General features: G+C 64.4%; 31 protein-coding genes and 1 pseudogene. 3 read left to right on the forward strand and 29 right to left on the reverse strand.

The genetic code is table 11. The features are described from left to right. From EET13_RS33050 to EET13_RS28495, 3 genes are all read left to right on the forward strand, one after another. On the forward strand, nucleotides 1–1823 hold a 1823-nt coding region (locus tag EET13_RS33050; protein WP_211189156.1), incomplete at its 5' end, for a MinD/ParA family ATP-binding protein. After that, on the forward strand, nucleotides 1820–3355 hold the full coding sequence (gene eccD, locus EET13_RS28490) for a type VII secretion integral membrane protein EccD (protein ID WP_122445391.1): 1536 nt from the start codon (nucleotides 1820–1822) through the stop codon (nucleotides 3353–3355). The genes EET13_RS33050 and eccD (EET13_RS28490), both read left to right, overlap by 4 nt. Nucleotides 3356–3469: 114 nt before the next feature. Further along, nucleotides 3470–4321 (forward strand): hypothetical protein, encoded by an 852-nt coding sequence (locus EET13_RS28495; RefSeq protein WP_122445392.1) that lies wholly within the window; start codon nucleotides 3470–3472, stop codon nucleotides 4319–4321. Nucleotides 4322–4503: 182 nt separating this feature from the next. Here EET13_RS28495 and EET13_RS30705 read toward each other — a convergent pair whose 3' ends face one another. From EET13_RS30705 to EET13_RS28645, 29 genes and pseudogenes are all read right to left on the reverse strand, one after another. Continuing rightward, complete coding sequence (locus tag EET13_RS30705) at nucleotides 4504–6882, reverse strand: secretion protein EspK (protein ID WP_122445393.1); 2379 nt, start codon at nucleotides 6880–6882, stop codon at nucleotides 4504–4506. 377 nt (nucleotides 6883–7259) lie between these two features. Beyond that, nucleotides 7260–7598, reverse strand: coding sequence for a YbaB/EbfC family nucleoid-associated protein (locus EET13_RS28505; RefSeq protein ID WP_425293741.1), 339 nt, complete (start codon nucleotides 7596–7598; stop codon nucleotides 7260–7262). 5 nt (nucleotides 7599–7603) lie between these two features. After that, nucleotides 7604–8989, reverse strand: a complete 1386-nt coding sequence (gene espB, locus EET13_RS28510) for an EspB family ESX-1 secretion system-associated protein (RefSeq protein WP_122445395.1) — start codon at nucleotides 8987–8989, stop codon at nucleotides 7604–7606. A 101-nt stretch (nucleotides 8990–9090) separates the two neighbouring features. Then, nucleotides 9091–10488: a type VII secretion protein EccE gene (gene eccE, locus EET13_RS28515; RefSeq protein WP_122445396.1), complete on the reverse strand. Its 1398-nt coding sequence runs from the start codon at nucleotides 10486–10488 to the stop codon at nucleotides 9091–9093. Beyond that, nucleotides 10485–11825: a type VII secretion-associated serine protease mycosin gene (gene mycP / locus EET13_RS28520; RefSeq protein ID WP_122445397.1), complete on the reverse strand. Its 1341-nt coding sequence runs from the start codon at nucleotides 11823–11825 to the stop codon at nucleotides 10485–10487. The genes eccE (EET13_RS28515) and mycP (EET13_RS28520) overlap by 4 nt, the downstream gene beginning before the upstream one ends. A gap of 125 nt (nucleotides 11826–11950) precedes the next feature. After that, entirely contained in the window at nucleotides 11951–13810 is a 1860-nt protein-coding gene (eccA, locus tag EET13_RS28525; RefSeq protein WP_122445415.1) for a type VII secretion AAA-ATPase EccA, read from the reverse strand. 96 nt (nucleotides 13811–13906) lie between these two features. Further along, on the reverse strand, nucleotides 13907–15526 hold the full coding sequence (gene eccE, locus EET13_RS28530; protein WP_122445398.1) for a type VII secretion protein EccE: 1620 nt from the start codon (nucleotides 15524–15526) through the stop codon (nucleotides 13907–13909). Next, entirely contained in the window at nucleotides 15523–17184 is a 1662-nt protein-coding gene (mycP, locus tag EET13_RS28535; RefSeq protein WP_122445399.1) for a type VII secretion-associated serine protease mycosin, read from the reverse strand. Before mycP (EET13_RS28535) ends, eccE (EET13_RS28530) begins: the two co-directional genes overlap by 4 nt. Next, entirely contained in the window at nucleotides 17169–18698 is a 1530-nt protein-coding gene (gene eccD / locus EET13_RS28540; RefSeq protein ID WP_122445400.1) for a type VII secretion integral membrane protein EccD, read from the reverse strand. The genes mycP (EET13_RS28535) and eccD (EET13_RS28540) overlap by 16 nt, the downstream gene beginning before the upstream one ends. Then, a complete protein-coding gene (locus EET13_RS28545) occupies nucleotides 18695–19720 on the reverse strand; it encodes a MinD/ParA family ATP-binding protein (RefSeq protein WP_122445401.1) in 1026 nt (341 codons plus the stop codon). Before EET13_RS28545 ends, eccD (EET13_RS28540) begins: the two co-directional genes overlap by 4 nt. A gap of 92 nt (nucleotides 19721–19812) precedes the next feature. Beyond that, a complete protein-coding gene (locus EET13_RS28550; RefSeq protein ID WP_122445402.1) occupies nucleotides 19813–20643 on the reverse strand; it encodes an ESX secretion-associated protein EspG in 831 nt (276 codons plus the stop codon). Between the two features lie 122 nt (nucleotides 20644–20765). Continuing rightward, nucleotides 20766–21053, reverse strand: coding sequence for a WXG100 family type VII secretion target (locus EET13_RS28555; protein ID WP_122445403.1), 288 nt, complete (start codon nucleotides 21051–21053; stop codon nucleotides 20766–20768). A gap of 48 nt (nucleotides 21054–21101) precedes the next feature. Further along, nucleotides 21102–21428 (reverse strand): WXG100 family type VII secretion target, encoded by a 327-nt coding sequence (locus tag EET13_RS28560; protein ID WP_122445404.1) that lies wholly within the window; start codon nucleotides 21426–21428, stop codon nucleotides 21102–21104. A 104-nt stretch (nucleotides 21429–21532) separates the two neighbouring features. Then, nucleotides 21533–22735 carry a PPE family protein gene (locus tag EET13_RS28565; protein ID WP_122445405.1) on the reverse strand — a complete coding sequence of 401 codons (1203 nt, stop codon included), beginning with the start codon at nucleotides 22733–22735 and terminating at the stop codon, nucleotides 21533–21535. A gap of 6 nt (nucleotides 22736–22741) precedes the next feature. Beyond that, the gene (locus EET13_RS28570; protein ID WP_122445416.1) at nucleotides 22742–23047 is read right to left on the reverse strand and encodes a PE domain-containing protein; all 306 of its coding nucleotides are present in this window, start codon (nucleotides 23045–23047) and stop codon (nucleotides 22742–22744) included. A 212-nt stretch (nucleotides 23048–23259) separates the two neighbouring features. Continuing rightward, a complete protein-coding gene (locus EET13_RS28575; RefSeq protein WP_244604167.1) occupies nucleotides 23260–23529 on the reverse strand; it encodes a hypothetical protein in 270 nt (89 codons plus the stop codon). Nucleotides 23530–23645: 116 nt separating this feature from the next. Further along, on the reverse strand, nucleotides 23646–24203 hold the full coding sequence (locus EET13_RS28580; RefSeq protein WP_244604168.1) for an LppA family lipoprotein: 558 nt from the start codon (nucleotides 24201–24203) through the stop codon (nucleotides 23646–23648). Nucleotides 24204–24213: 10 nt separating this feature from the next. Next, on the reverse strand, nucleotides 24214–26157 hold the full coding sequence (locus EET13_RS28585; protein ID WP_122445406.1) for a putative alpha/beta hydrolase: 1944 nt from the start codon (nucleotides 26155–26157) through the stop codon (nucleotides 24214–24216). Nucleotides 26158–26203: 46 nt separating this feature from the next. Further along, nucleotides 26204–30412 (reverse strand): type VII secretion protein EccCa, encoded by a 4209-nt coding sequence (eccCa, locus tag EET13_RS28590; protein WP_122445407.1) that lies wholly within the window; start codon nucleotides 30410–30412, stop codon nucleotides 26204–26206. Between the two features lie 4 nt (nucleotides 30413–30416). Next, complete coding sequence (gene eccB / locus EET13_RS28595) at nucleotides 30417–31904, reverse strand: type VII secretion protein EccB (protein WP_122445408.1); 1488 nt, start codon at nucleotides 31902–31904, stop codon at nucleotides 30417–30419. A 3-nt stretch (nucleotides 31905–31907) separates the two neighbouring features. Beyond that, on the reverse strand, nucleotides 31908–32780 hold the full coding sequence (locus EET13_RS28600; RefSeq protein ID WP_122445409.1) for a transglycosylase SLT domain-containing protein: 873 nt from the start codon (nucleotides 32778–32780) through the stop codon (nucleotides 31908–31910). Nucleotides 32781–32951: 171 nt separating this feature from the next. Continuing rightward, nucleotides 32952–33134, reverse strand: coding sequence for a hypothetical protein (locus EET13_RS28605; RefSeq protein ID WP_122445410.1), 183 nt, complete (start codon nucleotides 33132–33134; stop codon nucleotides 32952–32954). A gap of 938 nt (nucleotides 33135–34072) precedes the next feature. Next, on the reverse strand, nucleotides 34073–34294 hold the full coding sequence (locus tag EET13_RS28610; protein WP_122445411.1) for a hypothetical protein: 222 nt from the start codon (nucleotides 34292–34294) through the stop codon (nucleotides 34073–34075). A 210-nt stretch (nucleotides 34295–34504) separates the two neighbouring features. Continuing rightward, nucleotides 34505–35527: a hypothetical protein gene (locus EET13_RS28615; protein ID WP_122445412.1), complete on the reverse strand. Its 1023-nt coding sequence runs from the start codon at nucleotides 35525–35527 to the stop codon at nucleotides 34505–34507. A gap of 227 nt (nucleotides 35528–35754) precedes the next feature. Then, nucleotides 35755–36180 (reverse strand): DUF5631 domain-containing protein, encoded by a 426-nt coding sequence (locus EET13_RS32645; RefSeq protein WP_342212318.1) that lies wholly within the window; start codon nucleotides 36178–36180, stop codon nucleotides 35755–35757. 39 nt (nucleotides 36181–36219) lie between these two features. Beyond that, nucleotides 36220–37254, reverse strand: a pseudogene (locus tag EET13_RS32650) (DUF5632 domain-containing protein); the annotation flags it as partial. A 673-nt stretch (nucleotides 37255–37927) separates the two neighbouring features. After that, the gene (locus tag EET13_RS32100) at nucleotides 37928–38188 is read right to left on the reverse strand and encodes a hypothetical protein (protein WP_244604169.1); all 261 of its coding nucleotides are present in this window, start codon (nucleotides 38186–38188) and stop codon (nucleotides 37928–37930) included. An 873-nt stretch (nucleotides 38189–39061) separates the two neighbouring features. Next, complete coding sequence (locus tag EET13_RS28640; RefSeq protein ID WP_122445413.1) at nucleotides 39062–39694, reverse strand: hypothetical protein; 633 nt, start codon at nucleotides 39692–39694, stop codon at nucleotides 39062–39064. Nucleotides 39695–39715: 21 nt separating this feature from the next. Beyond that, nucleotides 39716–40719: TNT domain-containing protein (locus EET13_RS28645; protein WP_122445419.1), on the reverse strand; the 1004-nt coding region annotated here is incomplete at its 5' end.

Here is a 40719-nt window from a genome sequence, read left to right on the forward strand (position 1 = left end):
CGCGTGCGGTCGTACCGACGGGGGAACCGGCGCCTCCCGAACCGCCGGTTCCCCCGTCGGTACGACCGCACGCGTCCGCCGAAGCACCGGGCACACCGGTGTCCTCACCACCGGCCGCTAAGCCGGCCTCGGCCGCACCGCCTGCGGCCGCTTCTCCGCCCAAGCCACCAGTCGCGCCCGTGCCGACGGGCGGGCCACCCCCACCGCCGACACCACCACGATCCGAACCTCCGCGCGGTCCAATCCCACCGCCCTCGGCCACGCCTTGGCCGACGCGGTCCCCCTTTGCGGCAGCGCAACCGTCGGGGCCCTCCACCGAACCGTTTGCGGTTCCCCCGAAGCCACCGCAACCCGCTACCGCGCCGACCCGGCCGCAGGCAACCGAAACATCTACTCGCAAAGTGCCAATCGGCGAGCGACAGCAACCCACGCCGCCCCCCCTGCCACCGCAGTCCGACGCCCCTAGGCATTCACGACACGCCCGCCGCGGCCACCGCTACCGGCTCGACCCGGACGACGACGAGATGTCGTCGGCAACTGGTGCTGCAATTTCGCAGCATCCTTCGACGGAAGAGACGGCACCGGAGTCCGGAATCGGACCGGGATCCCCATTCACGTGGTTACCGCAAAGCCACTCGAACGTTGATCGTGCGCCGGAAGCCGCACCTGTCCCGACAGCAGCCCCTGCAACCGAAGCCCTCCCTGAATCCACCGGCCCCCGTCGCGCCCGACGCCGCGCCGATCGGGCCGCTGATCGTGACCACCTGGAGGCCACACTGCCTACATCGGGGCTAGTGCCCACCCGGGCTCAACCCCCGGGCCCGGTGCGCGCTCGACCCCCGTACCCGACCGCTCCGGATCAACGCCCGCACGCGCCGGCTACGCCTCGGCCCTCGCACGAGCTGGCGGCCGTCGATGGTGGTCGCAGTGGGAAGCCCGCGAAACCCGTGCCTACACGGGGTTGGCGGCGTTGGGTGCACGCGGTCACTCGAATCAACGTCGGACTGTCGCCCGACGAGAAATACGAACTGGAACTGCGTAACCGGGTCAGCAGGAGACCCCGCGGCTCATATCAGATCGCGGTGCTGGGCCTGAAGGGCGGCGCCGGCAAGACCACTACGACAGTCACGCTGGGTACAACGCTGGCGCAGGTGCGGGGGGACCGGATCCTGGTGCTCGATGCGGATCCGGGCTGCGGCAACCTCGCCGAGCGCGCGGGCCGTTCGTCGCCGTCATCGATCGCGGATCTGGTGACCGACCCGGAGTTGTCGCACTACAACGACATCCGCGCGCACACCAGCGTGAACGCTGCCAACCTTGAAATACTGCCGGCTCAGGAATACACCACCGGCCGCCGCGGGCTCAGCGGCGAGGACATGCGGGCCGCGGTGGACAAAGTATCGAAGTTCTACAACCTGGTCGTCGCCGACTGCGGAGCCGGGCTCTTCGATCCGGTGACCCGCAGCGTCCTGGAAACTTCCTCGGCCATCGTGGTCGTGACCAACGTCTCGATCGACAGCGCCCGCCAGGCTGCGATTGCCCTGGAATGGTTGCGCCACAACGGGTATCAGGACCTGCTGGACCGCGCCTGCGTGGTGGTCGACCACGTCAGTGTCGGGGAGACCAACGTTGCGGAAAAGCATGTGGTCCGGCAGTTCGAACAGCAGCTCCAACCCGGCCGGGTGGTGGTCCTGCCCTGGGACAAACACATCGCCACCGGCGGCGAAATTCACCTCGATCAGCTCGGTCCGGGCTATCAGCGGCGAATCCTCGAGCTAGCAGCAGCTCTATCCGACGATTTTGAAAGGGCTGGACGCCGATGAGCGCACCTGCCGTTGCCGCCCCCGCGGCCGGCGCGGGGACCACTCCGCCCAAACCCGCGACCACCCGGGTGACCATCCTGACCGGCAAACGGATGACCGACTTGGTGCTGCCCGCGGCGGCGCCCATAGAAACCTATATCGACGACACCGTCGCGGTGCTGGCCGATCTGTTGGAGGACACCCCAGCCGACGTCTTAGCCGGCTTCGACTTTTCTGAGCAGGGCGTGTGGGCCTTTGCCCGGCCCGGGTTCCCGCCGCTGCGACTGGACCAATCGCTTGACGAAGCCGGAGTGGTCGACGGCTCATTGCTCACCCTGGTAACCGTGAGCCGTACCGAGCGGTATCGCCCTCTTGTCGAAGACGTCATCGACGCAATCGCGGTGCTTGACGAGTCGCCGGAGTTCGACCGCTCGGCGCTGAATCGTTTCGTTTGCATCGCCATACCGGTGCTGACCCTGCCGGTGACCGCCGTCGCCGTACGGGCGTGGTGGGCAACCGGACGCAGCTGGTTCTGGCCGCTGGCGATAGCCATCATCGGTGTTGCGGTACTGGTGGGCGGCTACGTCGCAAAACGCTTCTACCAGAATTCGGACCTCTGCGAGAGCCTGCTTCTTACGGCCTACCCACCGCTCATCGCCGCGGCGGCGATTGCGGTTCCGCTGCCACGCGGCGCGCACTCGTTGGGGGCGCCGCACCTCGCGGCTGCCGCCACGGCCGTGCTCTTCCTGACACTGATGACCCGCGGCGGTCCCCGACGGCGCCATGAATTGGCGTCGTTCGTCGTGATCACCTCGATCGCGACCATAGCCGCCGCCCTCGCATTCGGCTACGGCTACGGGCACTGGGTGCCCGCGGGCGCCATCGCATTCGGGCTGTTCATCGTCACGAACGCGGCCAAACTGACCGTCGCCGTCGCGCGGATCGCCCTACCGCCAATCCCCGTTCCGGGCGAGACCGTGGACAACGAGGAGCTGCTCGATCCCGTCACCGCGCAGGACGCCACCAACGAAGAAACGCCGACCTGGCAAGCCATCATCGCCTCGGCGCCGGCGTCTGCGGCACGTCTTACCGAGCGCAGCAAACTGGCCAAGCAGCTACTCATCGGTTACGTCACGGCGGGGACCCTGGTCCTTGCCGCCGGCTCGATCGCGGTGGTGGTGCACGGGCACTTCTTCGTGCACAGCCTCGTGGTGGCGGGTCTGATCACGGTGATCTGTGGTTTCCGGTCGAGGCTGTACGCGGACCGGTGGTGCGCGTGGGCAATGCTGGCGGCAGCCGTCGCCATCCCGACGGGCCTGGCGGTCAGGCTCAGCCTGTGGTACTCGCACTACGCCTGGCTGATGCTGAGCATTTACCTCGCCACCGCCGTGGTGACTTTGATCGTGGTGGGAGCGACCGCTCAGGTTCGTCGCGTCTCGCCGGTGATGAAGCGGATTCTGGAATTGATCGACGGCGCGATGGTCGCATCAATCGTTCCACTGCTGCTGTGGATCACCAGTGTCTACGACATGGTCCGGAATATCCGCTTCTGAGCTGCGCGTGCGCCATTATGCCGGGCAGCGGTAGAAGCCGAAATTGGCGCAATTGGAGTTCTGTGATGTCGGGTAAAATTTGCTCGATGGGTAACCTACAGAAGGGTTTTTGTGATGGCTGAACCATTGGCCGTCGATCCCGCCCGCCTGATTGTCGCCGGAAGTAAACTCGTCGACCTCGTTTTTCCGACGCTTCCGGCACCAATCGCGGCGACCGGATCCGATCCGGTTTCGGGTGCAATCAACGCGACAATGCCGGGCATCGAATCATTGGTTTCCGACGGGTTGCCCGGCGTCAATGCCGCACTCAAGCGGACGGCAACCAGCATGTCCACCGCCGCTGACATCTATGCCAAGGCTGATCAGTCGCTCGGCAACGCTTTGACGCAGTACCAGTTCAGCTCCGACGGTCAGACGCCCGGAAGCGGCGGTGCCGCGGGTGCAGCGGCCAGCCGCACCGGGCAGACCGCGCAATCGCTTGCAACCGGCGGTGTGGCCGGTGCCGCGGCGAGCCTGGCCGGGCAATCCGCCCAATCGCTTGCGGCTCCCGCCGCCAACCTGATGGGTGCGCCCGCAGACGCGGTGTCACAGGTCAGTCAGGCGGTAAGCGCTAAGGCCGACGAGCTGGCGCCACGCGTCGCAGCAACGGTGCCCCAGGTAGTGCAGCTGGCCCCACAAGCCGGTCAGATGGCGCAGCAGGCATCGCCGATTGCCCAGACCATCAGCCAGTCGGCGCAACAAGCGGGCTCGCAGGGCGCCGGTGCAACGCCCGCTCAGCTCGCCTCCGACACGAAGCCTGAGCAGCAGGGTCAGCTCGTTGATGACACCAAGAAGGACGGGGACAACGAGGATCAAACGGCGGGCGACGACGGTGCCGCCGCCGGCGCGGCCACATTGGTCAGCGCTCCCGTCCACGCCGCAACCGGCGGCAGCGCGTCGTCGGGCTCGGTCGCAGCGCCGGTCTAAAGCTAAGCCTCAGCCGCGCGCTGCGGCGCGCATGTCCTACGACTGGTTGGTCCAGTCATTGCGACGTCCCGGCGAACGTTGTCGTCGCTCGCGTCGACCTCGCCGTCGCTTGTCCTGGCTCGAGCAGCCGCGAGCTACTGAAGCACCCGACCCGGGAGCCGTTGCGGCAAGGATCAACAGCGTCAGGATGCCGCGGTCAGGGCATTGTCGAGCAAACCGGTGACGTATCGCCAGTACAGCCAGTCCTCGACCGCGGGACGCTGAGCCTCCGCGTCGACCGCCGCGTATGCCTGGTGCAGCGCGATCTCCTGGCAATGCCCGGCGTAGGCGCGAAACGCCCGCAGGTGGGCCACCTCTCGACCGGTCGCGGTACTGGTCATCGGCTTCATCAGTTCGAACCACCGCATATGCCGCTCATCGTCCGGCGGGTTGGCATCGGCCGGCGCCGGTGGCAACAGCTCAAGCAGCTTCAGGTCTTGAGTTTCTGCCAGCTGGGCCGCCGCCGACGGATCAACCACCTCCAGGCGGGGACGTCCGGTCATCTTGCCGCTATCCGGGATGTCGTCCGCTTCCAGGATGATCTTGGCCGCACCGGGATCGGAGTTGGCCAGTTGCTCCGCGGTTCCGATCACCGCCCGCAGCTTCAGGTCGTGAAACGCGGCCCATCCTTGCACGGCCATTATCGGGTAGGTAGCTGACCTGGCCACTTCGTCAGCCGGCATCGCGTGGTCAGCACTGGCCATGAAGACGTTCGCGGGCAAGTGCACGTGATCAGGTATGTAGGCCAGTCCATAGCTGTTGGCCACCACAATTTCGCCGTCGGTGGTCACCGCGGTGACCCAGAAGAATCCGTAATCTCCCTCGTCGCGGACGTCGGGTGCATTGAGGGCGGCCGCGATGCGGCGAGCCAGCCGCAGCGGGTCGGGCTTGCCGCGGCGGGCACCGGACGCCGCGGCAATGGCATCGCGTGCCGCCCGCGCCGCCGAAACCGGCACCGACGGCAATGCCGTGATGTCGTCTTCCGACCCCCGCTTTTCCTTCTCGGGCGGCTCCGGCGGCGGCGCAGGCCGGGCCGGAGGCGCGATGCGCGCCGACGCGGCACGGGGAGTCACTGCTGCCGGCGCCCTACCGGCTGGTCCTAGCGGCGCCCGTCCAGTGGCAGCACGCGAGCCCGCGGTGGATGCCGCGCTTTGCCCGGCGCTGGGGCCGGCCCCGGCTGACGCCGCGGGGGCAACTGCCCCGCTGGACATTCCGCGAGCGGCCGCCGGCATTCCGCCCGCAGCTGCGGGCGACATCGGTTGTGACGAGGACCCATCGTCGCCGTGCGACGGTCCCGACGGAGCCGCCGGTTGCGCAGACGGCACTGACGGTGCGTCCGTCGCCGCTGCCGGCTTCACGTGAGTGGGCTCGGTTGATGGGGAATGCGGCGTCGATGGGGTCCCGGGATCGGTCGGCATCGACGGCTGGTTCGGCGATGGAGACGGGCCGACGGGAGCCGGTTGTGGGCTCGGGGACGGCGCTGGCGCCGGCGCCGGCGCCGGCGCCGGCGTCGGCGTCGGTGAGACTGGAGTCGACGGGGTCGGGGACGGCGCCGGTGCCGGGGTGGGAGTGACCGGTGTGACCGGGGCGGCCGGCTGGTCGGGCTTCGGCTTGGCCGGGTTGACCGGAGTGACCGGCTTGGCCGGCTGGTCGGGCTTCGGCTTGACCGGGTTGACCGGAGTGACCGGCTTGGCCGGCTTGCCCGGAGTCACCGGCGGGATGGGCGTCACCGGTTTGCCGGGCGTGACCGGCGTGACCGGTCTGGGGGTCACCGGAGTAACCGGTACGCCCGGGGTAACCGGTTTGCCCGGCGTGACCGGTGGAGCCGGCCTGGGGTTGACGGGGGTCACCGGGGTGCCGGGGGTAACCGGCTTGTGCGGGTTGACCGGCGTCGGTTCGAAGGGCTTCGGAGCCGGCGGCGCGGGAGAAGGCTGACCCGGAGTCGGTACGACCAAGGACGGCACCTCGGGGGTGGGCGGCGTCACCTGGTGCAGCAGATCCTGAAGTGCGTTGTGCGGCGGTTTCCAGTTCTTGGACGCCAACACCTGCTCGGCGGCTTCCGACACCAGGCTGGCGTTGGCGCTGTGGGTGGCACGCACCAGTGACTCGATCGCGGCTTTACGCGCCTCGGCGTCCATTTCGCGGTCGTTCTCCAAGGCGACTATTTCGCGTTGCGCACCGTCCACGTTGTTGCCGATATCCGCCTTTGCCTGGGCAATCAACCCGGCGATATGGCGGTGCCAGGTGATCACCGTCACGAGGTAATCCTGCAGCGTGCTCATTTGGTTGAGGTTTGCTCCCAGCGCGCCGTTGGCGGCATTGGCCGCGCCACCGGTCCACACCCCGCCGTCGAAGACCTCGACCTGCTGGTGGCGGCAGGCGTCCATCACGTCGGTGAACTGATGTAAGACCCGGTTGTATTGCTGCGCCCTGTCGTAGAAGGTGTCCTCATCGGCTTCCGGCCACCCGCTGGGCTCGAGCATCTGCCCGGCATACTGTCCTGTCGGCCTCGGAATGCCCATCGCCTACTCTCCTCCCAACAGCCGCCAGGCCGCAGCGACCAGACCTGCCGGGCAGGTTCTCGCAGTGGATCGTTGGCCCGGCGCGCCTGCTGCACCGCCGCGGCGCGGCGTCGGCCGATGAGCGGTACCGGACGTCATGGTTAACAAGCCTAACCGAGGTTAAGACCAGCTAGATGCGGCAATTTGGGGACGGGAACGGCCGCCGACTCGGCCTGCCCACCAGGCTTGGGCGAACTAGGCATGGCGCAGCCGCATCGCTCGAACCGCGATCGGACCGTGGCGCTAGACGGCATCGGAATTCGGCTGAACGGCTCCAACCGGATGCCGGCGGCAGCGTCATGATCGTCGCTGTCGCCGGCGTTCCGCGATCAGAACTGCTAGATCAGCCCTTTGTTCATCGTGTCGGACAACGCGGACAGGGCGGCGATCAATTGCTCGCCCGCCGCGTCGTTGTAGGCCGTCGCTGCGGACTGCGCATTCGTCAGCGCCTCGTTGACCCGCGCGCCGACGATCTCGGCGCCTACTTGCTTGAGCAGACCCTCCTGGATGCGAACACCGGTGAGCCATTGGTGTCCGTTGATCGTCACCTCGACGGTCTCGGTCTCGTCAGTGCCCCGGAAGGACCCGGTGTTCATCTGATTGAGCGTTCCATCGATAGCTGTTTGAAACCGAGCCGCCAGCGCTAATGTCTGGGCGACATGCGGGTCCATTTCCATGCTGGTCACTTCGACTCCTTGCTGTCTTGACGACGACGGTTACCGATGACGGCCTCGGTCCAAGCCCGGTCCTCGGTGTAGAGCGCCTCGTCGTCTTGCTGGGCACCCTTGGATTTGGAGCTGCCCTGGCCCTGGCCGTGTGCCCCCATCGGCATACCCATGCCGCCTCCGCCCATCCCGCTGCCTGCGGCGGTCTTGCCCTGAGCAGCGCCGGCGATGTCACCGGCGGCAGCTGGCCGCACCGAGTCGGTGCCCGCCAGGCCCGCCGGCTCGCCCAGTGGTGCCCCGCCCATGCCGCCGCCGCCACCGCCGCCCAGCGACATCGGCTTTATGCCCAGGTCTTTCGGCATGTTGGCGGCCGCCTGGTGAGTTGCGGACGCCAGTTCTGCGCTGGCTCCGGCCGGCATGCCACCACCCGCGCCGGCGCCCGGGCTCATCGGCGCCATCGGCATCCCGGTCATGGGGGTACTGCCGGAACCGTCGCCGGGCGGCATCAAGAAGTTCGGAATCAGACCCTGCGGCTGGGCAGGCGGCGGCGGGTCGATCTTGATGGCAGCCGGCGGCTTCGGCGGGTTCACCGGTTCCAGATCCGCCTTCGTGTTGTACTCGCTGAGCACCTGCTCAGACTTCGACTGGTACTCCGCATAAAGCTTAATGGCCTGGTCCTTGTAGGCCGGGTCCTTCGACAACTCCTCGAGCTTGGTGATGTCGGCCAATGAAGGATGCGACCGGCGGGCCCACACTTGCAGCTGGACGATGTATTGAGCCTGCTTGGCTAGCGCAGCGCTCAATTTAGCCATGTGGAGTACCCACTCCTTTTGCTGATCCATAGAGGCTTCACAAGCCGTGGCTGCATCACCCTCCCAGTTCTCGAAGACCCGGAAGCGCGCGATGTCGCCTTGCAGTGCCAAGTTGAAATTGTTCCACGCTTGCCCAAAGTTGACCAACGTCGCGCCTTGGTCCCCGCTTTCGAGTTTGGTTGCCGCAGTCTTGAGATCGGTGAAATCCGCATCGCCGGCCGCCGCCACTTTCGGGGTCTCCTGCAGCTCCGCGGAGCTGTCCCCGCCTGCGCCGCCGGCGGATTGGGCCTCCACCGTCGCGTTCCCGTCGGTATCCAGCGCGGTCTGAGACTCCTCGTCGACTTCGCCGTAAGCCCTGGCCGCGTTGCGCAGAGACGTCGCCAGCCGTTGCCGTTCCCTCGTGCCGGCCTGCAGATAAAGCCGCATGTTGTCGGCGGACACCGCAAGTTGGCGGGCGGCATCGATGGCGGCCGTGAGCCCGCAGGGTGCGTCAGGAACGTCATCGGGCGCAACCGCCATCGGAGCTTCCACCTCGGTGGCCCGCTTCAGAATTTCGTCCTGATCCACCGTCACGGTCTGCGGCTGGCTCATCTCGGATCATCCTCCTTAGTGCTACAGCCATTATCGTCGCTGAATCGGCGGGTTCCTGCACCAAAAATTTTCGGCGCTCACCCTTTCCGCCCTCCTGGGCTCTACCTGCGCAGCGCCATCTGATAGCGACTCTCTTCTGGAGGGGAAACCCGCCGGATCGGCAATTCCCGATGGCGTGGAGTGCTGATGAGGTTGTGCCGCAGGATCACTTTGTCGACGCCGGAATGCGGACCTAGATAGGTTGTCGCGTTCGGCCACGCCACCTTGGCGTCCGAGCCGACCTGCGCCCCGATCAGCCGGGCAAATTGCTCGAAGCGCGGTCCGACGGTCACGATGCCGCCGGCAGCGGCCGAGCGCACGGCGAACTGCGTGAAGGTTTGCGCGTCAGCCAGGCTGATGCTCACGTCTACGTCGTCGAACGGCATGTAGACCGGATACCGGTTCACGGTCTGGCCGACCAGCACACCCGCGGACCCAATCGGCAGCTGGCAGTGATGGTTGGGCACCAGGTTCTGCCCCTGCAGGGCGGGGCGTTGGCCACCGTAAAGGCGGGAGAACCCGCGCGGCGTCTTGGGCTTGCCCACCGTGGTCAGTAGCACCGTGGACTGCGGCGACATCCCGGGAGCGATGCGGACCCTGGTGATGGTGTGGTCGGCGCGCGCCGACCACCACAAGTCCGGGCCGCCCGGTGCGGTGTAGGCCGCGGTGTAGGCGTCGTGGCCTTTGATCATCGACCACTTCTCCCGGACAAAGCCGATGTCGATGGCATGGTCGTAATCGTCGAAGCTGCGTCCGCACACCGCATCGACACCATTGCTGGCCAGGCTGTCGGCGATGCGAGTGGCCGAGGCCACTAGATAACGGGCCAACCCGGCGACTCCGGCGTCACGCCGCTGCGCCGACTTGCGGGTACGTTCGGGGTTGGCGCGCAACATGATCCACGTCCGGCGATTCGCCGGAGCCGGGTCGGCGCCGAGCACCTGCTGGTAGAGGTTCACCACATCCGGCGCGGCGGTGTGGCCGACACGGTAGCCGGCCGACACCACGTCTGCCTCCAAGTCGGGGCAGTGCACCGACAGCAACTCCTCCAACAGCCGGGTGTCCAGAACGTCGTCGGTGTGGGCTTGCCCGTCGACGATCACCGTCGGGGTGAACGGCCGCGGCTTGAGTTCGATGACCGCGATCAGGCACTCGCGCCGCCACCGCACCGCGACGTGGTCACCGGGCTTGACGGTGGCGCCGACGACCGGCTCGGAGGGAATGTCCGGGGGTTTGCGACGCCGGCGCAGCCAGGCAAAGACCGTCGCCACCCAGCCGGTCACCCGCCGCCCGAAGAAGGTAACCACGGCCACGATGGCGGCCACCGCCGTTATGGCGATGCCCGCCCACCAATAGCGCGTGTGCAGGAACAGCATGATGCAGGGCGGGCCCAGCACCGCGACGACCAACGTGTGGCCGGTACTGAACCGCAGCCGTATCGGACTGAATGGATTCCTCATCGGCGCCTCAGCGCCCGCGCGCTCAGCCCGCCCAGTCCCAGCGCCAGCGTCAGGCCCAGAACCGACAGCGCCACGATGGTGATCGGCCGACGATCGGGGCCCGGCTCCACCACCGGAGGCGGAAGTCGCCGGACGTTGAACGGTACCGACGCGGGCCCGGGTGGGATGTCCCACGTCAACGCCGCAACCGAATTGATCACGCCGGCGCCGACGAGGTTGTCGACCCCGCCACCCGGATGTCGCGCAGTTGCGGTGATCCGGTTCATCACCTGCACCGGCGTCAGCTCCGGGAACCGCTGGCGCACCAGCGCAGCCAGACCCGAAACGTAGGCCGCGGCAAACGAGGTCCCCGCGATCGGGACGGGGCCTTCCCGCCCCGGCAGGGCGTTCACCGGCTCACCGTGGTCCCCGAGGGCGACGATGTTCTCCGCCGGAGCCGCCACCGCCACCCACGGTCCATGCATGGAGAAGGAGCTGGGCACGCCGCTTTCACCGATACCGCCCACGGTCAGCACCAGGGGTGCATACCAGGCGGGGGTGACGACTGTCTGCACCTTGTTCCAGCCACGCGGGTCGCCGGGTATCGACGCGTCCGGCAGCGGGTTCTGCGCGCAGTCGCCACCGGTGTTCCCGGCCGCGACGACCACCACGACATTCTTGACGTTAACCGCGTAATTGATGGCCGCGCCCAGACTGAGCTCATCGATGGGGCGGGTCACCTTGTAACAAGCGGCTTCACTGATGTTGATCACACCGGCGCCCAGATTGGCCGCATGCACGACCGCACGGGCCAGGCTGCGGATGGACCCGGCCGCCGGGGTGGCGTTGGGGTCGTTGGGATTGGGTTGGCTGCCAACCGGTTCGAACGCCTCCGACGTCTGACGCAACGAAAGCAGCCGGGCGTCGGGCGCGACTCCGACGAACCCGTCGGTAGGCGCGGGCCGCCCCGCGATGATGGAGGCGGTCAGCGTGCCGTGCGCGTCACAGTCGGACAGGCCGTCACCGGCCTGGTCGACGAAGTCCCCACCCGGTTCCGCGGGTACCCGTGGCGAGGCGTCGACACCGGTGTCGATCACGGCTACCGTCACCCCGGCCCCGGTTGCGAACCTATGCGCCTCCGAAACGCCGAGATAGGTGTTGCTCCACGGTGGATCGTGAAAGCTCGAATCCGGCAAGGTGGTCGGACTCGAGCACAGGACGCGCTGCTCGGTGGGCTGGTCGGGACCCGTCACGTCGGGTGGCACCGCACCGGGATCGATCGACGGCGGATTGATTGCCAACGCGGGCGGCGCGTTGAGCAACGCCAGCACCACCGCCGTCAGCAAGATCCGGTGCACCCCGGAATCACTCCGTTCATTGAGCCGCGTTGCCGACCTGGCATCTGCGTGTCAGGTCTGCGTGCATTTTAGACGTAACGGCCGCGTAAACAACGGTTTTCCCGCCGGGGCCGGGTCACGGTTTGCTACCAGACGATGGCGGACATGTCGCGGTTGTCCGAACACACGCTGCGCACCGCGGCCTGAAGATCGGCGGCGGTGATGACCTGCAGATCCTCGACCGACACCGGTTGGCCGGCCCGCTTTTGGGCGACCACTCGGGTATCACGGAACCCTTCGGCGCGTTCGATGACGTTGCGGGCGAACCGGCCGTTTTGCATCGCGTCGATACCGTGCCGGCCACCGGGAGTGGTGTAGTTGCGGATGGTGGTAGCCGCATTCAGAAACGTCTCGCGCGCGCCGTCGTCGAGCATGCTGGCGCGGGGCGTGGCGTACCGTTGGCCGATTTCAACGATCTCGGCCGGCGAATAAGACTCAAAGCGCAGTTTGCGGTTGAACCGGCCGGCCAAACCCGGGTTGACAGAAAGGAATTCGTCCACCTGGTCCTCATAGCCGGCCCCGATGAAGCAGAAGTCGAAACGGTGGGCTTCCAAGGCGACCAAGAGTTGGTTGACTGCCTCCATGCCGATCATGTCCGGTGTGCCGTCCTGGTGGCGTTCCACCAGGGAGTAGAACTCATCCATGAAAATGATTCTGCCCATTGATTTTTCGATTAGCTCGTTGGTTTTCGGGCCGGACTCGCCGATGTAGTGCCCGCAGAAGTCCGAGCGGCGGACCTCCCGGATTTCGGGGTGCCGCACGATTCCCATGCCGGCGTAAATCTTGCCCAGGGCTTCGGCGGTGGTGGTCTTACCGGTGCCCGGGGGCCCGACCAGCAACATATGGTTGGTCTGACCCTCGACGGGCAGGCCATGTTCGAGCCGCATCATGCGCACCTCGAGCTGATCCTCAAGTGCGGCTACCGCCTGCTTGACCGCGGCCAGACCGACTTGTCTGGCCAGCAGCTCGCGGCCCTCGGCCAATAGCTCGGCCCGCCGCTCGACCGCGTCGTCGTCGTCGAGTTGGTCACGGCTTTTGGCCGTGGCGGGATCCCACTTGTCGGTGCGGCTGGCGATGGTTTGCTCGTCGGTCACCACCAGCCGAAGATTGGGGTCTGCCAAAGCTTCCTTGGCCTGCTCGGTCAACACTCCGTTGATCGTTGCCTTCGACAGCCAGATCTGAGCCTTGTCCTCTTCGCGCAGCTGGCGATACACCATCCCGCGCACGTACGCCAGATCAGCCACCAGCAACGGAATGTCGGCCGGGCCGATCGAAGCGGTCAGCACATGGGCATCGAAGCGGCCAGACGACTTGTTGTGCCCGATCACGTCGACGCGGTCCAGCCAATCCAGGGCAACGCGGCCCTGCCCTAGATGCGCTGCGGCGTGAGCGGCCAGCGCGCAAATCGAGGCGGTTACCGCCGACATGACGATCGCCTGCGGCGGTAAGTCTTCGGCGGCGGTCAACAACACATCGGGCCAACGCTGCGTGACAAACATCAGGAAAGCCTTGGCCAACTGATGCCACTGATAACTACGCCACGAATCCAACAGGTCGCGGTTAGCCAACAGCGTCTCCGCCTCGGCGTACTCCCCCGCAATTGTCAGCGCCGAGGACAGCGCCAGCCCTACCTGCGATGCGTCGGTCACCGTGATACCGACGTAAGGGCCCAGCTGGATGTCAGCGGATAGCGTCCGGCCGATCCGCGTGGTCTCGCGGTGCAGCCACTCGCTGTTGGCGTAGAGCTGTTTGAGCGATGCCAGTTCACCGTCGCCGCAGGCGATCCGACCCAGCCAGGCGTCAGCCATCGACGGGTCGGCATCGGTGGCCGCGACGAACTCGGCCAAGGCGGCCTTAACGCCTTGGCGAGCCATGACCGTCATAGCCAGATCGAAATGTCTACGCGCGGTTTGCAAATCACCCATTGCATCCACCATCCTCGACAGCGCGGCCGGAGTCATCATGGCTGCAGGCAGCCTCGACGGCGTCGCCGCTTGTGCTGGGTGCGCTCATTACACTGTGCCTCAACGTCGATCGAGTCCCTACGTGGCGACAGACATCGTGACCGGCTCAAGACTGACGTAGCGGTTCTCGGCGCGGAACATCTCCATCTCTACCAGCCAATCATGCCCCGCTGCACTGACTTTCACCATCGTACGGTCGACCTGCTCGATGGTCACCTCAAACCCGTGCCTGAGCCCCTCGGGAAGGGCGGTACCGGAGGGCGCGACGGTGATGACGTTGGCCGGCCGCGGCGTGGGCGCAATCGCGACGTCCCCGATATCAAGGCCGCCCTCAATTACGTTGTCGCCGCCCCTTTTCCGCCGTCCCACATACTCCACGACGCTGACCGTGGTGCGGGGCGCGGGGCGCGGGGTGCTGACAATGCTGACCTCGGGCATCCGTACGCTGGCCCAACGCTCTTGATGGCGGGTGTGCACACAGACCCGCTCGCCAGCGCCGACAGTGCGGATGACGATCCGCTTGGCAATGGCATCGTCGGCTGCCACGAACACCCGTGACAGCTCACCGGCATCGGTGACCGGAATCATCAGCCGGTCGCCATTGGGCAATTTGCCCACCAATACGCCCGATGGCCCAATTTCGGTGGCCAGTTGCGCCGGCAGCGGGCTGCGCCGCAGACCGCGCAGGTATGGACGCGGCCCGCACATGTTGGCCGCCGCGGCTGCGGCCTGTTCTCCGTTGAGGCGGCGCAAGATCACGCTGGGCGGGGTGGGCGCCGGCGTGGGGGTACGCACGGTGATGGTCGCGGTGCACGTTGCATCCGGATATACCGTCACGTTTTGGATGACCTCATCGGCGCGCAGGGTCCATGCCTGGGCAAGGATCTGCGACGAAATCGCCGCGGGCGGGTAAGCGTATGTGGTCATCCAGCCCAATTCTCCGCGGATGGCCTTCCACCGCTGCGCGTTTCCGGCTATCGCGTCCGAGCCTAGCCGCCGATCCAGCTCGACCAGGTCCGTCGCGGTCGCCACCCGGGCCCGCAGGCCTTGGCAGCGCAGCGAGCTGGCGATGCGCTGGGCAACCGAAATTGCCGCCACCCCAACGCTGTTGCGCCACTGCAACGCCTGCGCGTTGGCGATGATCGGCAACCGCATGATCAGCCATGTTTCGCGCCTGCCCGCGTAGGGCGGGGTGCCGATCTCCGAGTCGTACACCCGCGGGTAGTCGCCGACGGTGCCGGTCCGCGATCCGAGCGCCATGACGCTGAGTGAATCGAGTTCCAGGCCCAGCGGATGGCGCAACATCGGTAGCAGCTCGGAGATGTCGAGGACATTGTCGGTTTCGACCGTCACCGAGCCGGTCACCGTGGTTGCCCGGTGTGCTCTGCCGAGCAGTTGCACCGCCACCACCGCGGTGCCGCCTTGCACCCGGACGCCGCCTCCGGATCGGTTGTTGGCCACGGTAATTGGAGCATCCCAGTTGATGGGGCGCCGGCCATGCAGCCGCAGCACCGCCCACGACCACGCCGGCTGGCCCCACCACCGGACGAAAACCAGCCCGACACCAACCAGCAGAGCGACCGCCGCTCCGAGGTAGCCGCCGACGGCCCAGCCCACCACCGCGAACAGGAATACCACCCAGACGCCGACAACGCGTCGAGTGCTGACCGAGGTGAACCCGGTCAGCCTAGACCTCATCGCGCCCTCCGCAGCCGGGCCGCGATCGCCGCCACCAGCACACCGGCAGCAACCGCACCGACAAATCCGATAGCAATATTGCGGGCCCGGTGATCGGGTGGCGGAGGCGGCGGCGCGGGGATGATCACGCGGCTCCGGGAACCCGGCGCCAACCGGTCGCCGGCAGGGATATTGAACGTCAGAGCCGCGACCGGATCGACCAGTCCATAGCCCACGCGGTTGTCGACTCCCGCGGGCGGGTTGTGCGCCGACTGGACGATCCGGTTGATCACCTGATGCGCACTGAGCTCAGGGAATTTTGCCCGGACCAACGCGGCGACACCGCTGACGTATGCCGCCGAAAAGCTGGTGCCCCAAAACGGCATGTTTTTCTCGCCCGGCCTCGACGGCGGATACGCGTTGACCGGTCCGCCACCTTGCGGCGAGAGACCCATGATGTGGGTCCCGGGCGCGGCCACGCCCACCCAGGGTCCGGACATGCTCTTGTCCAGGGGTGCGCCGCTGCCGTCGACGGCGCCCACGGACAGCACATAGTCGGCGAACCAAGACGGTGAGGAGATCACCTTGACCTGATGCCAGTCCCGCGGATCCGACGGGTCCAGTGGGTCATACATCGGGTTGTTGTCGCAGCCGGCTTCGCCGTCGTTGCCGGCCGCGGCGACGATCACCGCGTCCTTGACGGTGGCCGCGTACCACAGTGCCGCACCCAGTGCGCGCTGGTCAGCGGGGGCTACCGCCGGTAGACAGGAGGTCACCGAAATGTTGATCACTTTGGCGCCCATGTTCGCCGCGTGCACCACTGCGCGCGCAACCGTATTGAGCGTGCCCGCCTTGACACGCTCGTCAGAGTGGGGATCCGCTGGTGGCGGGTTGACCGGCTCGAAGGCACGCGAGGACTGGCGAATCGAGATGATGGTTGCGTGGGGGGCAACACCCACCACCCCGTCCGGCGCGCCCGGCGGGAGCGGCGGTACTGCCGGTTCGTCCTCGGTCTGCGGATCCGGCGGTCCATTGGACGGCGCCATCGCGCCCGCTTCCTCAGGTGGTGGCGGTGGCGGCGGAACGGTTTGGGTGATCGTCACCGGTGTCGGCGGCGGGGGTGGCAACACCGGAGGCGGCACCTCCACGGGCGGCGGCGGCGCTCCGATGGACGGCGGCGGGGCGGCCGGCGGCGGGAACGCCGGAGTGGCCGGCATAGGCCGTGGCATCGGCACAATCCCTTGCGGCGCAGCTCCGATGATCGAGCTCACCACCGTGCCGTGCGCGTCACAATCGGATAGCCCGTCTTCGCTCATGATGTAGTCGCCACCGGGCACGACCGGCAATCGCGGGTTGGGGGTGACCCCGGTGTCGATGACGGCCACCGGCACGCCGTTGCCGGTGCTGTACTGCCAGGCCTTGCTGATGTTGAGCAGGTTGAAACCCGGCGCCAGCTGCGCCACATCGGGGTTCTTCACGGTGATCGGAGCGGAGCAGCTGTTGGAGCGGCGCATCGGTTGCTCCGGTCGCGGCGATCCGTCCGGAGGCACCAGGGCGGGATCCACCGATGGTGGTGGGATAGCCTGCGCGGCAGTGACATTGGTGGTCAGGGCGACCAAAGCGACTGCCACGCTGGCCGCCGCGGCGCGCAAGCACCCGCGTGCTAGTGGCGAAGCCATGCGAACAGTCCCCCCAGAGCTGCGGCCGCCGGCAAGAACACGATCATGGCCAGCACTTCCAGCCATTCCACGGTCAACCGGATGAGCGGTCTGAACCGCACCGCCGGCACCAAAAGCGCTGCCGCCAAACCCGATGCGGCAAAAACGACGACTGCCACCACGGGCCACAAAAGGCCGGCCTGGACATCCCGCGGTGCAGCAAGGGCGTATTTCACAACCCCCGCACACACTGCGGCGGACGCCCCGCACACCAGCGCGACCGCTTGGTATTTCGCGGCGAATCCGCGGCCTTGGGTGATGACGATCCCCACTGCCAGAGCGGCGACCATTAATGCCAACCAGGCCCACGGACCCCCCGGCGTCAATACCCCCCACACCGCGACGGGCAGTACGACCGACACCCCGACGCACACACCTACCTGCACCGCATTGACCAGCCGCGCGGATGCGGCGATAGCTGCGCCACGGGCGGAGATGTCGGTGAGCTCGTTGTCCTCGTCCTCCGTGTCGGCCTCGCTGACCGGCGAGACCGTGTCGACCGGCATGCCCTCGCGGCGCGCGAACAGGTCCCGGCCCGTGATCGATCCGAAGTGCGGTGGGCGTACCCGTGCCACCCATAGCGAGATAGTGGGAGTCATGCGGACCAGAACAAGCAGGCCGACCAGCACCCAGATCGCCAGCACTTGCACCGTCGCCGGCTGAAACATGCGGATGAGGGCAACTGCGGCCAAGATCCCGCACACGGTCACGACACCGGTGACCACCGCGGTCTGCCACCGTTTGCGAGTCACCACGCCGATCGCGACCGCACCCAGCAGCACCACAATGAAGCCGATCAGCCCGTGCGGCGCACCGAGTTTGCCCGGTGGCGCACAGGCAGCGCCGACGGCCAGTGATACCACCGCCAGCCACCCGAAGCCACTGAACAGGTCGCGTCGTTCCCGCCAGCCCCACCACACCACCGAAGCCCCGACCAGCAACAGAACACCAACTCCGGCCGCCACCGCGGCCGGCATCAGGCTGTCGGTAAAGGTGCGGGTCCGCAAGGCTAGGACCACTACCACCGCCACCGTCATGGCGATGATCGCGATGGCCGTATGCGCGGCAGTCAGCGGGGTAACCGGCGCGAACATCCGGTCGCCACCGTCACGGCCCAGCCATTTGCCCATGGCCGCCAGTCCCGTCGACAGCGACTCGTACTGCGGCTCGAAGGCCTCTCCGGCGACCCGCGGCACCAGGACCAGGGTGTCACCGTCTTGCACTCCAAGCTCGTCGAGGCTCTTGTTGATATCCAGCCGGACCCCGTTGATCTTCTGTAGCTCGTAACTGCCCGCCGGCAGCGCGACCCCGTCAAGCCCTTTTCGCTTCAGGTCGGCGTCGAACAGCTCGACCATTCCCTCGAAGAATCCCTCCACCGGAATTCCGGCCGGAAACACCTGGGAAGACAGATGCTTGTCGTAGCAAATATTGACTGCACACCGGGCCGGGAAAGCGACCTTGTGCGGGGTTGTCACGGCACTGCCCGCTCGGCATCGGGTACGTACTTGTCGGCGAGTCCCGCGGTAATTTCAAATAGCCGCAGCCGCGACTTCTTCTTTAACTCGTGGACCGTATCGATGATTCCGCCTTTAGCCAGATGCGGGTCGAACGGCATTTCCTCTACGATCGCACCGACCTTGGTAAACCGTTCGGTCAAGTAGGCCAGCGCGTCCTTGTCAGTGACGGCATCGGTGTGATTGATGATGACGGTGCTGTGCGAAACCAGTTCGTGATACCCCTGCGACCGCAGGTAATCCACCGCCCGCAACACCGGCCGGGAGCGGTCCGCCGTGATCCCGGAGACGAATACCAGGGTGTCGGTATTCTGCAGCACCGGTTTCATCACTTCGTGCTCCAAGTCGGCGGAGGTGTCGACAATGATCACGGTGTGGGTTCGCCGGAGCCGGGATAGCACACCGGAGAACATTGCCGGGACCAGCGGTCTGGGCTGGTCCGATGTCCGATTTCCGGCCAGCACATCAAGGCCCACCGTGTTTTGCCCGAGGTATTCGCGAATGTCCGCATAACCTTGGACGTCGGTGTCGTTGATGATGGCCGAGTAATCGCCCGGCGGAGACTCGTCGATACGGTCCGCCAGGGTGCCGAAGCCGGGCACCGCGTCGATAGCGATCACGTTATCCGGCCGGCATTCACGGAAGACGCCGCCGATGCAGGCAGCCATCGTCGTCACCCCTACCCCGCCCTTGCCGGAGACAACCGTGATGACATATTGGCGACGAATATGACGACGGATACGGGCCTGTAAATCGCGATAATGACGTTCACGAGGCGATTCGCCGGGGTTAATATTTTGAAATGACGCGGTGTAGATGAATTTGCGCCAGCCTGAGCCCGGCGGAATCTTTCGCGGGGCGGCCAGATCGGTAATGCGCATTGTGTCGGATACCGAATCGCGAAAGTTGCGTCGCGCCGACGGATCCCCCCGGCCGAACGCACCTTCGTCTGACATATTCGGGTCATTCCAAGGGCTCGTCACGACGGCGATGCTAACATAATTCGTGATTCCACGTTTGCCTCGTACAGTGGACCCTTAGCTGCGTAAACGTTAATATTCGCGGCCAATGTAATTTAGACCACACGTCGGTAGGAGTACCACTCATCACCGGCGGGCAAGCGCCGGATGAGACGCTGCACCGCACCACCGATGTCACTTCGCGAACCGGGCGACAGTACCTGATAGCGCCGCCGTCCTGACATCACAGTTTCCACGCAGATACGACCGGCCGCGGTATCGATGATGGTTACTGCGGTATCGCCGATGAGTGTGCGCGCAGTTTTTTCCGGACCGACTCCGGCCTGCAGCGCCACGATGGTCGCCTGCGCGGAACGGGCGGGATCGGCGGCCATGGTGACGACCTGCAGCTGGTCGGCATCCAAATATTGGCTCAGCAGAAAGGATCGCAGGCTGGCAGCGTCGCGCACCGACGCCAGCAGTTCTTCGGTATCCACGGTGACCGGTCGCAGTCGGGCCACTTCAGCTACGCCGCACAACCTTTCGACCTGACCCACAACCAGCTCACCGGCCGTGGTCTCGTCGTTGGCAATGCCGGCGGGGTAAAGCCGCACCGCCTCGCCGTGGCGCTCCAACACCACCCACCAGCATGCGAATCGGCAGATCGCAGCGCGTGTCGGCTCCAGGCCGGGCACCCCGATTGTTACCAACAACCCCAGGTCGCGCCGCAACAGCACGGTCAGCCATTCGCGGATCATCGGGTCGACGTTGCCGGCTTGGTCCAAAGCGCCCGCCGCTCGAAGCTCGGCGACGACCGGGTGACGTAATGCGCGCTCGGCTGTGTCCAGCCGCGGCAACAACGGCCGCAATCCGAGCTCCGGGCATATCTGTTCCACCCCGGTGACCGCTTGCAAAGCCCACAAGCCGTCGACCGTCGTTGTCAGCATGCCGTTTTCACCTCTATCTAGAAACAGAAGGTGGGGCATACGCGCAGCCTTGCGCGTTTGCCCCACCCCACTCCGGACCCACGTCCGCGGGCACATCCGGCGCCCTTGCGACGGACCTGGGCCTAGAACAACCCTGCGATCGCCTGGTCGGTTCCGAGCGCGTTGTCCAGCACGTGGCTGGTGGTAGATCCGTGCTGACCCACCGTCTCGATGAGGCCCTGCAGCCCGGACAGCATCTGCGCCTGAGCGTCGAAGAACCCCTGCGCACCGTGACCCGCGAAAAACTCCTGCAGCGCGTTCGTCTTGTTCGCGGTGTCTTCGTGAATCTCGTGCAGCTGGCCGGCACGCGAACCAACATCCGTGGCGAAGTCGGAAACGGCTCCCGGGTTATAAGTGATCTGGTCTGACATCGTTGACTTTCCTTCCGAAGCGGTGAGTGGACTAGGGGTAGCGATAGGTCAGGATCCGTGCCCGCCGCCGAACAGGGCCTGGAATGCGGTTTGGGAGTCGGCCTCGTGTCCCTCCATGAGGGCCGCGGCCTGCGTGAGGCCTTCGGCGAGGCGCGTGCCCCCCGTCAGGACCTTGTTCAACTCATTGGTAATCTCGCTGGCGGTCGCGTGGGAAGCAACCACGCCCGCACCTGACCAGGTCGCCGGGTTCATCACGTTCTCCTGGTTTGCCAGGTAGCCCTGTGCGATGGCCATGGCGTGCTCCATGTTCGCCTGAATATCGTGGGCGGTACTGCGCAGCATCTGCGGTGTTACCTGGATCGTGTTGTCTGCCACGGGACTTTCTCCTTCTCCGGTGAGCCGTTTCGCCCTGAATATCGGGCATGTCGCGAAGTTTATGGCCGCTGTGCCGACCTGTCGATTCACCCTGTGTGCTGGGCTTACCTCCGGTAATCGACGACTCGCACCGTCGCTGGCTGCTCGGACTTGCCGTGGGATCCGCGATGACCCCCACCTGCATGACCAACCGGCATACCTCCCATAGGAGCCCCGCTCATCGCGGTCGTCGTCGGCGGACGGACCACCTCGGCGCCTAACGCCCCGCTGGGCCGCAGACCCACCGGCCGGCCGCTGGATCCGGACTCGAAGGCACTGACCGGACGAGTGAAGCTGGTCGCGGACATACCAGCGCTACCGAGGGAGGCGCTCCCGCCGCCGGCTCCGACCGACGCCTCGGTCGCGGCGGCCCCAGCGGCGGCCGAAGCCGCGGAGGCGCCTGGCGCCGCACCGGCCATGCCGAGAGCGCCGGGATTGGCAAACATGCCCATCATCGACTGCAATGGCTGCATGGCGCTCATCGGTGCTTGCATCAGCCCCGCGGGAGCCTGCAAGGCCTGGGGGACCGCTTGCATCATTGACTGGATCGGCTGCATGAACGTGCCGATTTGGTTGCCGAAGTTTTCGCCGGCCGACGTCGATTGACCAGCGCCGCTCGTCCCCGCTTGCACGCCCTGGTAGGCGGACCGCATCCCGTCACCGGCCGCGGCTTCCGCAGCCGCCTGCCCGACGGCCGAGGCCGCCTGGGCCGGCGCTGCCGGCGAGGCACCCATGGTCGCCACCGGGGGCGGAATTGCCAGGCTTTCAGTCAACCCGGCCAGGATCGCACCGTAACTCGCGCCGACCGCCGAATTGTTCGGCCACATCACGCCGAAATACTCCACATCCAAGGACACAATTCGCGGCGTCAGCGCCCCCAACACAATGGGATTGATGCCGTTGTCAAAGCCCCACTCGTCGCGGTTCTCCATGCACTCGGGGGCAGGGCGCATGGCACCGTAGGCAGACTCGAATGCCGTGATAGCCGCCGACACCACCGCCGGCTTGACGTCTACCCAGCCGGCTAGACCGTGCAGGGAGGCATTGAGCATGGTCACGTTAAGCGCCGAGGCCGCCGAGCCGAGACCAAGCCAGCTAGCCGCGGTCGCGGCGGTGTTGATCGCCGACGCGATACCCGAAGCGTGGTGGCTGGCGCCCACAGCGGCCCAAGCCGCTTGGTTGGCCACATGCGTGGCAACTCCCGTTCCCGCCTTGAGCAGCAGGTCGTTGGCCTCAGGTGTTCGCGCAGCCCATCCTGGATCGGGCATGCGCGCCTATCCGCCCAAACCCGCTGCCAGGGCGCGTTCCGCCTCGGTGCTCACGGACACGCCCGAGGCGAGCCCCTGTGCCCCCGCGAACAACCCGCGTTGGGCAGCGTGCTCAGCTACCACACCCAGGTAGCCGCTTCCGCAAGCGTTGAGCGCCGCCGAGAACATCGCGGAGTCAGGGTCACCACCCATGGGCGTCGTCCCCAGCAGGGCCGGCGCAGCTGTCGAGGCTGCCGCCTCGGTTTCCGCGCTGATTGCCGACTCGGCACCCGCCGATGCCAAAACTGCCTCTGGTTGCACAGACCAAACCATGTTCACCCTCCGAATGCTGTCCCCGCAGTGAGACGTGTTGATCAATGAGTCTAGTGCGAGTCGGATGATCGCGTATTCACAAGTTGCGCCGGCACAATCTGGGGCTTCAGAGCTCGGCGGCCAGGCGCCGCGTAGGTTCCGCCGCGGCGACCGTGGGCCGGCCTCACAGCGACGAACCACACGGGCCGTTGAGGTGGCCGGCCGGCTCCGAATCACAAGGTGCCCGCTGAGTGTGCCCAATTCGCGAGCAATGGTCCGACGAAATACGCCGCGATAGAAAGGGGTAGCCCCACCAACACCCACTGCGCACGCCACCGAAAGGCCGCGATCAGGACGACAGGCATTACCGCCGCCACTACGGAACAGATGAGTGCAATGAACGGAAGGGTCAGTGCCCAGTGCTGGCCGTGGGCTGTGCAAATTTCGCGTGCATCATCGCCATGGCAGTTGTCACCGAGCATCGTCGCCGCGATCAGCCACATCCAGGAAGCCAGCGCCGCGATCGACGAGAGGACACCAATCGATCCGGCATACGCAGCCAGATGGAGTCCGCGCCGATCTCGGGGCTGGGAATTAGCTTCTGGGGGTGCCACAACGACTACTTCTTGTCTCGCGGCAGCCGGCACCCGGTATACCCCGAGACTACGAGGTTGCCCCGATACCCGACCTTGATGAAGGCGCCGGTCGGACCGGAAAACCACACATCGTGATCGCCGGGCCGGTCCTTGATGACCTGCACGTTGGTGACGCCGATTTTGGCAGCGGCCTGCTTTGCCGCCTCAACGATCTTGGTCCAGTCGGTTTCGGAAACCGACACCCGCACAGCAACTGCATCCGGCAGGAAATGTCGCTTACCATCGGTTTGCTCGTAAGGTTGCTGGCAGTTACCGGTAGAGCCTTCGTCAAGCGTTTCCCAGATGATCGACGGAATAATCTTGCTTGCGGCCGTAGTGATCTCATTCATGACGTCCTGCACCTGAACCTTGGTGTCCTCGAACGAGGGCAAGGTCTTGAGTTCAGCAAGAGCGTGAGCTGCCGCGCTCGGTGGGGTGGGTGCGTCGGGATTTTCCACGTGACATCCTGTTGCTGCTAGTGCGATCGCGGTCATCGCGGCGCTCAGCAGGCCGCTGCGTCCGCGGTCGAGGTGTGTGTTCATCTGGCCGTGTTCACTTGATTGCCTTGTCGCCCAGGCCCGCGACTATCGCAGCGATGTTGTACCCGGTGGTGCGGGGCAGGTTGTTGCTGCCCCGGCGCGGGTAGTCGCTATGCCCGTGCGCTCCCTCCAAACTCAGAGTGCCGCCGTGCCCGTCGGACACCGTGGCCGGCCCGGTGGCCAGCCGAGTGAAGTTCGGATTCGTGGCCGGGTTGGGTCCGAAGTCCCCGGTGTCGGTGGCGTCGGCGCCGAACCCGAGGAGCGCAGCCAGCCCGGAAGGCAGACCGTGCACGATGGCCTTGCTGTTGTAGGTCCAATGGATCGGATCATCAGGGGTTTCCATGGCATAGACATGCCCGGCGTTCAGATGCAGTTGCTGCGGCGTGGACGCTTCGATTCCTGGCGAGCCGTAGAAGAGGGCGTCGCTGACGCCGTGGTTTCCGGGTTCTTGTAAGGCCAGCCCCATAGTCAATGAGCCGTAGGAGTGCCCGATCGCGGTCAGGTGAGCGGGGGCGCCCTGGTGGGCGACACCCAACCCGTCATCAAAGCGGGCCAGATCGTGGGCGCCGGCCTTGGCGACGTCGTCGTGGCTGACACTCCAGATTCCCGCAATAGAAGCACCGACATCATCCCAGCCGGGAACCTGCGGTGCGTCGTAGCCAACCCACGCTATCGCCGACACCGAATCATGCTCGTGCCCCGGGGTGAACCTCAATTGCCTCAGAGCCTCAGTCCTGAGGTTGGTCGCCTCCTCAATCATGCCGCCGATGCTGCCGCGCACGGTGGTGTTCAGCCCTGGCGCGGTCACCGATACGTGGGTAGCCGTGTCAGGGTCGCCGACCGCAATGGCCGCCCGGGCCTGACGGCCGTTCTTCGTGTCGAGAAGCAGCAGTTTCCTGTCCGCACTGCCTTTGACGGCTCGATCGACCGCCTCTAGATCCGGCAGGTACTTAGCTTGGTTACGCGCAGCGTCATATTGGCGATGCCAGGCCTCGTAGGAGAGGCGGTCGTCGAAAATTGCACCTGGCCTGTTGGGGTGGGGGATGTTCTTCCCCGCCGCCCAGTCGGGATGCTGAGCCCGCAATGCGTCGGCCTGGGCGGCGGCGGCTTGGGAGCGCGTCAGTTCATCGGCAAGCGCTAGCCGGTTGTAGTGGTCCCGGTCGACTGCTGGCATGCCATCATGGTTGCCGATGTTGTGGTCTTGGCTATAGAGCCAGTCCTTGTCTTCCGGAGTGAGGCGGCCCCACAGATCGGCAAACTGCTTGGGATCCTCCGGCAACGGCTGTGGCAGCGGGGGACGATTCGAGGGCTGTTCGCCCGGCGCTTGCGGCGCATCCAACGCTTGGATGGCCGCCGGCTCATACCCATCCGTGCGCAGGTTGACCAATGATTTCTCCAGAGTGTCTGCGTAACCGCTGCGTATTGACTCCAGCTGGCCCACAGTGGCCTGGGTGTCGTTGATCGCTCGCTCTTCAAGAGCAGAGATGAGGGCATCCAGTGCGGATAGGTCAGCGGCTGTGAGATGGATGCTCTTCTCAAGCCCCAGCGCTTCCCCAATTTCGTTGTCAAGCTGCTGGAGCTGGGCCTCCAGCGTGGAGATCTGCCCGCCGGCGGATCGCTGCGCCTCGGCCAAAGCGGCCGCGATGTTTTCTACGTCCACCCCGATCTTGGGCAGCCGCAGAGACTGAGCACCCAGTGACTGAGTTACCCGCTGCACTTCGGCGGAGTCATTGATTGGATGGTCGCCACTTTCCCGGTTCCACGCCGCTTCGAAGCGGCGACGCGCGTCGGCGAATGCGGCATCCGCCTCGGCGGCACATCGGCCCGCGTCGTGAAATGCTTGCCCCAGGCTCGAAATCTGCGCCGGACGGCCAACTTGGACGCTGTTGTTAATCTCCCAGGGGTCGCCCCCGGCCTCCGCAATCAGGAGCGGGACACTTATGTGCCGGAGCTGCATCCCGCCGCCTGCGACTCCGAGGCGCTGCCTTCCATCCCGGTGACTCCTACCCCGTGGCAAGCGTCGACGGGATCCCTACCAACACTCCTTCGACCGCGTCATCGGTGTCCACTAACAAAGCGCGTCCGGGCGGTAAGGCCTGCGCTCGGACCAATCGGTTGATCCGGTTTTGCGGATCGTTATCCATATACAGCTGAGCCATTTTCGCTGTATTCTGGAAGCGCATCCACGGATCCATTGGCATGGTCGACCAGTTCGCGCTGTTACGGGTCGTGAATACATGCAGACCGATCTGGCGAGCCCGTTCCGTCAACTTCCACAGGGCCGCTCCCACTGGCGGTTTGGCCGGATAGGTCTGCTCCTTGCGCAGCTCCTGGATGTCGTCGATGAGCACAAAATGCCGAGATCCTTCCCACGGCTTGAGCGCGCGCAACTCCTCCTGGCTCAGGCCCTTGGGCGGCAACCGCGGCAACAAGACCTGTTGGGCCAGTTCGGTGATGACCTCGTCGATCTCGTCTTGGTCATAGGCGTAGGCCCGCACATAGCCGGGACCGTGCAGATCGCGCAGCCCGTGCGGGGCGGTCTTGGGATCAATCAGGGTGAGCTGCGCCTCCTCGGGGCTGAACCGGCTCATAATCGCCTCGCCGATCGCCACCAGCGTCGTGGTCTTGCCGCAGCCTTGGCGGCCCAGGATCATCAGCCCCGGGCTTTCCCGTAACCGCAGCGGAACCGGTTGCAGCTGGTGGCGCTCGCCGATCGCGAACGCGATGGACAGGTCGTCGGGGCTGGCGTGCGCGGCCTGAAGCTCGAGTATGGCGTTGAGCTCCACGCGCTGTGGCAGCCGCTGAAGGCTGGCGTGCTTGGTCACTCCGGCGACCTCGGCGATCCGTTCGCCGACTTCGGTGATGTTCACCAGCTCGCCGGTGGCGGGATCAGCCAGCGCCGGGATACCGACTCGCAACTCGTGCAAGCTGTCCGTCAAACCAAAACCCGGACGGTTCAAGGTTCGCCGCGCGGCTTCACGTGACTCGATCGACGAATGGCCCATCTGACTCTCGCTGGGGTCGGCCAACCGCAACTGGATTCGTGCGGTGACGTTCTGCAACAGGCTTTGCCGTTGCCCGTGGATCCAGCCGCCCGCACTGACCATCAGGTGCACCCCGTACTCGGGACCGCGGCTGCTCAAGGAGATGATGCGGTCTCCCAAGACGGTGTCTTTCGAGTACAGATCGTCGTAGTCGTCGAGCACCACGAAGACATCGCCAAAGGGATCGTTGGGATCGGTGCCGCCGAGCCCGTCGCTGCCGGGACCGAAGCGGCGTTCACGAAAGCCGTCGAGATCGATCTTGGCTCGCCGAAACGACTGCTCGCGTGAGTCGATCAGAGCCTCCACGGTGCTCAAGATTCGCTCGATGCCTTCGGTGTCTTTCGGCGAGACGATGTCGGTGACGTGCGGAAGCGAACCGACTTGTGCCATGGTCGCCCCACCGATACAGAAGAATGTCACCCGCGTGGGGCTGTACATGGCTGCGGCCGAACACATTAGCGTCATTAGGGTGGTGGTCTTGCCGCGCTGCTTTGCCCCTACCGCGATGATGTTGCTACGCAGCGCGTCGATCGCATACACCACCTGTTTGGATTCTTCAGGGATGTCCATGACACCGACCGGGAACATCAGCCCGAGATTCTCTCCATAGTCGACATGCCACGGTTTGCCCCGGAATCCGGCCACCAAAACGTCGATGGGCTCCGGGTCTTCCAGCGGTTCCAACCACGGCCGGCGGGGGGAACGGTGCGAAACCTCGCGCAGCGACTCGCGTAACACGTCGACGATCTTCTTCTTCTTGAAACCGTCGTCGTGGTACAGGAATTCGTCGGGCTCAGCATCGACGGCGGCCGCGGCCTCCAACGCCGCGGCGTCGGCGGGATCCAGCGGCTGATACTGCCAGTTGTAGAGCCGTGGCTTGGTCAGGGTCATGTCGATGGTTTTGGCCACTTCCTTACTCTTGGGCACCACGAACGGCGCCGATAGGTAGAAGCAGCGGAACGGCTCGAGGTCGCGCGGGCCCACCTTCAGCAGCGCAAAGCCGTTCTCCTTCGACGGGAGATGATAAGCGGCGTCCGAACCGATCACTTCGCGGCTGTCGTCGCCCGATTCGGCGCGCAGCGCGATGCGAAATGCGATGTTGGACTTGACTTTCTGCAGCGACGAGAGGTCCAGCCGCTGCCCACCCAGCATGAAGAAGACGTTGGCGCCGCGGCCCTCCTGACCAATGTGGATGATCAGCTGGATCCACTTCTCGTGGTTGGCGAACAGTTCCAGATATTCGTCGACGATCACGAGCAGCACCGGCACGGGTGGCAGATCGCGCCCGGCGAGGCGGATTTCTTCGTAGTCGTTGGCATCACGCGCCCCAACGGAGGTGAACAATTCATAGCGCTGCTTGATCTCGCCGTCGATGACCCTGCGCATACGCTCCGCCAGATGCCGCTCATCCTTGCCGAGGTTGGACAGAGCGGCGACTACGTGCGGGATACCCAAGATGTCCTGGGCGGCCGATTCGAACTTCATATCGACGAAAATGACGTTGAACGCCTCCGGTGAGTGCGTCAGCGCGATCCCATAGACCAACGACAAGAAGAACTCCGACTTGCCCGAACCGCTGGTGCCGATGACCACCGAGTGAAAACCGAAGCCGCCAAAGTCTTTCGCACGAATAATGATGTTCTGCAGCTCACCGTTCGGCTTGGCGCCCACCGGAATCTCCGACCATCGTTCGTCGCCGCGGCCGCGACGCTCGGCCCACAACCGATCGACATCCAATTCGCGTGGGTCGCTGATCCCCAGTGAACGCAGCAGTTCGGCGGCGCCGCTGGTCGAATCAGCGGACTCGCTTTGGCTTGTCGGTGACCAGCGCGCCATCGCGCGCGCATATCGGTAGGCCCGGTGGATGGACAGTTGGTCGGCGTGAGCGAAGAACTTGCCCCGCGCGCGCAGCAGCGGCAGCAGGCGTCCGTCCTCGTCCTCAATGTCCGCGCCGTTCCTACCGGCCTGGAGAGCGATGGAACCGCTTGTAGAGCTGGCCCTCTCGGCCATATCGAAGACCTGGTCGTCGCCGAATCCCACACCCGTTCCGATGCGCGACGCGATGCGCAGCACCGTGATGCCCGCCTTGCCCACCTGGCCTACGACGCTCTCCCATGCATCTGGGCTGCCGGTGTTATCGTCAACGATCACCATGTGCGGCCCCAAATCAACTGCGTCAGTGCCTGACCCGGTTTCCAGTGCTGAGCCCATTGCGGTGGGACTAGCCGCCGTCGGCGGAGCCCAGGCACCACGCTTTCCTTTCATGTGCAGTTCTGCTCCGAGTGTGGCTTCCAGCTCTTCGGGCGTGGCGAAGATCAGCCGGCGCCACCCGCATGCATCGAACAGCTCGTCGTGCAGGTTATGGGGCAGCCATACCATCCACGACCACACCTCCGGACTGCGTGTCACGACCATGATTTTGACGTCGCGCGGATTGTGAAACACCGCCAGCGCGCACAGGATCGAGCGCATCAGTGCGCGCACGCGATCCAAATCCTCGCTCACGAAACTGAAGCCCGGCGCCGATCGCAAGTTCACCACCTTGGCGATATCGCGAATCTTGCGCTGTTCCAGGATGAAATCTCGCAATGCCTGCCCGGTAACGGGTTCGAGTTCCTCATCGGACGAAATGTCAGGCCAGGTCACCGACAGCACCGAATCGGGTGCATGTTGCACACCTGTGCCAACCCGTACCTCCAGGAAGTCGGTGTCGCGGCGACTGCGTTCCCACATTCGGGGGCCGCCGATGATGGCGCCCAGCCCCTGTGGATCAGAGTGCACCACCTGCTGCCATGAACGTTGTGCACACACGGCGTTCTGGATCTCGTCACGGATGCCGTCGAGGTCGCGCAAATACCGGCGGCGACCCTTTTCCATCTCGCCCCAGGTGATCTTGCGAGCGCGCCCGAAGCGACCCGAAAACGCAAGCATGCTGAACGCGCCGATGCCCATCAATGGAAAGAAGCCCGTGGACAAGCTGCGTACGCCTGACACGTACAACATGACGATGGTGCCAATCAGCGCGACAATCAGCGCCGGTACGCCGATCATGACCCAGATGTTGCGCGGCTCACGTTCCGGTAATGCGATCGGAGCGCTGGGCGCCACCCGAACCGGTTTCGGCGGCTCGATCTTGGCCCGGTTGATGGGAAAGGCCTTCTTGGACATTCTGCTAGCCGCCCACTTTCGCTGTCGTCGTCACCATGGCCACTTGACCGAGAGTCGGCACGGTATCGCGTGCCAGGAGTGCCGCCTCGCGCGATAACGCCGGTCCCGCAGCGAAAGTGCGTAACAGTGGCCACGGCGCCCGCACGGCATGAGATGGGTCAAGTCCCAGCGCCCGCAACGTCGATTCGTCGTTGGCGATACCGAATCGCACCCCGTTCCCCGACACCCAGAACAATGATTCACGAGAGTCGGCGGTGACCACAGCGCTGGTGGAGGTCACGAAATTCGCCGCGCCCGGAAACACCAGAACCTGATTGGCCACCACCGACGCCGGGTTCCGATCGTCACGCACCAATCGCACGATCCTGTTGTCCATCGACGGGGTGACGGGCAGACCCCGGCCGTTGTATACGGTGATGCGGGCCTGCGGGTCGGTCGACGCCTTCTCCCACGACACACAGGTTGTCGGATTCGCTGCGGTGTCAACGAAATTCAGCCGCCCGGTTGGGTAGTACTCCACCGGCAGCGAGGTCACCTGAGGTGTGTTGACGAGTACGTCGGGAGTCACCAGTCGCGGCGCCGTCGATCCATAGGAGTTGGCGCTGCGCAGCAGATCGGCCACGAAACTATTAATCTTTTGCACGCCGTCCGGCAGCAGTACGTAGAACTGGCTTCCGCCGCCGGCGGTTTGGGCTTGCAGCACCGCACCGACCTGGGATCCCGGCACCCACTTCGACGGGGATCCTGCCTCGGCCACCTGCGGCACCCGCAGCGGCTCGGTCGCCGGTAACCCGTCGAACAGCGCGCGCGAGATCTCCACCGGCATCGTCACCGCCGGGTCGAGTCCCAGGCTCAGCGTGACCGCCCTGTTGGCCGGGTCGATCTGAGATCGCTTGCCCCCCCATATCACATAGGTGCCGCCCTCGAACGTGACCAGCAGCCCGGCGTCATCGCGCAACGGTGCCGCCCGGCCGCCGCCGCTGAGCATGCCGGCGATCGAGGTCACCACCGGCTTGTCGCCGCTGCGTGGCCGCCCGGCCGTGTCGCACACCGCCCATGCCGAGATAGCCCCCAGGTTTACCGGCATCGCCGGGGGCGCCCCGGGAATGCCGATCAGTGGACCGGTCGGATACTTGGCAATCTCAGCCGGTTTGACCCACGTCGGCTGCCCGGCGGTCCCGGTAGCCAAGCGCGCGGACGTGAAATTCAGCGCTGGATATAGTCGGCCGTCGATGCGTGCATAGATGGCGCCGGAATCGCGGTCACCGATGATTGCCGAGTCTCCCACGATGCCAGTGGGTTTCAGCACATTGAGCAGCATCATCCATCCTGCCGCGATGGCGACCAACACGACCGACAACGCGAGCGCTGCAGTTTGCTTGCGGTCGTCGTGTTTCATCCGCACCGAGAAGCGGGTCGTCGCTGCGCGCAGCCGCCGGTTGTAGAACAGGTGACCGGAATTCTGGTCGCGGTTGGACAGACTCAACGGCATTTCTCAGTACCCCTTGGGTGTTCGGCGAGGATCGGCCTGCTGGATCCGGTCGGCCAAATTCGACGCATCGGCGGCCACGCCGTAGTGGCCGCGCGCATAGTTGATGAACGCGCACGCCTGGGCGACCAGGTCGTGGATGTCGGTCGATGTGCCGGGTTGGTGATAGCGCGCGAACGTCGGAGCGATGAACTGCCAAGCACCTTTGCTGGGCGTGCCCCGTGCGGCGTTGGAATCCCAGTGGTTTTCGGCTTTCGGATCGTAGTTGGACTCGCGCCGCGCCACCAGATCCATACCACGGGCCCACCTGGCGCGTGCGACGGGATCGTGAATACCCTTGATGTCCAAAGCTTCTTGAATTGCAACCAATACCGCTCGGCGTCCGGTGGGTGTGGCTTCGTAACGACTTCTTCTTGCGGTCCGCACGTAGTGCAGCCGTTGCAGCCGCAGTGCATGTAGCCTAGCCCGCGCCTTGGACCGCGCGATGTATCGATGCTGGGCTCGTAGCCGCGCCACCATTCGGGCCATCGCCTCGCGCCGGCCCAGCGGAGTGTCAACGGACGGCAAGGCATCGGCCTTAGCGGCGTCCAGGACCGCGCGCGTCACGACGCTGGCGTGCGCGTGATCAGCCTGGGCTGATGCGGCGATCTGCGCCAGCTCCGCATCGGTGTCGGCCAGCCGGCGCAGCACTTGTACCGAGCTATCGGACCGGATTGCCGCAACGGTGGGTTGGGCTACCCTCGCCTGCGCTATCGCGTCGGCGTGCGCCTGGACGTTCGTTGGGTCGCTGCCGATGTCGGCCGGCGTGGCGGGACGAGCGAAGAGGCGATGGCCGCGGGATAGCGACGCAATTGCCCGCGTGGTCACGGGATCAGTCAACGATTCTCCAGCGTCCGACTTGAGTCGACTGCCCTCCTAGGGGAGCCGGCGCCCCCTCACTGAGACCGCTTCCCATTTCTGGGAACTTAGCCCTCAAATTCGCCGACGGGTGATCGGCCAGTTCGCCCGTCACCACCTCGCATGCCGCATCGGACACCAACATTTGAGCCACTACTCCCGCAACTTCTGGTCAGCGAACGCCCACGCCGTGGAATAGGCGTTGACACCCGCTGCCGAACAGCCTTTCGTCCCGACCACATCGAACGGGACACCGGCCCGCGTGTTGAGAGCAGGGTAGCTGCAAAGCAGCAGTCTGCGCCATTCGATCGACGATGCCGTTGGGTAATACCGCACGACCGTGACATTACTTCCCGTGTGACGACCCGACTACTCACCCTGACCGCAGTTAGCGGGCGGCTGCGCGATTAATTGAACTCTCGTGCAATACAATTTCATCCGGCTGAACTTTGAACGACATCACCAAACCACACCGCGCCTAAGCCGCGGGTTATTCTTTCGCTTCGTCAGTCAGTCGGCAAGACCACGATCCGGCGGGTCGACTTAGTAACCACGGGCGGTTTGCGAACGCCAGATTTCACCGGACCACTGCGCGGGGCCGACAAGCGGCCCTTGACCGGCTCGCCGTTGGGCACCGCCGGGGTAATCCATCGCATCAACACGTGAGCTGAAGACTTTCGATTTGACCTCTATGTTTTCCGCGATATCAAGTCTGGATTGCTCGCCCTCAGAATACCGTGCAATCGGATTCTCGGCGGTTTTGCCCTGGTTCTGTGACAGGACGTTCCGCTGGTTCCGCAGACTCTGGGCGAGCTCTCGTCCTTGAGTCATCGATGCGCCCCAATGCTGGGCGCCGGCGTGCAATTCAGTCGAGGGTGTTGACCACCACGACCCAATCAGGGCCGCTGTCCACTTACCGGGTGGGAGGACATCCGCCGCCATCCGCGCACACCTCTTTCATCACGGCTTCCTTGGCGTTGACGTTGGCGCGGTGATCAGCGAGTTCAAGGCCGCAGCAACCATCTGCCTCACGTGGTGGTGGTCGCTGATGTCCGGGTGATCTCGGAGGCCAACTAAAGGCCAACTAGGTGCCGCTGCAAGCTGCGGGTCGTCGTTGCTGTTCGGGGTCCGCATTCGTATCCGCCTGATGTGGTGTGGCAAATAACCACCCACAGCCGGCGATTCCGGATCGTCTTGTGCTAACTAGCTAGCTACCAATTGTGGTCATCCACCGGCGGCGCGAAGGCCGCGGTTCGACTATCGGTTCCTACCAGTTAGCTCTTGCCTGGCCGTTCATATTCCGCGCCTGAAGTATCATCCCAAAATTTTGGTGAGACTTCCCTCGCGCGATTCGGCGGTACGGAGTCCACCTTTTTCTGAAAATCGTCGAAAAGTGTTTGTGCCCTCGCAATCTCCTCCGGGGTGGGCGAGACAAGGCCTGCTTGCTCGGCTTCTTCGGGCGTATAGAATACTTTTCCGGCAATTTCTCTGCTCATTGCTGACCTTTCATCGCGCTGCAACCCAGCGCAGTGTGCCGTAGCTTATCGCGGGAAGCAACACGGATACTAGGCAGGTGATGTCGGTGGCGGGCGCAGAGGTCGTATGTTTTGCCCAACGTGTTCCGAGAGAAGTGCTTTGACCTGGGGTACACCTGCCAACCACTGGTCGTGAACCAGCGCCCGTGCCGTTTCGGCTCAGCTCGAAAGCTATTTCTTGGCTTCCTCGTCAGTCGGCAATACCACGATGCGGCGGGTCGATTTGGTAACCGTCGGTTTGCCGTCGCCAGTTTTCACGGGAACGCTGGGCGGTGCCGTCAAACGACCCTTGACCGGCTGACCATTGGGCACGCCCGGAGCAGTTACTCGCTTCTCAATCGGCTTGTCCTTACTTCCACCTTCGCCGGCGTGGCCGAGCGCGCCAGGCGGCACCATCGGCATCCCGGTGCCAGCCATCGACGTCGACCCAGGCGACGTACCGCCGGTCGGCGTTCCCGTCACCGCTTTGGATGGTGCCCCTGCGGGAGTCGTCGGCGGTGACGATGTTGGAACAGGTGGCGGACCCAGATACCCGGTCGGAGTCGTACCGCCACCACCACCGCCGCCGGAGCCCAGACCGCCGCCGGCTCCGCCGTCAAGGCCTGGTTCTTCGCCGACGCTGTCCACAAGCCGGGCCCCGTCAGCTGCATCCAATCCTTGGGCACCGTGCGATTGCTGAAGCGCACTCATTAGCGGCTGCATGGCACCCTGACCGGCTTGCATTGCCTGCTGTGGAAGTTGGGTGAGCGGTCCCAAGATGCCGCCGACCGCCCCTCCGACCGCGCCCGTAATGCCCGACACGACCTGTTGAATCATCTGGGTGGCGCCCTGGGCCCCCGCCTGGGAACCGACGCCTTGGAACTGCTGGGCCGCATCGGCCTCATTCGTCTGGAACTTACGCCCGGCATCGGCGGCGTGCGCCCGGCGATCCAGGTCGTCCTGGGCGCTAGACGCCGCGTCGCCGAGGACTCCGAGATTGCCGGCGGCGGCAAGTGCTGATTGACCCTGGTCGGCGGGTGCGGGTCCGGGTGGCGGAACGATATTCGGCTCTACCAGCGGCGATAGCGGTCCATAAAGTACCTGCTGGAGGATTTCCGGTGTGACCTTGATCGGAACTCCGCTGGGGCTGGGCGGAATCGCCGGAACTCCGGGACCTGGGAAGGGGAACGGGAACGGATTCTGATCTCCGGTCATGCTTCACCCCAAACCTTGACCTGTGTAGACCTGCGGCCCGTTTCTTGGCGGCTCGATCGCGTGTCGCTGTACGCAGCATCATCATTTTGTCACAGCACGGCCTGGCCGGTATTCATGTCAGGGCCGGCGAGCTGTCCATGATCAGTAGTCCCGTGCGCTTTGACCCCTCGGACAGCCGTTTCTGGCTCCTTCCGGCAGGGTTGGCGGTACAGCGTGTCGACGACCGTTCACGCCGCAAACCCGCTTGAACCCCCGCGGCGACAAATCACCGCGTACCAGGCCATGTGATAGTTCGCGAGATACTCATGGCCGTCGATCAGCGCATCGATTGCTGCCATGAGCATCCAATCGCCAACAGCGGATAGGTCCTGATTGGGATATGCGTCGAGCACCGACTCTTGAATCGCGGCGATGCGATCCCGCAGCATCTTCGTCTCATTTTCAAGGACGCCGGTTTTCCGTACCGCAGGCGCCGCGATGGCCTGCGCTATGCGCGGTAGGCCGTCGCGGCGGCGCACAGCTTCGACCAACGTCGGGCCGAGTTCATCGACTTTTGGTGCAGCCGAGCGAGATGCCCGATCACCGGTCAACGCTGGCGCGTCGGGGCCAGGCTCTGCAACGTAGGCATTGGGCTCGTGAGCCGCCGCGGTCACCACGGCTCCCAACAAATCGACCACGCTGGCATCTCGGCGTCGGGCCGTCGGCTCGAGAAGTGTGACGTTGGCGGTCAATCGGACGTGGGGTGGAATTCACCCGCCGGCCAGATCAGTGACCAGCAATGTGGTTGAGCCGTCGTCACGCAGCCCAGCCGCCCACGACAGTCGCGATTCCTGACGAGCCACCGCATCCACGATTCGCTGCAGCCGCTGCTGCTCGACGGCCCGAGTAGTCACCACGCCAACCGTCGCGCCGGTAGCGGCCGACACTGCCGACGCACCCGTCATGGCCGACGAGCTTGCAGTCTGCCCACTCGCTATCGACGCCGCTGAGCGCTCCACCGGAGAAACTAGGGGGCCACCCGCAGACGGAGACGACGACACAGACGGTGCTACCGCCGCACCGGAGACCGGTCCCGCCGGAATCGAGGGCACGGCCGGGGGCGCTACGACCGGAGGCCGTAGGTCTGCGCCGTATGCCGGCAGTGGTCCGGCCGCCACAGCCGGACCGCTTACCGCGGGTGCAGCGGGTATCGGCGCGCCGGTTACTACCGCCGGTGTCACCGACGCTATGCCGCTATCGCCGGTTGACATCACGGGAGGGCCGGCGGGGGTTGCGGCGGCGTCGACAGCAGGGTGTATTGCGGCCGATTCGATACCGACCGCGGCCATGGTCGGTGCGGCTACCGTCGGCGGTGTTAGAGGCGCAGGCGTTTGCGCAGGCGAGGCCGAGCCCGGATCCATCGCATGCATCGCCCCGGCCGACAATGACTGCGCGCCGGCCGCAGCCGGCTGTCCCGTCATCATTCCGGTGGCGACCGATTGCCCTAACGACGCGGGCGATATGCCTTGCCCCGCGGTCGTGGGCGACAGTCCTCCACCCGGCATCGTTGGCGCTGCAGGTAGTCCCGCGCCAATCATCGGTGGTATAGCAGAGGCCGGGCCCGTGAGGGGTGGTCCGGCGGGTAGCGGTCCGGCACGCGCGCCCGCGCCAGCTGCGGGTTGCGGCCCCGCCTGGGCTACAGCGCTTTGAGCACCGACCGGGCCATCAAGACAACCACCATCACGCATGCCCGTACCGGACGCAGTTGTCCGGACGCCGGCGCTTTGGGTACCACCCGGGCTGTCACCACCGTCGCGCACTCCCTCACCCACTGTCGGAGAACTGAGGTCGTATTGGCTGATCTGCCGCGGCGGTGGAATGTTGTCAACGTTGAATCCGTGTTCACGCGCCCAGCTTCTAGCGTCTCCGCCAACACTTTCGACCTGAAGGATCTTATGTGTAGCCGCGACAATCTTATCGACAGCAGTTACAGATGCGTTCGCGGCGTCAGCATTGCACTGGCTTTGAATGACCTGAATTTCCGTCACCTTGTCGATTAGCGGTTTCTTCGATGCCAGAATGTCATCTATTTGTTTATTGCCAACATTTGAAATTTCAGTCAACCGACTTCGCAAATAGTCAATCGCGTCGGCGCCAGACTGGAATGCTTCGGACTTTGTCTTGTATTTTTCCGCTTTGTCGAGTTCAGATTGCTCACCCTGGAAATACCGGGCAATCAGATCTTCAGCTGTTTTGCCCTGATTCTGCAACAGAAGCATGCGCTGATTCCGCAGATTTTCTGCCAGCTCTTGCTTTAAGGTCGTCCACAAGGCCCAATGTTGGGCACCGCTGCGAAGGGTCGTCGACGGGGCGGGCCACCACGGTCCAATCAAAACCGCAGTCCACCGACCAAATGGAAGGTCACCCGTCACCGCATACCTTCCTCATCACTGCGTCTTTGGCGACAAGGTCATCGAGGGCGGCACGAAAATCGGTGTCACTAGCAACGTCCCTATTGCCCATTGCTGTTGTGGTGAGATACGCGGTCGCAAGTGCACGTGCAGCATCACGGTCCGCTGTATCGAGCGCGGGATTAGCGGCAGCGTTCTCTAGCATGACGGCGGCGTTGGTCGTCGCAATACGGGCCAAAGCTGGATTATTGCCGTTCGTATCGACCTGCACCGCGCGAGCAACGAGCGTATAAGTGCTACACAATTGACGCTAGTGCCGCCGTGGTCTCGGCAGCACTATAGGTGGGTACCGTGCTGCCAGCGGGTGGAACGCGGGACTCGGATTTGTTGAATGTGGCGACCAGCGCTACGACCGCCAACACGGTGGCGATCGCGGCCAAGACCAGCGCGGGCCAACTCCGGAGGCGTGGCGCGGGCGAGGATAGTGGCGCAGTCACGTTCCAGATCGTATCGCTCGCGGCGGCCGTTCGCTTACACGCATGACTGCCACGGCACTCTTCGGCTGTGATGATGGCAAACCATCCGTTTGCGGGGGTCCACGAGACGTATGCGAGACATGGAGATTCCGCCGCCACCCAGCTGATCGCGAATGCGCGTTCCAGGCGGTATAGCCATGCTATGGCTAGACCGTCATCGGGAGGATTGCGCCCAGATTTGGATTTCTTTTGTGCCATTCAGATGACATATTCGGCCTCAAAATCGTTTTTCGGCAAAACTGGCGGCCAACGACGTCCGAGCTAAACCAATCGTCCCGGATCTCCTTTTAAAGGACTGAATCGAGCTCGTAGAGCGACTCTGACGTAACTGCACAAGTTTCGGGTCGCGAATTGCAGCATGGCTACTTCCACTGCGAGACTTTCGAAATGCTGTGTTCTGGCATGCGATCTAGCAGCATCGCATCGAGCTCAGCGTAGGAAAGCGCTAGCACCTGCGCGTCCGGCTGTTTCAACACAAATACGATAGCGTAGGATAGGAGGTCGGGTCTTTCGCGGAGCATATTACTTCTTGAGGTGCGGCAACGGCACAATCGCGGCGGCCACCGGGACTCTTTCTAAGCTAGAATTCGATTCATTGCCAAGGTCGGTTAGTCGCAAACTATATTAGTAGTAAACCATGCGCGTGGAACTCCCTCGCGCAGTACTGCATCGAGTTTCTCAAAGCTCAAGACGATGACATGCGACGCGGCAATTGCGTCGTGTTCGCTCATCCATCCCCTATCAATGACTTCTTGATCGATGGTTATGGACACACGGCTCGCATGATTTATAGGATCAGGCTTCGATAGGGCCGCCCTGGGATGTAGGCCCTCCTTATACCAGCGAAAACCTGGCGAATCTTCGTAATAGCCTGGCCGCGTAGCCTGGCTAATTAGAAAAAGCATATACTTTTCGGCATCTTCGAAATGTCTGAACATCATGTACCTGCGCCGTGAGCCTCTCGACATTCCTTCGATATAGTTAAGATCATCTTCGAAGACTAAATAATACGAAAGCTCCAAATCATCAAAAAATCGCAATTCGCGTTCATTAGTCATTACGGGCGGCCTGCCGCCCCAGAATACTTCCTCGTGGGTCTCTCGGCCATGTAGCTCGCGTTGGTTCTTACCTGGATAACTGCCCAACTTTCGGAGGTATATCTCCTGCCACGAATACCACGACTTGACAATCCGATGCACCGACGGAGGGAACATCCTCAGGTCAACCTTGTAATTGGGCATTATGAACTCCTAGGCTCACTCTTAGTCCCTCGTCAAGAACCCTCTGTCAATGAGATTCTGGACCTTAGGCCAGTCATCCGGCGGGGCAATAATTTTGTACTGGGGTCCGCCTCCCGAGTGTCCAAACCATGGTGCGGCGACAGATTCTTCGAGTTTCCATCCAGTCGGTAACCCAGCTTTGACATTAACTGTATAGGCAAAGTATGGCTTGTCCAGATTAGTGTGGGGAAGTGATCGCTCTTCATAAGGAGTCCCAGCTGGGGCCAGCCATTCCCCGCCGGGATAACCGATTCGATCGAGTTTTGTCCCGTCCAGTGCCCAGATCTCTGCTTCACTCATATCATGAGCAGTACCCGGAATCGCGTAGGGTTTGGTGGGATCATCCTTATCAGGGTATATTAAATTGCCGTTCTCGTCCTCAAATTGTGCCCGATACTCTTTCTGAGTAAGCTCACCAAACGGTTTCGCATCCGGAAAAACGTCCTTACCCGTGGGCGGCTCATGCTGACCACCGATGTCATCAGCGTCATGGCTAGTTGAGCCGTCACCGTCCGATGAATGATCTTCATGCGGGCCCTGGCTTCCGCCTGCTTCGTGGGGCGCGTCGTCGGGCCCTAACGCTCGTTCATTTGGATGGGCGCTCGGCGATCTGCCATGGAGCGCGCCGCCGTGGGCTGGTGCTTCCTGCGGATGGTCGGTTGGAAGCGCGGACTGCGCCGGCGATTGGGTTGCTTCCAGTGCATGCGCGGCCTCTGTCAGGTGAGTCGATGGAATCAGTTCCGAGGGATTACGAGCGGACGCCGGTAGCTGAGCCTCGATCCACGGATGGATTGGGTTCGTTTCGGGTGTCGAGATGAGGAAAGTGCCTTTTGACCTGGGATGATTGGAGTTTCCAGACTGTCGTTTGCCATGAGCTTGGGACCAGTGTGACCTGATTTTTGCCAGGGTGATGGGACCACCTGGATTGCCAGTTATGGGACCACCGGCGCGTTGCGTCGGTGGTCTCTTCGTTTGCCCGTTCGATC

Source organism: Mycobacterium attenuatum (assembly GCF_900566085.1).
Taxonomy (GTDB): Bacteria; Actinomycetota; Actinomycetes; order Mycobacteriales; family Mycobacteriaceae; genus Mycobacterium; species Mycobacterium attenuatum.

Coding starts and splice junctions, on each gene's coding strand:
- eccD (WP_122445391.1), top strand. CDS start 1,820: ATGAGCGCACCTGCCGTTGCCGCCCCCGCGGCCGGCGCGGGGACCACT.
- EET13_RS28495 (WP_122445392.1), top strand. CDS start 3,470: ATGGCTGAACCATTGGCCGTCGATCCCGCCCGCCTGATTGTCGCCGGA.
- EET13_RS30705 (WP_122445393.1), bottom strand. CDS start 6,882: ATGGGCATTCCGAGGCCGACAGGACAGTATGCCGGGCAGATGCTCGAG.
- EET13_RS28505 (WP_425293741.1), bottom strand. CDS start 7,598: ATGGAAATGGACCCGCATGTCGCCCAGACATTAGCGCTGGCGGCTCGG.
- espB (WP_122445395.1), bottom strand. CDS start 8,989: ATGAGCCAGCCGCAGACCGTGACGGTGGATCAGGACGAAATTCTGAAG.
- eccE (WP_122445396.1), bottom strand. CDS start 10,488: ATGAGGAATCCATTCAGTCCGATACGGCTGCGGTTCAGTACCGGCCAC.
- eccE (WP_122445398.1), bottom strand. CDS start 15,526: ATGAGGTCTAGGCTGACCGGGTTCACCTCGGTCAGCACTCGACGCGTT.
- mycP (WP_122445399.1), bottom strand. CDS start 17,184: ATGGCTTCGCCACTAGCACGCGGGTGCTTGCGCGCCGCGGCGGCCAGC.
- EET13_RS28550 (WP_122445402.1), bottom strand. CDS start 20,643: ATGCTGACAACGACGGTCGACGGCTTGTGGGCTTTGCAAGCGGTCACC.
- EET13_RS28555 (WP_122445403.1), bottom strand. CDS start 21,053: ATGTCAGACCAGATCACTTATAACCCGGGAGCCGTTTCCGACTTCGCC.
- EET13_RS28565 (WP_122445405.1), bottom strand. CDS start 22,735: ATGCCCGATCCAGGATGGGCTGCGCGAACACCTGAGGCCAACGACCTG.
- EET13_RS28570 (WP_122445416.1), bottom strand. CDS start 23,047: ATGGTTTGGTCTGTGCAACCAGAGGCAGTTTTGGCATCGGCGGGTGCC.
- EET13_RS28575 (WP_244604167.1), bottom strand. CDS start 23,529: ATGTGGCTGATCGCGGCGACGATGCTCGGTGACAACTGCCATGGCGAT.
- EET13_RS28580 (WP_244604168.1), bottom strand. CDS start 24,203: ATGAACACACACCTCGACCGCGGACGCAGCGGCCTGCTGAGCGCCGCG.
- EET13_RS28585 (WP_122445406.1), bottom strand. CDS start 26,157: ATGCAGCTCCGGCACATAAGTGTCCCGCTCCTGATTGCGGAGGCCGGG.
- eccCa (WP_122445407.1), bottom strand. CDS start 30,412: ATGTCCAAGAAGGCCTTTCCCATCAACCGGGCCAAGATCGAGCCGCCG.
- eccB (WP_122445408.1), bottom strand. CDS start 31,904: ATGCCGTTGAGTCTGTCCAACCGCGACCAGAATTCCGGTCACCTGTTC.
- EET13_RS28610 (WP_122445411.1), bottom strand. CDS start 34,294: ATGAGCAGAGAAATTGCCGGAAAAGTATTCTATACGCCCGAAGAAGCC.
- EET13_RS28615 (WP_122445412.1), bottom strand. CDS start 35,527: ATGACCGGAGATCAGAATCCGTTCCCGTTCCCCTTCCCAGGTCCCGGA.
- EET13_RS28640 (WP_122445413.1), bottom strand. CDS start 39,694: ATGCCCAATTACAAGGTTGACCTGAGGATGTTCCCTCCGTCGGTGCAT.